This window comes from Mycobacterium sp. IS-1496, assembly GCF_001499995.1.
Lineage (GTDB): Bacteria > Actinomycetota > Actinomycetes > Mycobacteriales > Mycobacteriaceae > Mycobacterium.
The window spans coordinates 1-55266 of record NZ_LQIU01000009.1 but is presented as its reverse complement, the minus strand read 5'-3'; the positions used below and the strand labels follow the sequence as shown (position 1 = coordinate 55266).

Here is a 55266-nt window from a genome sequence, read left to right as displayed (position 1 = left end):
GTCACCACAGCGGGGGCGTTCGTACTGGCCATCGCGCCGGGCTGGCTGGGCGCGCTGACGCTGATCGAGGTGGTCAACGGTGGCTGACAACGGCAACGACACCGCGACCGGCGAGCACACGTCGCCCTACCTGCCGACGTTCGACACGGGCGGGTTCAGCCAGCCCGATCCGCTGACGCCGCTGGCCGCCAAGCCCGAACCCACGCTCACCCTCGACCGCGAGCCCGACCCGATCGCCTACGAGGCGCTCGACTTCGAACCCGACTCCGAGCCGATGATCGTGCCGCCCGCACAACCGGTCGTCCTGCCGGGCTCCTACCAGTTCCTCAAGCGGTGGGTGTTCGCGCTCGTGCTGGCCGCGGTGTGGGTCGTCGCGGCCGCCGTCGGCGCGGGCCTCTACCACTGGTGGGTCGGCGACCTGGACCCCGACAAGACGTGGCCCGTCTACGGCGTGCTGCTCTACCTGCTCGGCTGCACGGTCGCCGGCCTGATCGTCGCCATGGTCGCCAGGAAGCCCGTCATCTCCGCGTTGGCCATCGCGCTGATGTCGGCGCCGTTGGCATCCACCGCAGGCGCCGCCGCGCTCTACGGCGCCTACGTATTCGGCTGGATCACACGCTGACATAGCCGCCGCGACCACTAGTGTGGTCAGGGTGACCCACTATGACGTCGTCGTACTCGGAGCAGGTCCCGGCGGATACGTCGCGGCCATTCGCGCCGCCCAACTCGGGCTGAACACCGCCATCGTCGAACCCAAGTACTGGGGCGGCGTGTGTCTCAACGTGGGATGCATCCCGTCGAAGGCGCTGCTGCGCAACGCCGAACTGGCCCACATCTTCACCAAGGAGGCCAAGACCTTCGGCATCAGCGGTGAGGCGACGTTCGACTACGGCGCCGCATTCGACCGCAGCCGCAAGGTGGCCGAGGGCCGCGTCGCCGGCGTGCACTTCCTGATGAAGAAGAACAAGATCACCGAGGTCCACGGGTACGGCAAGTTCACCGACGACCACACCATCGAGGTCGATCTCAACGAGGGTGACACCGAGACGCTCACCTTCGACAACGCGATCATCTCCACCGGGGCCAGCACGAAACTGGTGCCCAACACGTCGCTGTCGGAGAACGTGGTCACCTACGAAGAGCAGATCATGGAGCGCGAACTGCCCGGCTCGATCGTCATCGCCGGCGCGGGTGCCATCGGCATGGAGTTCGGCTACGTGATGAAGAACTACGGCGTCGACGTCACGATCGTCGAGTTCCTGCCGCGCGCGCTGCCCAACGAGGACGCCGAGGTCTCCAAGGAGATCGAGAAGCAGTTCAAGAAGCTGGGCGTCAAGATCATGACCGGCACCAAGGTCGAGAAGATCACCGACGACGGTGAGCAGGTGACCGTCGCGGTGTCCAAGGACGGCAAGTCCCAGGACATCAAGGCCGACAAGGTGCTGCAGGCCATCGGCTTCTCGCCGAACGTCGAGGGTTACGGCCTGGACAAGGCCGGCGTCGAGTTGACCGACCGAAAGGGCATCGGCATCGACGACTACATGCGCACCAACAAACCGCACATCTACGCGATCGGCGACGTCACCGGCAAACTGCAACTCGCCCACGTCGCCGAGGCGATGGGCGTCGTCGCCGCCGAGACCATCGCCGGGGCCGAGACGCTGCCGTTGGGCGACTACCGGATGATGCCGCGCGCGACCTTCTGCCAGCCGCAGGTCGCCAGCTTCGGGCTCACCGAGGAACAGGCCCGCGAGGAGGGCTACGACGTCAAGGTTGCCAAGTTCCCGTTCACCGCCAACGGCAAGGCGCACGGGATGGGCGCCCCGGCCGGCTTCGTCAAGCTCATCGCCGACGCGAAGTACGGCGAACTGATCGGCGGCCACCTCATCGGCCACGACGTCTCCGAACTGCTGCCCGAACTCACGCTGGCGCAGAAGTGGGATCTGACCGCCAACGAACTGGCCCGCAACGTGCACACCCACCCGACGCTGTCGGAGGCGCTGCAGGAGGCCTTCCACGGGCTTGCCGGCCACATGATCAACTTTTGAGAAACGAAATCGTCGCCGGTGTCGGCGGATTCGTGCTCGGTCACATCCTGTGGCTGATCGCGATCACGTTGGCCACCAACACCTCCGACGTCAGCACCTGGGTGCTGGTGGTCGCTGCGCTGTCGTTCGTGGTGGGCGCCGCGCTGGGTTACCTCGGCTGGCGCAGGTTCCAGCGCAAGGAACACGTGTGGTCGACGTTCGTGTGGGGTCTGGCGGTCTCGCCGGTGCTGTTCTCGATCGTCGTCCTCGGCGTGACGTACCTCTAGTCGGGGAAGTCGAGCGGCACCTGCAGCGTGCTGATGGTCGCCGCCAGACCGTCGTAATGCGCTGCCAGCAGGCAGAATTCGATGAGCTGAGGCTTCGTCAGATGCCGGGCCAGCACCGACCACGTCTGCGGTGACACCCCGCGGGTGACGACGAACTCGTCGGTCGCGGTGACGAGCACCCGCTGCCGGTCGGTGAGGCCCTCGGCGTCGGGGCCCTCGAAGATCCGGGCCTGCAGGTCGGCGCCGAGGCCGCGGCTGCGGGCCAGCCGGCGGTGCTGCTGCAGTTCGTACTCGCACTCCCGCAGATGGCCCACCCGCAGGATCACCAGCTCGGCGTCCTGGCGGGTCAGCTTGCCCAGCCGGCCGAGCAGCACACCGCTGTAGGGCAGGAACGCCAGGAACAGCAGGCGGTGCTGGCCGAGCACGTCGAAGAGGCTGAAGCGCGGTGCGCGGATGGCGCGGGCGCCGGCCTTGGCGATGACCCAGTTCAGCGGGCCGAGTTCCCGGAAGCCGCCGGGCGCGATGCGGGTCATGTCTGCTTCACCAGGTAGGGCGAGACCGTGGACCGGTGCTCGTCGAGGTCGAGGGCGCGGCCCAGCGCTGGGAACGCCCGCTGCGGGCAGTTGTCCCGCTCGCAGACGCGGCAGCCGGCCCCGATGGGCGTCGCATTCTCACCAGATAGATCCAATCCCTCGGAGTAGACCAGCCGATGTGCATGGCGCCGTTCGCATCCGAGACCGATCGCGAACGTCTTACCCGGCTGACCATAGCGCGACGCCCGGCGCTCCACTGTCCGCGCCACCCACATGTAGTTGCGGCCGTCGGGCATCTGCGCGATCTGCACCAGGATCTTGCCCGGGTTGGCGAAGGTCTCGTAGACATTCCACAGCGGGCAGGTGCCCCCGCTGGACGAGAAGTGGAAACCCGTCGCGGACTGGCGTTTCGACATGTTGCCCGCACGGTCCACGCGAACGAAGGAGAACGGCACCCCGCGCATCGACGGCCGCTGCAGAGTCGAGAGCCGGTGCCCGATCGTCTCGTAGCTGACCTGATAGAACGCCGAGAGCCGTTCGACGTCGTAGCGGAAGTTCTCCGCGACGTCGTGGAACTGCCGATACGGCAGCACCGTGGCCGCGGCGAAGTAATTGGCAAGGCCGAGGCGGGCCAGGGTGCGCGACTCGTCGCTGGTGAACATGCCCTCGTCGACCATCTTGTCGATGAGGTCGCCGAATTCGAGATAGGCCAGTTCGGCGGCCATCTTGAACACCTGCTGACCCACCGACAGGTGCGTGCTCATCTCGAGCGTCTTGGTGCCCGGTTCGAACCGGTGCAGCACGGTCTCCCCGAGGTCGATGCGCCGCACGAGGTGCACACCGTGCACCGTCGACAGCCGGTTGGACAGTTCGCCGGCCAGGTCGCCGCGGTGCATGCGCATCCGGACGGTGAGGTCCTCGGCGGCGCTGTCGAGTTCATGCAGATAGTTCTGGCGTTGGTAGAAGTAGTCGCGGACCTCCTCGTGCGGCATGGTGATGGACCCGCTTCCGCTGCCGTCGGTGAACCGGTCCTCGGTCGCGGCGGCCAACTGTGTGGTGGTCAGCCGGTAGCGACGGTGCAGGTTGACCATCGCGCGGGCCAGCGCGGGGTGCGCCGAGACCATCTCGGCGATCTCGGACACGTCGACCTCGACGCCCAGTTCCCTGTCCATCGCCACCTCGCGGAGTTCGGCGACGAGCCGGGTGTCGTCCTGCGAGGCGAAGAAGGTGGCGTCGACGCCGAACACCTCGGTGATGCGCAGCAGCACCGCGACCGTCAGCGGACGGACGTCGTGCTCGATCTGGTTGAGGTAACTCGGGGAGATCTCGAGCATCTGCGCCAGTGCGGCCTGGCTGTAGCCGCGTTCGTTGCGCAACTGCCGAACACGCGACCCCACGAACGTTTTTGCCACGTCAACCAGCGTAACAACGCTGCGAACATCTGCCTTCGCAGTCTTGCCAAGCCGGGGGCTGTGGCAGTATCGGGTCGCCTGCCATGTATCGGCGGGCAGGTAGTCAGGAGGAACACGAGTGACCGGCACGAAGCCCACAGGCAACACGGGCCTGAACAAGACCATGATGCCGGTACCGGATCCGCACCCCGACGTGTTCGACACCGGCTGGCCGCTGCGCGTCGCCGACGTCGACCGCACCGGGCGCCTGAAGTTCGACGCCGCGACCCGCCACATCCAGGACATCGGGACCGACCACCTACGCGAACTCGGCTACGAGAAGACGCACCCGCTCTGGATCGTGCGCCGCACGATGATCGACCTGATCCGCCCCATCGAGTTCCAGGACATGCTGAGGCTGCGGCGCTGGTGTTCGGGCACGTCGAACCGCTGGTGCGAGATGCGGGTGCGCATCGACGGCCGCAAGGGCGGGCTGATGGAATCCGAGGCGTTCTGGATCAACATCAACCGGGAGACGCAGGGGCCGGCGCGCATCGCCGACGACTTCATCGCCGGATTGCAGCGCACCACCGACATCAACCGGTTGCGGTGGAAGGCCTACCTGAGTGCGGGCGGCCGCGACGACGCCCAGGAGATCCGCGAGTACCCGGTCCGGGTCAGCGACATCGACATCTTCGACCACATGAACAACGCGGTGTACTGGTCGGTGGTCGAGGACTACCTCTACAGCCGTCCCGAGTTGCTGCAGGCACCGCTGCGGGTGACGATCGAACACGACCTTCCGGTGGCGCTCGGCGACAAGCTGGAGATCATCAGTCACGTCCATCCGCCCGGTTCGACCGACAAGTTCGGCGCGGATCTGACGGATCGGACTGTTACAACGCTCACATATGCCGTCGGCGACGAGACGAAAGCCGTCGCGTGCATCTTCCCGCTCTGACGTTCCCGGTTTAACAGTACGGGCGTACTGACCAGCGGAAACAGGTTACCGACGAGTAGCTACTGAACCGGTCAAGCTGATTGCGGCTTCGCAACCTTCGCAACTTTTCTGACGCCCTTGGCAAAAGTTGGCGATTGAAACGGGTGGACCTGCGGTTATGCGGTAAGGCATCCTCGCTTTAGCAAGGCAGTGAAACCCTGCTGGTGTTAACAAGCCGGAACTCCGGCGGCGCCGGCAGCGATGCAAGTAACCGAAGGAGCAGCCCGATGTCGACCGTTGGCACGCCGAAGTCCCCCGAAGAGATCCAGAAGGACTGGGACACCAACCCCCGCTGGAAGGGCATCACCCGCGAGTACTCCGCCGCGGACGTCGTCGCGCTGCAGGGCAGCGTCGTCGAGGAGGCCACGCTGGCCCGCCGCGGCGCCGAGGTGCTGTGGAACCAGCTGCACGACATGGAGTTCGTGAACGCGCTCGGTGCGCTGACCGGCAACATGGCGGTCCAGCAGGTCCGCGCCGGCCTGAAGGCCATCTACCTGTCCGGGTGGCAGGTCGCCGGTGACGCGAACCTGTCCGGCCACACCTACCCCGACCAGAGCCTCTACCCGGCCAACTCGGTCCCGCAGGTCGTCCGCCGCATCAACAACGCGCTGCTGCGTGCCGACGAGATCGCCAAGGTCGAGGGCGACACCTCGGTCGAGAACTGGCTGGCGCCGATCGTCGCCGACGGCGAAGCCGGCTTCGGTGGCGCGCTCAACGTCTACGAGCTGCAGAAGGCGATGATCGCCGCGGGTGTCGCGGGTTCGCACTGGGAGGACCAGCTGGCCTCGGAGAAGAAGTGCGGCCACCTCGGTGGCAAGGTGCTGATCCCGACCCAGCAGCACATCCGCACCCTGACCTCGGCCCGCCTGGCCGCCGACGTCGCCGACGTGCCGACCGTCGTCATCGCCCGCACCGACGCCGAGGCCGCCACCCTGATCACCTCCGACGTCGACGAGCGCGACCAGCCGTTCATCACCGGTGAGCGGACCAAGGAAGGCTTCTACCGGGTCAAGAACGGCATCGAGCCGTGCATCGCCCGCGCCAAGGCCTACGCGCCGTACTCCGACCTGATCTGGATGGAGACCGGCACGCCGGACCTGGAGCTGGCCCGCAAGTTCGCCGAAGGCGTGCAGGCCGAGTTCCCGGACCAGATGCTGGCCTACAACTGCTCGCCGTCGTTCAACTGGAAGAAGCACCTCGACGACGCCACGATCGCGAAGTTCCAGAAGGAGCTCGGCGCGATGGGCTTCAAGTTCCAGTTCATCACGCTGGCCGGCTTCCACGCCCTGAACTACTCGATGTTCGATCTGGCCTACGGCTACGCCCGCAACCAGATGTCGGCCTACGTCGAGCTGCAGGAGCGCGAGTTCGCCGCCGAGGAGCGCGGCTACACCGCGACCCGCCACCAGCGCGAGGTCGGCGCCGGCTACTTCGACCGGATCGCCACCACCGTGGACCCGACCAGCTCGACCACCGCGCTGACCGGTTCCACCGAAGAGGGTCAGTTCCACTAAGAGTCATCCACCGCCGAGCGCACGGTTGTCGCACGTTCCGACGTGTCGGCAACCGTGCGCTCGTCGTCTGTTAGGAAGTAGCAGTGAGCAATTCCATTGACCGAGTAGGCGTCATCGGCGCCGGCCAGATGGGCGCGGGCATCGCGGAGGTGTCCGCCCGCGCCGGTGTCGACGTGCTGGTCTTCGAGACCACCGAGGCGCTGGTCACCGCCGGCCGCAACCGCATCACCAAGTCGCTGGAGCGCGGCGTGAGCGCGGGCAAGGTGACGGACCGGGAGAAGTCGGCGGCGCTGGCGAAACTGCGGTTCACCACCGACCTCGCCGACTTGGCCGATCGCCAGCTGGTCATCGAGGCGATCATCGAGGACGAGGCGATCAAGGCCGAGGTCTTCGCCGAACTCGACCGGGTCATCACCGACCCCGACGCCGTGCTGGCGTCGAACACGTCGAGCATTCCCATCATGAAACTGGGTGCGGCAACGCAGAATCCGGGCCGGGTGCTGGGTCTGCACTTCTTCAACCCGGTGCCGGTGCTGCCGCTGGTCGAACTCGTCAGCACGCTGGTGACGTCGGAGTCGGCGATCGAGCGGGTCGAGCGGTTCGCCAGCGACGTGCTCGGCAAGCAGGTGGTGCGTTGCAGCGACCGGTCGGGCTTCGTGGTCAACGCGCTGCTGGTGCCGTACCTGCTCTCGGCCATCCGGATGGTCGAAGCGGGCTTCGCCACCGTCGAGGACGTCGACAAGGCCGTGGTCGCCGGGCTGTCGCATCCCATGGGCCCGCTGCGACTCTCGGACCTGGTCGGGCTCGACACCCTCAAGCTCATCGCGGACAAGATGTTCGAGGAGTTCAAGGAGCCGCATTACGGCCCGCCGCCGCTGCTGCTGCGCATGGTCGAGGCCGGACAGCTGGGCAAGAAGTCGGGCCAGGGTTTCTACTCGTACTGATCTGCCTGCGCCGAGCGCACGGTTGTTGTACGCAAACGCCGAGAAGGCCCGTTAACAACCGTGCGCTCGACGAGCCGCCGTCACTCGTTCGAGGATCTCGGCCCTGCGGTAACGCAGTTGGGTGGCACTCACCCGAACGATGAGCCAGCCCCGCGATGCGAGGAATTCGAGTCGCTCGATGTCCTTCGCGTACTCGTCCGGATTGGTGAAGTGGTGTTCACCGTCGTACTCCACACCGACCCGGATGTCCGGCCACCCCATGTCGATACGCCGAGCAACGCGTCCGAGATCGTCGCGCACCGGAATCTGCGTGAGCGGCCGCGGCAATCCTGACCGGACGATCAGCAGGCGCAGCCGCGTCTCCTGCGGGGACTCCGCGCCTGCGTCGACAAGCGTCATCGTCTTGCGCAGCCGGCGGATGCCTCTGGCGCCGGGATACCGGGCGGCGACCGCGCCGACGGACGCGGGCCCCACGCCGGTCGCGTTCAGCAGCGCGTCGATGCGAATCACGCCCATCTGTTCGGGGAGTCGCCGTCCCAGGTCGTAAGCGGTCCTGGCCGCGGTTGTGCAGCGGATGGCGTCGACGGAACATACCTCGTCGCCATCAAATGTGTTGCAGCGGGCGATCATTCCGCTGGCTGCCGGCCGACGGGAATGCGCGATCTCCACTGGGGCGTCCGCCGGAATCCAGCGGCTGCCGAGAAGTGCTGCCGCGCAGTGGCCGGTGAGCGTGGCCCGCCTTCCCGACCAGAGCCAGGCCGCGCGCGCCCGGTCCGCGGCGGTCAACTGTGTGCCGTTGCGGACGTACACGTTGCGATAGACCATCGTGTACCGGCGCCGTAGATCCCGACGCGTCAGTTCGCCCGAGTTGAGCACTTCGGTGGCGACGATCAACGTGGCTCCCACGCCTTACATCGTGAGCCCGTGTAGGCGGCCGCCTCGACGGCAATCGCTCGACCTGTGGACAACTGCGGCGACCGCACGGTTGTTGTACGCGAATCCCAAGAAGGCGTGGCGCCAACCGCGCAGTCGACAGAATGGCGAGAATCAGGCGTCCGCCAGGCGCCGCTTCTCCGCCTTGACGTCGAAATCCGGTGGCGGCCAGGACATGTTGAGGCCCTTGAGCGCCTCGATGAGCAGTTCGGTGATCACCAGCCGGCTGTACCACTTCCGGTCGCACGGCACCACGTACCACGGCGCATGGTCGGTCGACGTGCGGTCGAGCACCGCCTGGTAGGCCTGCTCGTACTTCGGCCACAGCAGCCGTTCGTCGATGTCGGCGGGGTTGTACTTCCAGTACTTGTCGGGGCGTTCGAGCCGTTCGGCCAGCCGGCGCTTCTGCTCCTGCAGCGACACGAACATCGCGACCTTCACGATCGAGGTACCGCTGTCGACGAGTTCGCGTTCGAAGGCGTTGATCTCGTCGTAGCGGGCGCCCCACACGTCGGGCGGGACCAGGTTGTGCACGCGCACTATCAGCACGTCCTCGTAGTGCGACCGGTCGAACACGCCGATGTGCCCGGGCGTCGGGAGCGCCTTGCGGATGCGCCACAAGTAGTGGTGGGCCAACTCCTCCTCGGTGGGTCTACCGAAGCTCGTGTATTTGATGCCCTGCGGATTGGCTGCTCCGACAACGTGTTTGACGATGCCGCCCTTTCCCGCGGTGTCCATCCCCTGCAGGATCAGCAGCACCGAGCGGGTGTCGCCGGCGCGGCTGTTGGCGTACAGCTTCTCCTGCAGCTCACCGAGCCGCGAACTGCGCTCGGCGTGCAGCGCCGGGGCGTCGGTCTTGGAGCCGGTGAAACCCGGCGTCGCGGAGGTGTCGATGTCGGCCACCTTGTCGCCCGGCCGGAACCGGAGGTGGACGTGCGGCTCGTGGGACCACAGGGCAGGCAGATCGGATTCTGGTCTCATTGCTCCATCGACTGGGGAGGCAGGATCGGGGAGGGGTGCGGTACGGACCGGAACTTCTCGAGCGATCCGCCTACTTCGACGATGCCGCACAACGCGCTCCACGACAGCATTGTCAGGTAGTCGATGAGCTCGTCGGCACTCATCCGCGGATTCGACATCCACGAGTGCGTGGCCAGCTGCACGCCGCCGACGATGTGATAGGCCCACGGTTCGACGCCACCGGTGTCCATGCCGGCCCCGGCCATCCGGCGGCGCAGCATCACCGCGAGCATGCGGGCGATGATCTCCTCGGAAGCCGCGACGGCCTTGCTCTTGCTGGCCGAGTTGTTGGCCATCACGAAGCGGTACGGCTCCGGCTCGTTGGCGACCGTGTCCACGTAGACCTTGATGATCTCGCGGGTCAGCTCGTAGCCGTCGAGGTTCGACATCAGCGCGGCGGCCATGTTCGGGATCAGCGTGGTCTGGGCGAACCGCATCATCACCGCGGTTGTGAGGTCGTTCTTGTCGACGAAGTAGCGGTACAGGACGGTTTTCGAGACACCGATCTCCGCGGCGATCTCGTCCATGCTGACGTTGCTGCCCAGACGGCGGATCGCCTCGAGGGTGCCATCGACCAACTCGTTGCGGCGCTCGACCTTGTGCTGGTGCCAGCGCCGCTTCCGACCATCGGTCTTGACCGCCAAAGGCGGGGTCTGTTGTGTCACTATCCCCGTAGTCCCGTTCACTAGTCCGTCTCGATACTACGGCGAACAGGCGTCTACAGCCGCGTCGGACCGCTGCGCTCTGCGGATAGCGGATGATGGAACCCGTGGTATCTACTCAGCAGTCCGGACGGCCCAGCTTCGCCGAGGCGATCGCGGGCGCGGACTCGGCCGCCGACGCCGAACGCCGTCGCGGCCTGCGGCGCATGAAGACCGTCGCACTGGGCTTCCTGCTCGGGGCCACGGTGATCTTCCTGCTCTGCACCTGGGCGCAGTCCCAGGGCACCGCCGCCCCGTGGGTCGGCTACGTGCGCGCCGCCGCCGAGGCCGGCATGGTCGGCGCGCTCGCCGACTGGTTCGCGGTCACCGCGCTGTTCCGGCATCCGTTGGGCATCCCGATCCCGCACACCGCGATCATCAAACGCAAGAAGGACCAGCTCGGCGAGGGTCTGGGCGAGTTCATCCGGGAGAACTTCCTGTCGCGGGAGAACGTCGAGACCAAGCTGCGGGATGCCGAGGTGGCGGGCCGGCTGGGTAAGTGGCTGGCCGAGCGTTCGCACGCGGAACGCGTGGCCACGGAGACCTCCAACGTGCTGCGGGTGCTGGTCGAGATGCTGCGCGACGAAGACGTCCAGCAGGTGCTCGACCGGATGATCGTCAAACGCATCGCCGAACCGCAGTGGGGACCGCCGGTGGGCCGAGTGCTCTCGCAACTGCTGCAGGAGGGCCGCCAGGAGGCGCTCATCCAGCTGCTCGCCGACCGGGCCTTCGAGTGGTCGCTCAACGCCGGGGAAGTCATCGAGCGGGTCATCGAGCGCGATTCGCCGACGTGGTCGCCGCGCTGGGTCGATCACCTGGTCGGCGACCGCATCCACCGTGAGCTGATGGACTTCACCGACAAGGTGCGCCGCAACCCGGACCACGAGCTGCGCCGGTCGGCGACCAAGTTCCTGTTCGAGTTCGCCGGCGACCTGCAGAACGACGAGGCGACCATCCGGCGTGCCGAGAACGTCAAAGAGCAGATCATGGCCCGCGACGAGGTGGCGCGGGCGGCGGAGACCGCATGGAGCGCCGCCAAGCGCATCATCCTCGAATCGGTCGACGATCCGTCGTCGACGTTGCGCGCCCGCATCGCCGACTCCGTCATGCGCATCGGGGAGAGTTTGCGCGACGACGCCGAACTGCGGGACAAGGTCGACAACTGGATCATCCGCGGCGCCCAGCACGTGGTCGGTGAATACGGCGCCGAGATCACCACGATCGTCACCGACACCGTGGAGCGCTGGGACGCCGACGAGGCCAGCAGCCGCATCGAGCTCCATGTCGGCCGCGACCTGCAGTTCATCCGGATCAACGGCACCGTCGTCGGCTCGCTGGCCGGCCTCGTCATCTATTCGATAGCTCAGCTACTGTTCTGACCTGCGCTAGCTGGTGCTTGCAATAGTTAGCACCCCCGCGTACGGTTGATGGTGTCGTTGATCGGATACCCGCGTTTCGAGGGGGTCGTCACCCATGTCGCAGGACGAGAATCTTGCCGCTGTGGTGACCAACGCCGCGCAGGACATCGGGAGCTTCATCCGGAGCCAGCGGGAAGCGGCCCAAGTGTCCGTGCGGCAGCTGGCGGAGAAGGCCGGTGTCAGCAATCCCTACCTCAGCCAGATCGAGCGGGGATTGCGGAAACCGTCCGCCGATGTGCTCAACCAGATCGCCAAGGCGTTGCGGGTCTCGGCCGAAGTGCTCTACGTGCGAGCCGGGATCCTCGAACCCAGCGAGGCCGGACAGGTCCGTGACGCCATCTTCAACGACATGGCGATCACCGAGCGGCAGAAGCAGGTGCTGCTCGACATCTACACGTCGTTCTGCCAGCAGAACGAGGCAGCCGAAACCGGAGTAGACGAGGAGCCGACGACTGAACACCAACCGATCAATGGCGACCCGATCCAACGCGCACTAGAAACCCCACCCCAAGATTTCGGAAAGGACATCCAACATGGCTGAGAAGAACCCCCAGGTCGACATCGAGGACCTCAAGGCCCCGCTGCTCGCCGCGGTCGGCGCCGCCGATCTCGCGCTGGCCACCGTCAACGAGATCGTCGCGAGCCTGCGTGATCGCGCCGAGGAGGCCCGCACCGACGCCAACACCCGCGTCGAGGAGAGCCGGGCCCGCATCAACAAGCTGCAGGGCGAGCTCCCGACGCAGGTCACCGAGCTGCGCGAGCGGCTGACCGCCGACGAACTGCGCCGTGCCGCCGAGGGCTACGCCGAGGCTGCGCAGAGCACCTACGCCAAGCTCGTCGAGCGTGGCGAGGCCGCACTCGAGCGGCTGCGCAGCCAGCCCGGCTTCACCGACGCCGCCAACCGCGTCGAGAGCTACACCGACCAGGCCGTCGAGCTGACCGAGCAGGCCCTGGGCAACGTGGCGACGCAGACCCGCGCCGTCGGTGAGCGCGCCGCCAAGCTCGTCGGCGTCGAGCTGCCCAAGAAGACCGAGGAGACTGCCGAGCCGGTCAAGGCGACCGCCAAGAAGGCCCCCGCCAAGAAGGCGCCCGCCAAAAAGGCGCCCGCCAAGAAGGCGCCGGCCAAGAAGGTCACCCAGAAGTAAGTCGAATTCGACCGCAGGATGACGCCCGCATAGGCTGGTGAGGTGATACTTGCCGACCTTGCGGGCGTCATCATTCTGGGTCTCGTCCTGATCGTGTTGGTCGTCGGCGTGTACTCGTTCGTCCACGCCGCGATCCAGCGCCCCGACGCCTACACCGCGGCCGGGAAACTCACCAAGCCGGTATGGCTGGCGATCCTCGGCGGCGGTGTTCTCATCCTGCTGCTCTTCCGCGACGCGTTCGGCGCCGCGGTGTGCGCCTGCGCGGCCGGTGTCTACCTGGTCGACGTGCGGCCCAAGCTCCTGGAGATCCAGGGAAAGTCGCGGTAGGTCCGTGCGCATCACTCCAGCCGCCGTGACGGCGGCTCTGGTCCTGTCGCTGCCGTTGTCGATGACCGGGGCGCCCGTCGCCTCCGCCCAACCCGCCCCGCCGCCGCCCTACGTCGCCCACGTCACGTGGGCGAAGTGGGGCGATCTGTCCAGCCTGCGCGTCTATCCCACCGCTGCGGGCAGGCGGGCCGCCGGCCAGGTCGGCACCGTCGCCGAGGCCGAGCACGCCTGGGCGGAGGTGCTCGCCGCCTCACCCGACGCCGCGATCCCCGGCATGCGTGAGCAGTTCGACTGCCACTGGCAGTTCGCGGAATTCGCCGCACCGGGGAAGACCAGCTGGAACCTCGAGCCGTGGCGGCCCGAGGTCCCCGTCGAGCAGATGGTGGCCGCCGGCTGCAACCCCGGCGGCACCGAAGAGCCGTTCTGATGGGCAGGTGGACCCGCGAGCGCGTGGCCGCGCTCATCGACCACACACTGCTCAAACCGGAGGCCGACGAGGGCGACGTCGCCATGCTCGTGCAGGAGGCCGAGGAACTCGGCGTCTACGCGGCCTGTGTGTCGCCGTCGATGGTCCCCGCCGCCGTGCGGGCCCGCCCCTCCACGACGAAGATCGCTGCCGTCGTCGGCTTCCCGTCCGGTAAACACCTCCCGGCGGTCAAGGCGCACGAAGCCGCGCTCGCCGTCGCCGCGGGCGCCGACGAGATCGACATGGTGATCGACGTGGGCGCCGCGCTGGCCGGGGAGATCGACGCCGTGCGCGCCGACATCGCCGCGGTGCGCGCCGCCATCGGCGAGCCCACCCTGCTCAAGGTGATCGTGGAGTCAGCCGTGCTGCTCGAACTGGGTGGGCGCGACGTACTGGTCGACACGTGCCGGGCCGCCAAGGCCGCAGGCGCCGAATACGTCAAGACCTCGACGGGGTTCCACCCGCTCGGCGGCGCCTCGGCGGGCGCGGTCGAGATCATGGTCGCCGCGGTCGGACCGCAGGTCGAGGTGAAGGCCAGCGGCGGCATCCGCACCGCCGCCGACGCCATCGCGATGCTCGACGCGGGGGCGACCCGGTTGGGTCTGTCGGCCACCCGCGCCGTACTCGACGATCTGAACTGACGCTTACAGCTCGTTGAAGCAGGGATCCTCGCCGCTCTTCGGGATCTGCGAGTTCTGCGACGTCAACAGCGCCGACACACCCGTGTCGGTGACCTGGATGCTCTGCGCCTTGATGTCCATCGGGTAGTTCTCCGTCAGCCCGGAGGTGAAGGCGTCCAGGGCGGGCTGCACGGCTTCCCGGGGCAGCGTGAACCCGAGCCCGGTGAGCTGCTGCACCTGCAGCGAGATGCCGCCGTTGACGACCTGCGGCTTCGCCGTGATGCTGCCGAGCACCCCCTCCAACTCGATGGTGCCCTCCGACGGGTTGGTGCTCACCCCGGTCAGGAAGCTCCCGAACAGCGGGATCGCGTCCTGGACGGTCTGGGTTATGCCGTCGGAGGACCAGTCGACGTTGACGGCCAGCGAGCCGATGGAGCCGCCGGAGTTCGCGCTGTCCTCGAGCCGGACGTCCCGGATGTCGATCGCGACCTTCATGCCCTTGGCGGTGCGGATCTGGTTGCCGGCGGTCTCGATGTTGATGTTCGTGTAATGCCCGGTCATGTGCTGCAGCAGGAACGGAGGAAGCGTGCCGAACGATGCGGTGGCCTCGTCCTCGACGACGCAGGACACGACGCGGGAGACCACGTCGTCGGCGCGGTTGCGGGCGTACAACTCCCCACCGAGCAGACCGGCCACGATGAGCGCCACCACGATGACGACGGCCAGCACGACCGACAGCGGATCGCTGAACACGTCTTTGACCTTGGCCAGCACCGAGCCGCGTTCCTTAGGCGGTTCCCCGCCGGGATGGGGTGCCGACGGCGGCGCACCCTGCGGGAACGGCGGGGGAGGCGGGACTGGCTGCTGGTCGGCCGGACGGGCCCAGGGATCAGTCACGCCCGCGATTCTGCCCTACCGGGTGAGTCGACCTCCGCGCGGTTGTTCAGCACGGCGACGGTCTCGCGGACCTTGCGCGCCGCGTCGAGGTCGAGGTCGGCGACCATCAGGTGCGGGTCGGCGCCCGCGATCGCCACGACGTCACCGGTCGCCGAGGCGACCAGGCTGCCGCCGACCCCGGTCGGCCCGGATGCGGCCACCTCGTCGCCGGGGTAGGCCTGGTCGACCGCGGCGAGGTAACCGGTGGTGTCCAGCGCGCGGGCCCGCGCCAGCAACGTCCACTGGTCGAGCTTCCCGGGCCCCGCGCCCCACGAGGCGTGCACGGTGATCAGCTGGGCGCCGCGGCGTGCCAGTTCGACGTAGAGCTCGGGGAAGCGGATGTCGTAACACGTCGTCAGGCCGACCTCGACGCCCGCGACGGTGATCGTGACGGGCTCCGAACCCGGTGCGACAGTGCGGGATTCGCGGAAACCGAACGCGTCGTAGAGGTGGATCTTGTGGTAGTGGGCGTCCACGCCGCCGCCGACCGCGAGCAACGTGTTGAGGACCCGGCCGTCACCGCTTGGGGTGAACATCCCGGCGACGACGGTGACGCCGGCCTTCTCGGCGATCGACCGCACCGCCGTGGCCCACGGTCCGTCGAGCGGTTCGGCCACCGGTGCCAGTGGCACGCCGAACCGGCACATCGTCGCCTCCGGGAACAGCACGAGGTCGGCGCCGGCGTCGACGGCCCGGCCGGTGAAGTCCTCGACGAGTTCGAGGTTCGCCGCGGGGTCGGTGCCCGAGGCGATCTGCGCGCACGCGATCCGCATGCGCTCAGCCTACGGGCGCGACCGTTGCCCACGGCACCGTGAGCACCCCGTCGCGCATCCTGCGCCGCGGCGGCTCGACCGCAAACCCTTCGCCCGCAAGCAGATCGAGCATCGCGCGCCAGCGGATCCGCGGGCCGAACACGCCGTGCCCCGCCGCGCTGGCCCAGGCCCGGTCCGCGGCGGCGAGCAGCCGGTGCACGGGCTCGCCGGGCACGTTGTGGTGGATCAGCACCTTGGGGAGCCGTTCGGCGAGATCGGACGGACGCTCGATGGCGAACGGATCGCACGCCAGCGTGAGGCTGACCGGGCCGACGGCGTCGAGCAGCACCCAAGCGCACCGGCGCCCCAACTCGTCGCAGGTGCCGTCGACGATGAGACCGCCCGGCGCGAGCCGGCTCCGCATGACGCCCCACGCCCCGGCCACGGCGTCGACGGGGTACTGGCGCAGCACGTTGAACGCGCGCACCAGCACCGGCCGCATCCCGGCCAGTTCGAAACCGCCGAGCGCGAACTCCACATCCGTCGCCGCGGCGGCGCGGGCGGCCGCCACCCGTTCGGGATGGATCTCCAAACCGACCACCCGCGCGTCGGGGCGCACCGACCGCAGCCGCGACGCCAGTTCCAGGGTGGTGACGGGGCGCGCGCCGTAGCCCAGGTCGACGACCAGTGGATCGGCGGCCGACAGCAGCGCGGTGCGGACCCGGCGGGAGTGCACCAGCCAGCGGTCGCTGCGGCGCAGCCGGTTGTGCCCGGTGGTGCCGCGGGTGAGGACGCCGATCGGGGGGCCCGGGTGCTGCGTCATCGCTCTCAGCGGCGTCCGGAAACCCGTTGGGCGGTGAAGCGTTGTTCACCGTCGAACAGGGTGCGCATGTTGGTCAGGATCAGGTCTTCGAGTGTGCCGCCGACCAACGGTAGGGAGACCTTGCAGGTGCTGTGCACGCGCAGCCGGCTGCCGGTCGGGGTGTCGGCCAGGTCGTAGCGGCCGTCGAGCCGTCCCGGTGCGCGCGGCATGGTGGCGGCGAAGGTGCCCTCGGCGCGTGCGGCGCCGTCGTCGAATGGGGCGAAGTGCTGTTCACGGGTGATCACCAGGTCGACCGGCATGACCTTGCGGGCGATCGGCGGCAGGTCGTCGCGCGGCATCACCTGCCGCAGCGCGATGTCGGTGCCGCGTTCATCGGAGCGGAACAGCGTCAGCTCGGTGCGCGGGTTCAGTGCGCGGTACACCTCGGTCAGCGAGCGCCAGTAGTCCTCGGAGGTGAACTGCTCGTGGACGTGGGCGGCGGGCGCGTCGAACGCGACGGTGTGCTCCATCCGCCGTCCCATGGGGACTTACGGTACGCGTCGGGTCAGACGTTCTCGGTGATCCACACCGTGGTGAAGCGCTGTTCGGCGATGATCAGGTCCACCAGGCCGTTGCCGATGAAGTTCTCGATCTTCCCGCCGACGAGCGGCACGCGCACCTCCACGGTGGCCTTGAGTTCCAGCCGGGATCCGCCCGAGGCGCTCGGCGTGAGCCGCGCCGTCCCGGTCAGCGTGACCGGCGCCCCGGGGATGGAGCCGTTGACCGTCGCGGTGGCGCGGCCGTCCAGCACACCGGTCCAGGTCTCCTCACGCTGGATCGACAGGTCGCCGCGGTGGAACTGCGCCACCACCCCCGGCAACCGGTCGGCGCGCAGGGTTTGCGTGGTGGTGACGTCGATGCCGCCGTCTTCGCCGACGGTCATGTCGTCGAGCGTCGCGTGGTCGGCGCCCGAGTCCGCCAGGCGTGCCAGCCAGTACCGTTCGTCGCTGAACGCACGGTGGACCTCTTCGACGGTGCCGTCGTAGTCGGCGGCCAAGTCGAATGAGCGCGGCATAGCTGGCCACGCTACCGTTACGGCCCGTGACCGGTCAGGAACTCGCGGGCGCGCAGGTCGAAACCGACGTCGCGCTGGCCCCGCTGACCACGCTGCGGGTCGGGCCGGTCGCGCGGCGGCTCATCACCGCGAGCAGCACCGAACAACTCGTCGCCGCACTGCGGGCGCCCGTGGGCCGGGATGCGCTGATCCTCGCGGGCGGTTCGAACGTCGTGCTGGCCGACGACATCGCCGACCTCACCGCGATCCGGGTGGCCAGCAGCGAGATCACCGTGCGCGACGGGATCGTCCGCGTCGAGGCGGGCGCGAACTGGGACGACGTCGTGGTCACCGCGCTGGCGCACGGCCTCGGTGGGCTGGAGTGCCTGTCGGGCATCCCCGGTTCGACGGGGGCGACACCGGTGCAGAACGTGGGCGCCTACGGGGCCGAGGTCGCCGACACCATCCGGCGTGTCCGGCTGTTCGACCGCCGCACCGGCCGTGACGAGTGGGTGATGCCGCAGGACCTGGCCTTCGGGTACCGCACCAGCGTGCTCAAGCACTCCGACCACGCCGTCGTGCTCGAGGTGGAGTTCGCGCTCGACGTCGAGGGCCGCAGTGCGCCGCTGCGCTACGGGGAGTTGGCCCGGGCACTCGACGTGGAAGCGGGCGGCCGCGCCGATCCGGTCGCGGTGCGCGACACGGTGCTCGCGCTGCGCCGCGGGAAGGGCATGGTGCTCGACGGACCCGACCGTGACACCTGGAGCGTCGGATCCTTCTTCACCAACCCCGTGGTCACGGCCGCGGACTACGAACGCCTCGCCGCGGGGGTGGACGGCCCGGTGCCGAGCTACCCCGCCGACGGCGGGGTGAAGCTGGCCGCCGGTTGGCTGGTGGAACACGCGGGCTTCGGCAAGGGCTACCCCGGCGACGACGCCCCGGCCCGGCTGTCGACCAAACACGCGCTCGCTGTGACCAATCGGGGCAACGCCACCACCGCGGACGTGATCGCGCTGGCCAGGACGGTGCGAGACGGTGTGCGCACCGCCTTCGGGATCGAACTCACACCCGAACCGACGCTGGTCGGCTGCACTCTCTAGGTATGTTGGGTACACGTGAGTGCCGCCGACAAGTTGCCGCCCATGACTCGGCGGCGCCCCCTGACCGCCCTGGCGGTCGGTCTGGCCGCGCCCGGCGCACTGGCGGCGTGTAGCCGCTCGATCAGCAATCCCGGTGGGCCCGCCGAGGCACCCGCGTCGGCGTCGCTGGCGTTCGAACCGGCCACTTCCGCCACCGACGTCTCGCCCACCGATCCGGTGCGGGTGGAGGTCAGCGGTGGCTGGTTCCAGCGGGTGGCGCTGACCAACGCCGAGGGCAAGGTCGTCGCCGGCGCGCTGAACCAGGACCGCAACGTCTTCACCGTCAGTGAACCGCTCGGCTACGGGGTGACCTACAGCTGGTCGGGCTCGGCGGTCGGGGAGGACGGCAAGGCCGTCCCGGTCAAGGGCGAGTTCACCACGCTCGACCCGGCGACCCAAGTCAACGGCCGCTTCCAGCTGGCCGACGGGCAGACCGTCGGCGTCGCCGCACCCGTCATCCTGCAGTTCGACGCCTCGATCGACGAGCAGGATCGGGCGACGGTCGAGAAGGCGCTGTCGGTCACCACGAATCCGCCCACCGAGGGCAGCTGGGCGTGGCTGCCCGACGAGGCCGCCGGATCGCGGCTGCACTGGCGCAGCAGGGAGTACTTCGAGCCGGGGACGACCGTGCGGGTGGACGCGAAGTTCTACGGGGTGAAGTTCGGGGCGGACGCCTACGGCGCGGCCGACTCCTCGCTCGACTTCACGATCGGCCGTCGGCAGGTGGTCCGGGCCGAGGCCTCGAGCCACCGCATCCAGGTGATCGACCAGGGCGGCGCCGTGATCATGGACTTCCCGTGCAGCTACGGCGAGGGCGATCTCGACCGCAACGTCACCCGCAGCGGCATCCACGTGGTCACCGAGAAGTACGAGGACTTCTACATGACCAACCCCGCGGCCGGTTACGCCAACGTCCGTGAGCGGTTCGCGGTGCGGATCTCCAACAACGGCGAGTTCATCCACGCCAACCCGGCCAGTCTGGGCTCGCAGGGCAATTCGAACGTCACCAACGGGTGCATCAACCTGTCCGAATCGGACGCCCAGCAGTACTTCAACACCGCGGTCTACGGCGACCCCGTCGAGGTCACCGGAACGCGCATCCCGCTGTCCTACGCCGACGGCGACATCTGGGACTGGGCGGTGCCGTGGGAGGAATGGAAGTCGATGTCGGCGCTGTCGGATGAGGCCTCGCCCGCCGGGATGCCCAGCACCGCGCCCGCGACGCCGACCGGCGCGCCGCAGCCGGTGAACGGCCGACCCGGCGGTTAGAGCCCGCTCCTCTCGCCGAGATCGACGAAATGGCGCTTTCCACTCGCACTTTCGCGCCCGTTTGTTCGTTTGGGCGCGATCAGCGGCGGTTGAAGCGGCTGCCGCTGGCACCGCTGACCTGATCGCGCGGCCGGACCACGATCAGGTCCAGGTCGACGTGCGACGGGCGGCTGGCGACGAACCCGATCACGTCCGCGATGTCCTCGGCCACCAGCGGGGTGACGCCCTCGTAGACCTTCGCCGCGCGCTCCTCGTCGCCCTCGAACCGGTTGAGTGAGAAGTCCGTCTGCACCATGCCGGGCGCAACCTCGGTGAGCCGCACCGGTTTTCCGAGCAGCTCGCTGCGCAGCGTGCGGTGCAGGACGCCCTGCGCGTGTTTGGCCGACGTGTAGCCGCCGCCGTTGTCGTAGATCTCCACCGCGGCGATCGAGGTGACCGTGACGATCAACCCGTCGCCGGAGTCGACGAGTTTCGGCAGCAGCGCCCGCGTCACCAGCAGGGTGCCGAGGACGTTGGACTCCCACATCCACCGCCAGTGCTCGATGTCGGCGTCGGCGATGGGTTCGAGTCCGCGGGCACCGCCGGCGTTGTTGACCAGCACATCGACCCGGTCCAGGGCGTCGGCCAGCGCGGACACCGCCTCGGCCGACGTGACGTCCGCCACAATCGCGGTCCCGTCGATCTCCTCGGCGAGGGCCTTGATCGGCTCCTCCCGGCGGGCCACGCACACCACGTGAAAACCCTGCGCGGCAAGGGTTCTCGCGGTCGCCTCGCCGATTCCGGCACTCGCGCCGGTGACCACCGCGACGCGTCGGCCGCCTCCAGAAGTCGTCATCTGACCAACTCTAGCCAGCGTGCTAGATTCACCTCGTGTTCTCCGGTGGTCAGGCATTCGACGCGCGGCACTGTTGTTGTCGTCGCGTATTTCGCCGCGCCTGACCGAACCCCGGGAGCTGTTCCCGTTTGAGTCGCAGGTGTGGCCAGGACCCACCCGCCGACTCTCCCGAAGGACCATCCCGTGCGCGCCACCCTCGAACCCGCTTCCACCGTTCCCGCCGCTGTTCGTCGCCTGCCGGCATCGAAGCGGCCACTGTCCGCCGCGCCGCCGCGCATCACCCATCAGCGCCACGTCGTCGCGCCCGCGCTGAAGGTCGCCGACGCGGCCGCCGCATCGGTCTTCGCCGCCGCCCGCATGCGCGGTCCGATCGCCCGTGACGCCATCGCCCGCGTCACCGGACTGAGCATCGCGACCGTGAACCGCCAGGTCAGCGCGCTGCTCGACGCCGCGATCCTGCGCGAGCGGGCCGATCTGGCCGTCTCCGGCGCGATCGGCCGCCCCCGCGTGCCGGTCGAGGTGAACCACGAACCGTTCCTCACCCTCGGCATCCACATCGGCGCCAAGACCACCAGCATCGTGGCGACCGACCTGTTCGGCCGGACGCTCGACGTGGTGGAGACGCCGACGCCGCGGGGTCCGCAGGAGGCGGCGCTCGCGGCGCTGTCGGCCAGCGCGCGCAAGTACCTGAGCCGGTGGCACCGGCGCCGTCCGCTGTGGGTCGGGGTGGCCGCCGGCGGTGTCGTCGACGGCACCACCGGGCATCTGGATCACCCGCGCCTCGGCTGGTCGCATGCGCCGGTCGGGCCGGTGCTGGCCGAATCGCTGGGGTTGCCGGTGTCGGTGGCCTCGCACGTCGACGCCATGGCCGGCGCGGAGTTGCTGCTCGGTGCGCGCAGGCCGACGGTCGCGCCGTCGTCGACCAGCCTCTACGTCTACGCCAGGGAGACCGTCGGTTTCGCGTTGTCCATCGACGGCCGGGTGCACTCGCCGACAAGCGGGCCGGGCACCATCGCCGCGCTGCCGGCCCAGTCCGAATTGCTCGGCGGCAGCGGCCAATTGGAGTCGACGGTGAGCGACGAAGCCGTGCTCACCGCCGCCCGCAGGCAACGCATCATCGCCGCCGACGGTCCCACGTCGACCATGGCGGCGGTGCTGCGCGCGGCCCGGCAGGGCAACGAGGCCGCGCAGGCGTTGCTGGCCGAGCGGGCCCGTGTACTCGGTGAGGCCGTGGCGTTGCTGCGCGACATGCTCAACCCCGACGATCTGGTGGTCGGCGGGCAGGCCTTCACGGAGTACCCCGAGGCCATGCCGTTGGTCGAGGCGGCGTTCGCCGCGCGTTCGGTGCTGCCGGGTCGAGACATCCGCCTGACCTCGTTCGGCAACCGGGTGCAGGAGGCAGGCGCGGGGGTGGTGTCGCTGGGCGGTCTCTACGCCGAGCCGATCGCCGCGATGCGCCGGTCGGCGTCCCGCAGGCCGGAGGCGGCGTCGTGACGGCCGCCCGATGACGGAGGTGTAGACATGAGTGTGTGCGCCTAGCAACGGACCAGCTCGGTAGGCCGCCTCTGCGCGTGGCCGTGTTGTCGGTGCACACGTCGCCGTTGGCGCAGCCCGGCACCGGCGATGCCGGAGGGATGAACGTCTACGTCCTGCAGAGCGCGTTGCAGATGGCGCGCCGGGGCGTCGAGGTGGAGATCTTCACCCGCGCCACGACATCGGCCGATCCGCCGGTCGTGCGGGTGGCGCCGGGCGTGCTGGTGCGCAACGTCGTGGCCGGGCCGTTCGAGGGGCTCGACAAGAACGATCTGCCCACCCAGCTGTGCGCCTTCACCGCCGGGGTGCTGCGCGCCGAAGCGACCCACGAACCCGGTTACTACGACATCGTGCATTCGCACTACTGGCTGTCCGGCCAGGTCGGTTGGCTGGCCCGCGACCGCTGGGCGGTGCCGCTGGTGCACACCGCCCACACTCTTGCGGCCGTCAAGAACGCGGCGCTGGCCGAGGGCGACTCACCCGAACCGCCGCTGCGCGCGGTCGGCGAGCAGCAGGTGGTCGACGAGGCCGACCGGCTGATCGTCAACACCGAAGTCGAAGCGGAACAACTGGTTTCGCTTCACAACGCCGACCGCTCCCGCATCGACGTCGTGCATCCCGGCGTCGACCTCGAGACCTTCACCCCCGGTGACCGCGCAGCCGCCCGTGCCTCGCTCGGGCTGGACCCGCGTGAGACCGTCATCGCGTTCGTCGGGCGGATCCAACCGCTCAAGGCGCCGGACATCCTGCTGCGGGCGGCGGCGAAGCTGCCCGACGTGCGGGTGCTGGTGGCGGGCGGACCGTCGGGTTCGGGCATACCCCGCTCAGGCGCCGGTGTGCCGAACGGGGCCGGGCAGGCCGCTCCGGACAACCTGGTTGCCCTCGCGGACGAACTGGGTATCTCCCAGCGCGTGACGTTCCTGCCGCCGCAGTCCCGCGAGGACCTCGTGCGGGTGTACCGCGCCGCCGATCTTGTTGCGGTGCCGAGCTACTCGGAGTCGTTCGGGCTGGTCGCCGTCGAGGCGCAGGCCTGCGGCACCCCGGTGGTGGCGGCCGCCGTCGGCGGGCTGCCGGTGGCGGTGCGCGACGGGGTGAGCGGTGCGCTGGTCGACGGACACGACGTCGGCGACTGGGCGCACGCCATCGACTCGCTGCTGTCGCGGGATGCGGCCGGCCTGCGGCGGGCCGCGGTGGAGCATGCGGCCACCTTCTCGTGGGCCCACACCGTCGACGACCTGCTGGCCAGCTACGGCCGGGCGATCGGCGACTACCGCGACCGGCACCCGCGTGGCGACGAAACGCTGACCCGCCGCACCGCGCGCCGGTTCTCGAGACGACGGGGGGTGCGAGCATGAGTGCCGATGAGCCGCTTGCGCGAAGAGCAGGAGACCGTGAGCCGCTTGCGCGCAGAACAACAGACGACGGTCCGCTGGGGCAGAGAACCGACAACCTCGTCCAGCAGACGATCGTGGACACGCTCGAGGAACACGATCTCGCCTACACGTTCCACGAGGGGGCCCACGGCGGGCTGCCCGGCATCATCGTCGAACTGCCCGGTGAACGACGCCTCAAGACGAACACGATCCTGTCGATCGGCGAGCACTCGGTGCGGATCGAGGCGTTCGTCTGCCGTCAACCCGACGAGAACCACGAAGGCGTCTACCGCTTCCTGCTCAAGCGCAACCGGCGCCTCTACGGCGTGGCGTACACCCTCGACAACGTCGGCGACATCTACCTCGTCGGCCGCATGGCGCTGCATTCGGTGACCGCCGATGAGGTCGACCGCATCCTCGGTCAGGTGCTCGAAGCCGTCGACGCCGACTTCAACACGCTGCTCGAACTCGGGTTCAAATCCTCGATCCAGCGCGAATGGGAGTGGCGGGTGTCGCGGGGTGAGTCGCTGAAGAATCTGCGTGCCTTCGAGCACCTCATCGACGACGACTGACGCCCGCGCGATCGGCTCAGGTGCGATCACCGCCCCCGTGAGAAGATTCAGCCATGGGAGATTCCACGCTGATCCTGCTTCGTCACGGCGAAAGTGAATGGAACGCGAAGAACCTGTTCACCGGCTGGGTCGACGTCGACCTGACCGACAAGGGCCGGGCCGAGGCCGCGCGGGCCGGTGAGTTGATGGCCGACCTGGACCGGCTGCCCGACGTGCTGTACACGTCGCTGCTGCGCCGCGCCATCACCACGGCCAACATCGCGCTGGACAAGGCCGACCGGCACTGGATCCCCGTGCACCGCGACTGGCGCCTCAACGAACGGCACTACGGCGCCCTGCAGGGGCTGAACAAGGCCGAGACCAAAGAGAAGTACGGCGAAGACCAGTTCATGGCATGGCGGCGCAGCTACGACACCCCGCCCCCGCCGATCGAGGCCGGAAGCGAGTACAGCCAGGACCGCGATCCGCGCTACGCCGACATCGACGGCGGACCGCTGACCGAGTGCCTGGCCGACGTGGTGGCCCGCTTCGTGCCGTACTTCGAGCAGACGATCGTGCCCGACCTGCGGGAGGGCAAGACCGTGCTGATCGCCGCGCACGGCAACTCGCTGCGCGCGCTGGTGAAGTACCTCGACGGCATGTCCGACGAGGACGTGGTCGGCCTGAACATCCCGACGGGCATCCCGCTGCGCTACGACCTGGACTCGGATCTGAAGCCGACGGTGGTGGGTGGCACCTATCTCGACCCGGAGGCCGCGGCGGCCGGTGCGGCGGCGGTCGCGTCGCAGGGCGCGAAGTAGGGCCTGACCTCAGGGCACTGGGCGAACACCCGGTGAACTGCGGCCGAACTCCTGCGATTCGCGATGTGACTTGTCTCGATTTGGCCGCACGCTGCTGGGATGACGTTCACCGCGTGCGTACGATTTCGGCGTGAGTGTGGCATCCGCACTGCTGATGACGGCGGTCGTGGCGCTACTCACGCTGTTGGTGGGCGTGGGTGTGGGCGTCGCGCTCACCCCTCGGGTCGCGGAGCGTCGTCGGCGGCGGGCGGCCGAGGCGGCCGGGATCACCGTGTCGCAGATGCTCGCGCACATCGTGTCCTCGTCGCCGGTCGGCATCGTCGTGGTCGACAAGTTCCGTGACGTGGTCTACAGCAATACGCGCGCCGACGAGCTCGGCCTGGTCCGGGACCGTCTGCTCGACGACCGGGCGTGGGAAGCCGCGCAGCACACGTTGAGCACCGGTGAGGACGTCCAGGTCGACCTGTCCCCGCGCAAGGTGGCCCATCCCGGCCGGTCGGGTCTTTCGGTGCGCGGGGCGGTGCGGTTGCTGACCAGGGCGGACCGTCGCTTCGCGGTGGTCTACGTCGACGACCAGTCCGAGTACGCCCGGATGGAGGCCACCCGGCGCGACTTCGTGGCCAATGTCAGCCACGAACTCAAAACGCCGGTCGGGGCGATCGGCCTGCTCGCCGAAGCGCTGCTGGCCTCCGCCGACGACCCCGAGACCGTGCGCCACTTCGCCGAGAAGATGGTCGACGAGGCGTATCGCCTCGCCGACATGATCGGCGAGCTGATCGAGCTGTCCCGGCTGCAGGGCGGCGAGCGGCTGCCCGACCTGGGCATCGTCGACGTGGACACCGTGGTCGCCGAAGCGCTGTCGCGCCACAAGGTGGCCGCCGACAACGCCGACATCGCGATCACCACCGATGCGCCCACCGGCTTCAAGGTCCTGGGCGATCAGCCGCTGCTGGTGGCCGCGCTGGCGAACCTGCTGTCCAACGCGATCGCCTACTCGCCGCGGGGGACCCCGGTCTCGGTCAGCCGGCGCCGCCGGGGCGACAACATCGAGATCTCGGTCACCGACCGCGGAATCGGCATCGACAAGGACGACCAGGAGCGGGTCTTCGAGCGCTTCTTCCGTGTCGACAAGGCCCGGTCGCGGGCGACCGGCGGCACCGGTCTGGGCCTGGCGATCGTCAAACACGTCGCCGCCAATCACAACGGCGCCATCCGGCTGTGGAGTCAGCCGGGCACCGGATCGACGTTCACCCTGTCGATTCCGGCCTATCCGCGATCTGAGGAAGCGGACGATGAAACGAATCACTAGGAGGACCCGAGACCTATGACCAGTGTGTTGATCGTGGAGGACGAGGAGTCCTTGGCCGATCCCCTGGCCTTCCTGCTGCGCAAAGAGGGCTTCGAGACCACCGTCGTGGCCGACGGGCCCTCGGCGCTCGCCGAGTTCGACCGCTCCGGCGCCGACATCGTCCTGCTGGACCTGATGCTGCCCGGGATGAGCGGCACAGATGTCTGCAAGCAGCTGCGCGCCCGGTCCAGCGTGCCGGTGATCATGGTGACCGCCCGCGACAGCGAGATCGACAAGGTCGTCGGGTTGGAACTCGGCGCCGACGACTATGTCACCAAACCGTATTCGGCCCGCGAACTGATCGCGCGCATCCGCGCGGTGCTGCGGCGCGGCGTCGAGGTCGACGACCCCGGCATTCCCGACGGGGTGCTCGAGGCCGGACCCGTGCGGATGGACGTCGAGCGTCACGTGGTGAGCGTCAACGGTGAGGCGATCACGTTGCCGCTCAAGGAGTTCGACCTCCTCGAGTACCTCATGCGCAATAGCGGGCGGGTGCTGACGCGTGGTCAGCTCATCGACCGGGTGTGGGGCGCGGACTACGTCGGCGACACCAAGACCCTCGACGTGCATGTCAAGCGACTCCGTTCCAAGATCGAGGCGGATCCGGCCAACCCGGTGCACCTGGTCACGGTGCGGGGCCTGGGATACAAGCTCGAGGGCTGAACCCGCCTCCCGGTTCGACCGCCGCCGTCGGGCGGCACAGCGCGGGGAAGAACAGCCGGCTGCCGGGGTGGGAGGTGTGGATCCGACCGCCCGGTGACCGCCACACGACGGTGCCGTCGGGGAGCTGTTGCTCAGCCCACCGTCCGGAGATGCTGTGCTGGTGTTCCGGGCACAGGTGTTTCAGATTTGGCAGCCTGCGTCGGCCCCGGCCGCAGAGTGATCCCGATGCCGCACCGGTCGGCCGGTTGGTCGCACCCCGGGAAGCGGCACGTCACATCGCGGCACATCACGAAGTCGGTCAATGACTGCGACGGGCGGGACTGCTTCTCGGGCGGTGCATCACCGGGATGGATCAGTTTCCGGATCGTGGCGAATGCGGCGCGCTCCGCGAGGGCGGGCGCCGGCAGCAGCCCGCCGCCGAGTATGAGCCCGGGTTCGGTCTTCGTCGGCCCGGTCGGCGTGGGCTGCCAGAACGCGTCACCCGGTGTGGTGCCACGCGAGGTGGTGGCCGGCGGCTCGGAGCGGGTGTTGCCGACAGCTGTGTGCGTGGCCTCGAAAAGGCTTTCCGCCGAGGCGATCACGTGGATGACGACATCGTCCGCCCTGGTGTCGGCGGCAGCGCACCGCGGCCGGCCGCAGCGGCAGTCCAGGTCGTCGTGGCCGCCGGCGAGCGCGGCGAGGGCGTCCGCGCGGCGCTGGTCGTGATCGCGCGGATCCGCGGCGCACACCGTGCGGGTCATCGCGTCGAGTCGCCGGTCGAGCGCCGCCGCGTCCGTGGCGCACAGGGTGCCCCACACCGTTGCGGTCCCGCTGCCGTCGGGGGCGTTCACGGTCACGCCGCGGGACTGCAGTCCGATCATGCTGCGGCGCAACGCATAGGGGTCGTGCCGATCCACCCAGTAGTCGATCGCCTGCTCGAGCCGGGCCAGCGGCAGCCGCGTCCAGTCGCGCAGGTGGGCCGCGATCTGCGCATCGACCTCGGCCACCGCCTGGGCCTCCTTGATCAGCGCGGTGCGGAAGACGACGGCGTTCACCACGCGGTAGGGCACCGTTCCCGACGCGAACACCTCGGCGACGCGGGGCAGCCGGTCGCGCAGCGCCTTGGCGACGGTCAACTGGTGCGCGGCGACCCCGGGCGAGACGTTCATCGCCGCGCCCACCTCGACGCCGACGTCGGCCCAGGCGGCCAGGTGGGCCTGTTCACCGTCGGCGGTGTCGATCGCGGCGAGCCGCGCTTCGAGAAGATCGGCGACGGCTGCGAGTCGCCTTGCGCAGGCGGCGTTCTCGTCGCGTGCCGAGGCCACAAGATCGTCGGACATGGCACGACGCTAACCGCGGTCTGCGACGTCTCGGCGTACCTCTCGGCGCCCCTGTGGACGAACTCGCCGTTGTGGACGAATCCGGCTCAGCCGGTGAGGCCGCCCATGATCTCGAACACCTCGAAGGTGTTGACCCCGGCGAGGACCGAGGGGTCGCGCCTACCGATCTCGAGGACCTCGGCGCGGTCGGTAGCGCGCAGCACGCCCAGCCCCCAGACCCCCTCGGGATCGGCCACCGGGCCGTAGACGACGACCTTGCCGGCCTCGAGGAGGTCCCGCCAGTAGTCCTGGTGACCGGCCATCGCCTGCTGTTCGTCGGCGGTCATCGTCTGGGCGAAGTCGGCGCGCGGCGGCACGAGCTTGAACAGGAACACATGCTGCGCGCTCACTGTGCGGCCCGCGTCGCCGGATGCACCGCGATCAGCCCGAGCCCGCTGCGCCGCCGGCACATGGCCGCCAGTTCGGCATACGCTTTCTCGCCGAGCAACTCGGTCAGCTCGGGGCCGTAGGACTGGTACACCTGCCGCGCGCCCACGTGGGCCGCCGGGTCGCCGGTGCAGTACCAGTGCAGATCGGCACCGCCCTCACCCCAGCCGCGGCGGTCGTACTCGGTGATCGTCGTCTTGAGGATCTCCGAACCGTCCGGCCGCGTCACCCAGTCCTGTGTCCGTCGGATCGGCAACTGCCAGCACACGTCCGGCTTCATCGTCAGCGGTTCGACGCCGAGCTTGAGCGCCTTGGTGTGCAGGGCGCAGCCGACGCCGGCCGGGAAGCCCGGTCGGTTGAGGAAGATGCACGCGCCCTTGTACTTCCGGGTCCGCAGATTGGGCTTGTCGTCGTACTCGTCCATCTCGAGGTAGCCCTTCTTGCCCAGGCCCTTGTCACGGAACTGCCAGTCGTCGGCGGTCAGCTGTTCGACGGCCGCGTCGAGACGGGCGCGGTCGTCGTCGTCGGACAGGAAGGCGCCGTGCGAACAGCAGCCGTCGTCCGGCCGGCCCTCGACCGTGCCCTGGCAGGCCGGGGTGCCGAAGACGCACGTCCACCGCGACAGCAGCCACGTCATGTCCGCGGCGATCAGGTGCTCGGGATTGTCCGGGTCGTAGAACTCGACCCACTCGCGGGCGAAGTCGAGCTCCACCTCACCGGGATGGGCTGGCATCACAGGTCAAACGCTACCCGCCGCGGCGAGGCGCCGCGTCATACGCGTTGGGGTGTCGGCGCACGATCGCCGAGGGGCGACGGTCTAGGTTGGAGGCGTGCGACTGGGCGTGCTCGACGTGGGCAGCAATACCGTCCATCTGCTTGTGGTGGATGCGCGACGGGGCGGCCACCCGACCCCGATGAGCTCGACCAAGGCGTCCCTGCGGCTGGCCGAGGCGATCGACGACTCCGGCAAGCTGACCCGCAAGGGGGCCGACCGGCTCGTCGACACCGTCGACGAATTCGCCAAGATCGCCACCAGTTCCGGCTGTGCGGAGATGATGGCGTTCGCCACCTCGGCGGTGCGCGACGCCACCAACTCCGACGACGTGCTGGCGCGGGTCCTGGCCGAGACCGGTGTGCGGCTGCGGGTGCTCACCGGAGTCGACGAATCCCGGCTGACGTTCCTGGCCGTGCGGCGCTGGTACGGCTGGAGTGCCGGCCGCATCATCAACATCGACATCGGCGGGGGGTCGCTGGAGCTGTCCAACGGCGTCGACGAGGAGCCCGAGGTGGCGCTGTCGTTGCCGCTGGGAGCGGGACGGCTGACCCGCGAATGGCTGCCCGACGACCCGCCCGGCCGGCGCCGCGTGGGGATGCTGCGCGACTGGCTGGCCAACGAGCTCTCGGACGCGAGCGCCGAGCTGCTGGAAGCGGGCAGTCCCGACCTGGCCGTCGCGACGTCGAAGACGTTCCGGAGCCTGGCGCGGCTCACCGGGGCGGCGCCGTCGGGGGCCGGACCGCGGGTCAAACGGACCCTGACGGCGACCGGGTTGCGGCAGCTCATAGCTTTCATCTCTAGGATGACCGCGGCTGACCGAGCGGAATTGGAAGGGGTGAGTGCCGAGCGAGCGCCACAGATCGTGGCCGGAGCGTTGGTGGCTGAGGCAAGCATGCGGGCGCTCGGAATCGAGTCCGTGGACATCTGTCCGTGGGCATTGCGGGAGGGTTTGATTCTGCGGAAACTCGACAGCGAGGCCGACGGGAGCCCATTCGTCGGTGGAGCCGACGATCTGACCGACGTCGGCAAACTGACCGGCGTGGGCGGTGTCGACGATCTCGCCGCGGCGGAGACGTCCGTGCGGGATGCTGGACGTACGGCGCTTCGCCCAACTGCCACTAAAGGCAACACACGATGACAGAACCAGAGAACAGCAGCACCCGGCCGATCTCGGTCGCCGAGTTGCTCGCCAAGAACGGCACCATCGGCGCGCCGCCGGTCGGGGGCAGGCGCCGGCGCCGCCGTGGCAACGCCGACGCGGTGACGGTCGCCGAGCTGACCGGCGAGATCCCGGTCATCACCGACCGCCCCTCCGACACCCGCGAGGAGCAGGCGCGCGAGCAGCGGGCCGAGGAGACCGCCCGGATCCCGGTCAACGGCATCCCGCAGCAGACGGTCACCGAACCCGCGCCGGCGGTCGCCGACGACGTGATCGACACCTCCGACGAACCGGTCGAGGTCGTCGACGAGCGGGCCGAGCCTGCCGAGGCGCCGACCGGCGAGCCCGAACTCCGGGAACTCGACACCGACGAGCCCGACGACGCCGACGGCGTCGAGGACATCCCGCTGGACGGCGACACGGCCGTCGGCGCCGAGGACATGAGCCCCGATCCGCTCCTCGACGACGACGAGGAGCCGGCGGTCCTGCTCGACCCGGATCGCGACGAACCCGCGCTCGAACGCTCCGACCGCGACGACGACGAGCTGCCGTCGTATCTGCGCTCGTCGGCGGGACCGCTGTTCGGCGGCGGCACCGTCGCCGACGATCTCGCCCGCCGGGGTAAGGACACCGACACCGCCACGATCGACGAGCACGACGACGAGGACGAGCTCGACGAGCGGGACCTGCACGCCGACCTCGACGACGATGTCCGCGATGACGTGCGCGACGACGTCGAGTCCGGCGGTCGCATGTCGGCGTTCCTGCGCGGCGCCTGGGTCGTCGGGCAGTGCATCATCGCCGTCGCCTTCGGCGCGGGCCTGTTCATCGCCTTCGACCAGCTCTGGAAGTGGAACAACATCGTCGCGCTCGTGCTGTCGGTGCTGGTCATCCTCGGACTGGTGGTCGGGGTGCGCGTGGTGCGCAAGACCGAGGACATCGGCAGCACACTGACCGCCGTGGCAGTCGGCGCACTGGTCACCTTGGGGCCGCTGGCGTTGCTGCAGTCCGGCTAGTCACCCTGTGCGCCCCGCGATCAAGGTCGGTCTGTCCACGGCCTCGGTCTATCCACTGAGGACCGAGGCCGCCTTCGAGTACGCCGCCCGCCTGGGCTACGACGGCGTCGAACTGATGGTGTGGGCCGAAGCCGTCAGTCAGGACGTCGACGCGGTCGCCAAGTTGTCCGCTCAGTACGGCGTGCCGGTGCTGTCCGTCCACGCACCCTGCCTGCTGATCTCGCAGCGGGTGTGGGGCGCCAACCCCATCCCCAAACTCGACCGCAGCGTCCGCGCCGCCGAACAACTGGGCGCACAGACCGTCGTCGTGCATCCGCCGTTCCGCTGGCAGCGCCGCTACGCCGAGGGGTTCAGCGAGCAGGTCGCCGAACTCGAAGCGGGCAGCGACGTCATGGTCGCGGTGGAGAACATGTTCCCGTTCCGCGCCGACCGGTTCTTCGGCGCCGGTCAGACGTCCATCGAGCGGATGCGCAAGCGCGGCGGCCGGCCGGGACCCGGCATCTCGGCGTTCGCGCCGTCCTACGACCCGCTCGACGGCGACCACGCGCACTACACACTGGACCTGTCCCACACCGCGACGGCGGGCACCGACGCCATCGAGATGGCGCAGCGGATGGGAGACGGGCTGGTGCACCTGCACCTCGCCGACGGCAGCGGCGCCTCGGCCGACGAGCACCTGGTGCCCGGCCGCGGCACCCAGCCCACCGCCGAGGTGTGCCAGATGCTGGCGGGCGGCGACTTCAGCGGGCATGTGATCCTCGAGGTCACCACCTCCGGGGCGCGTACCGCCAGCGAGCGCGAGGCGCTGCTGCGCGAATCGCTGCAGTACGCCCGGGCGCACCTGCTCCGCTGATCCGCGGCGCCGACCGAAAAGGAAACCCCACATGCCTGGTTCGACCCTGTTCACCGATGCGATGGCGCTCACGGCGCTGGGCGACGGCGTGTACAGCGGTGAGCTCAACGAGCACTGGACGATCGGCCCGAAGGTGCACGGCGGCGCCATGCTGGCGCTGTGCGCGAACGCCGCCCGCGCGGAGCACGCCGGAGGGCAGGAGCGAAGCGACCGGGGAAATGAGACCGGGGGCGTCGAGCCGATCGCGGTGTCCGCCAACTTCCTGTGGGCCCCTGATCCGGGTGCCATGCAGGTCGTCACCACGGTGCGCAAACGAGGGCGGCGGGTCAGCCTGGTCGACGTCGAACTCAAGCAGGGGCAGAAGACCGCGGTGCGCGCGGCGATCACCCTCGGCGAACCCGAGCACGACGTCACACCGCTGCTCTCGGTCAACCCGGTCGTGCCGCTGATGACACCGGAGCCGCCGCCCGGCCTGGAGCCGATCGGGCCGGGACACCAGATGGCCGACATCGTGCACCTCGCACACGGCTGCGACATCCGGCCGTCGCTCACCACGATGGGGCCGCGCTCCGACGGCGGGCCACCGGTGATCGAGTACTGGGTGCGGCCGCGGGACGCCGCGCCGGACGTCCTGTTCGCGCTCCTGTGCGGCGATGTGTCGGCTCCGGTGACGTTCGGGGTCAACCGGTTCGGCTGGGCGCCCACCGTGCAGCTCACGGCGTATCTGAGGGCCCGCCCGGCCGACGGCTGGCTGCGGGTCATCTGCACGACGACGCAGATCGGCCAGGAGTGGTTCGACGAGGACCACGTCGTCGTCGACTGCGAGGGCCGGATCATCGTGCAGACCCGGCAGCTGGCGATGGTGCCCGCCGCGCAGTGACGCGCGCCGGATGAGGACGGCCTCGCCGGACGTGCAATGCTTTGGCGCATGGCCAGAATCGCGATCATCGGTGGCGGAAGTATGGGTGAGGCGCTGCTGTCCGGGCTGCTCCGGGCGGGCAGGCAGGTCAAGGATCTGGTGATCGCCGAGAAGCACCCGGAGCGCGCGAAGTTCCTGGCCGACAGGCACTCGGTGCTGGTCACCTCCGTCGTCGAGGCCACCGACAACGCCAACTACGTCATCGTCGCGGTGAAGCCGGCCGACGTCGAACACGTCATCGACGACATCGCCGAAGCCGCCGCCAACGCCGAGACCGACACCGCCGAACAGGTCTTCGTGACCGTCGCGGCCGGTGTGCCGACCGCGTACTACGAGAACAAGCTGCCCGCGGGCGCCCCGGTGATCCGCGCGATGCCCAATGCGCCCGTGGTGGTCGGCGGGGGAGTCAGCGCGCTGGCGGCAGGCCGGTTCGCGACCGCCGAGCACCTGCGTGAGGTCTCGGCGATCTTCGACTCGGTCGGCGGGGTGCTGACGGTGCCGGAGTCGCAACTGGACGCGGTGACGGCCGTGTCGGGCTCCGGGCCCGCCTATTTCTTCCTGATGGTCGAGGCGTTGGTCGACGCCGCGGTGGCCAGCGGGCTGTCGCGGACGGTGGCCACCGATCTGGTCGTCCAGACGATGGCCGGTTCGGCCGCGATGTTGCTAGAGCGTCTCGACGAGGCCCAGCCGGTGGGCGATGCGGCCATGGGAACGGCAATGGACACCACGGCGGCTCAGCTTCGCGCTACCGTTACATCACCGGCCGGTACCACCGCCGCTGGGCTGCGAGAACTCGAGCGCGGTGGTTTGCGGTCGGCGGTGGCGAATGCGGTGGAAGCCGCGAAAACACGCTCTGAGCAGCTAGGAATTACATCAGAGTAGTTCATCGATTTCTGATGGATTAGCCCACACCCGTCGCAGTAACCCCATCCGCCACGCTATTCTCCTCGTGTATGCACGGGTCGGTGCCAGCGGTGGGGAAGCCGCTGGAACTGCCCGCGCCTGATGGATTGGGTTGCGATGACGTCTATGAACGGGCCATCGGCACGTGATTCGGCTGGCGGTAAGCGGGACAGCGGTGCCGACGGCCAACAGCCACGGGCTCAATTCCTCACAGTCGCCGAAGTGGCGAGCCTGATGAGGGTCAGCAAGATGACGGTGTATCGCCTCGTGCACAACGGTGAGCTGCCCGCGGTGCGCGTCGGCCGGTCGTTCCGGGTGCACGCCAAAGCCGTCCACGACATGTTGGAGAGTTCGTACTTCGACGCGGGCTGAGACGCCGGCCGAGCGGGCCGACCGGTACCGACGTTTTCGTTCACCTGCGCCCCTTGGGTAAGGTGTCCGGGTTGGACGTCAATCCGGACGTCGGGCCGACCGTCGGGTCGGGCCCCGGGTCGGACCGAGGAAAATCTAGGTAGCGGAGTTCATGGGTTCAGTCATCAAGAAGCGTCGTAAGCGCATGTCGAAGAAGAAGCACCGCAAGCTGCTTCGTCGGACACGGGTGCAGCGCAGAAAACTCGGTAAGTAGCCTCTCGGCCGTCGCCCAGGTGGCTCTCAGCCACAGCCGTTAGGCTGACGTGGTGGATTCGAGCACCTCGGGCGACGTCGGTTCGTACCCGAAGGTGGTCCTGGTCACCGGGGCGTGCCGGTTCCTCGGTGGATACCTCATCGCGCGGTTGGCGCAGAACCCCTTGATCAACCACGTGATCGCGGTCGACGCGGTCGCACCGAGCAAGGATCTGCTGCGACGGATGGGCCGCGCCGAATTCGTCCGCGCGGACATTCGTAACCCGTTCATCGCCAAGGTGATTCGCAACGGCGACGTGGACACGGTGGTCCATGCCGCCGCCGCGTCGTACGCACCGCGCGCAGGCGGCCGGGCCGCGTTGAAAGAGCTCAACGTGATGGGTGCGATCCAGCTCTTCGCGGCCTGCCAGAAGGCCCCCTCGGTGCGCCGGGTCATCCTGAAGTCCACCTCCGAGGTGTACGGCTCGAGCCCGCGTGATCCGGTGATGTTCACCGAGAACAGCGATGCGCGCCGGCCACCCGGCGAGGGCTTCGCCCGCGACAGCATCGACATCGAGGGCTACGCGCGCGGTCTCGGCAGGCGCCGCCCCGACATCGGGGTGACCATCCTGCGGCTGGCCAACATGATCGGACCCGCCATGGACACCGCGCTGTCGCGGTATCTGGCCGGACCGGTGGTCCCGACGGTGCTCGGACAGGATCCACGCCTGCAGCTGCTGCACGAACAGGACGCCCTGGGGGCGTTGGAGCGCGCCACGATTGCGGGTAAGCCCGGCACGTTCAACGTCGGCGCTTCGGGAATCATCATGATGAGCCAGGCGATTCGGCGTTCGGGGCGCGTCGCGTTACCGGTGCCGCGGTCGGCTCTGTCGCTCGTGGACTCATTGCGGCGGGCGACCCGATACACTGAGCTCGATCGGGAGCAGCTGAACTATCTGAGCTACGGCCGGGTCATGGACACCACGCGGATGCGTGAGGTCCTCGGATACCACCCGAAGTGGACCACGGCGGAGGCATTCGATGACTACGTGCGTGGTCGTGGATTGACGCCCATCGTCGATCCACGATGGGTACGGTCGGTGGAAGGCCGAGCCGTCGCGGTGGCGCAGCGGTGGGGACGTTAGAGAAGACTGACGGATCGGTGGGGTGAAGAGTACGTGTCAGGCGAGTCGAAAGCCAAAGTCATCCCGCTGTACGGGAATTCGGGGCGGAACGCGGCGAGACGGGCGGCCCAGCGCGCGGACAGCGCCCGTCGTCACCCCTCGCTTCTCACCGACCCCGGTAGCCGGGCCTCAGCCGAGCAGATCGCCGCGGTGGTGCGCGAGATCGATCAGCACCGCACAGGCGGCGCCGGCGGGACCCCGGTAGAGGAGACCCCCACCGAACTCGCCAAACGCATCGCGGCACTCGCCGAGTTCGTCCGCAAGCGGATGTCCGGTGACTACACCGTCGACGAGTTCGGCTTCGATTCGCACCTCAACAGCACGGTCTTCCTGCCGATTCTGCGGGTGCTGTTCAACTCGTGGTTCCGCGTCGAGGTCAGCGGTGTCGAGAACCTGCCCGCCGAGGGCGCAGCGCTCGTCGTGGCCAACCACGCCGGTGTGCTGCCGTTCGACGGGTTGATGACGTCGGTCGCGGTGAAGGACAGGCATCCCGCCCACCGCGACCTGCGGCTGCTGGCCGCCGACCTGGTGTTCGACCTGCCGATGGTCGGGCAGGCCGCCCGCAAGGCCGGCCACACGATGGCGTGCACCTCTGACGCGCATCGGCTGCTGGCGGCCGGTGAACTGACCGCGGTGTTCCCCGAGGGCTACAAGGGGCTGGGCAAACAGTTCAAGGACCGCTACAAGTTGCAGCGGTTCGGCCGGGGCGGCTTCGTCTCGGCGGCGCTGCGCACCAAGGCCCCGATCGTGCCGTGCTCGATCGTCGGGTCCGAGGAGATCTACCCGATGATGGCCGACGTCAAATTGCTGGCGCGGTTGCTCGGCCTGCCGTACTTCCCGGTGACCCCGCTGTTCCCGGTGGCCGGCCCGCTCGGTCTGGTGCCGCTGCCGTCGAAGTGGCACATCCAGTTCGGTGAGCCGATCTCGACCGAGGGCTACGACGAGTCGGCCGCCGATGATCCGATGGTCACATTCGACGTGACCGACCAGGTCCGCGAGACCATCCAGCAGACGCTCTACCAGCTGCTGGCCGGCCGGCGGAACACGTTCTTCGGCTGAGGAATCCGGCCGCGCTTCTCCGGGGGGCCGGGGCTACGTGGCGTTCTGCCCGGACACCATCTTGGCGATCGCGGCGTCGCGGCGCGCCTTGATGGTCGCGCTGATCTCGTCGGCCTCGCTGTCGTGGGCGGCCTCGCCGATCACGGTCACGACGCTGGTCAGCACCGGTTCGCCGGCCTCGTCGCTGACCTCGCCGCGGACCTCGGTCACGACGGTGCCGTGCGCCTCGATGACCGAGTCCAGGTAGGAGTCGAAGAACAGTTTGTCGCCGGCCAGGATGGGCCGGTGGAACGTGATCTTCTGGTCGCGGTGCAGTACGCGCTCCATGTTGATCGGCACGTCGAACTGGTTGAAGATCTCGGCCTGCACCTTGCGCCCGGCCACCGCGAGGAACGTCAGCGACGCGATCAGCGCGTCGTAACCGGATTCCTTGGCGGCCGCTTCGTCGTGGTGCGCCGGATGCTCGTCCTTGACGGCGCGGGCGAACTCCCGGATCTTCTCCCGGTCCACCTCGAAATAGTCCGGATACCGGTAGTGGGTGCCGATGATCTCTTCAGCGATGGCCATGGCTTCGCGTACTCCCCGCGTCGACGTGCTTGGCGGCGCGAGCCTATCAGCGCCAGCCGGTGCGGCCGTCCTGGCGGCGCGACACCACGGCCGCCAGCGCACCGCCCAGCGCGCCGAGCGCCACCGCCGACGGCACCCCGATGCGCGCCGCTTTGCGGGCGGTGCGGAAGTCGCGGATCTCCCAGCCCCGCTCGCGGGCGAGACTGCGCAGCGCGGCGTCCGGGTTGATCGCCACCGCGGTGCCGACCAGCGACAGCATCGGCACGTCGTTGTAGCTGTCCGAGTAGGCCGTGCAGCGGCGCAGGTTGAGACCCTCGCGGATGGCCAGCGAACGGACCGCGTGCGCCTTACCGGTGCCGTGCAGGATGTCGCCGACCAGCCGGCCGGTGAACACCCCGTCGACGGATTCGGCGACCGTGCCCAGCGCGCCGGTCAGGCCCAGCTTGCGGGCGATGGTGGCGGCGAGCTCATACGGCGTCGCGGTGACCAGCCACACCTGCTGGCCTGCGTCGAGGTGCATCTGCGCCAGCGCCCGGGTGCCGGGCCAGATCTTGGAGGCGATGATCTCGTCGTAGATGTCCTCGCCGAGGGCGACCAGTTCGGCGGTCGAGCGGCCCTCGATGAACGACAACGCCTTGGTCCGCCCGGCCGCGACGTCGTCGCTGTTCTCCCGACCGGTCAGCTGGAACTTGGCCTGGGCGTAGACGAAGCCCAGCACGTCGCCGTAGGTGAAGTACTTCCGGGCGGCCAGACCGCGCGCGAAGTGCACCAGCGACGAACCGTGCACAAGCGTGTTGTCCACGTCGAAGAACGCCGCGGCGGTCAGGTCCGGCGGCGGCGCGGGTGGCGCCGGGACGGATTCGGTCGCCAGATCCGTGACCGCGGCCTCGGCGCTGGCGTCCCCGGCGATCTGTTGCCGCGCGGCGTGCGTACCCCCGGTTTCGGACACGGCTCAACCCTAGGACACCGGCCCCGGATACTGGGGTGGTGGACCACGACGGGACGCAGCACGCGGTCGAGTTGCTGACGCGCGCCGGATGCGGTGTGTGCGAACAGGCGGCCGGCAGGCTCGCGCAGCTGTCCGGCGAACTCGGCTTCCGGCTGACCGTCACCGACGTCGACGCGGCGGCGGCAGGCGGGAACACCGCGTTGCGCGCGGAGTACGGCGACCGGCTGCCGGTGGTGCTGCTCGACGGCGCCGAACACAGCTACTGGGAGGTCGACGAACCGCGGTTGCGGGCGGATCTGCAGTGACAAAACGGGGTCGTGGTGACAAAGATGACTAGGTGAAATTTGGTCGGCACGCTTGTGAACGATTACCGTGGATGACGTGGTGATGAAGCCATGAGCGTGCTGTTGTTCGGGGTTTCGCACCGCAGTGCCCCGGTATCGGTCCTCGAGCAGTTGAGCACCGACGAGTCCGACCAGGCCAAGATCGTCGACCAGGTGTTGCAGTCGTCGCTGGTGACAGAGGCGATGGTGCTGTCCACCTGCAACCGCGTCGAGGTCTACGCCGTGGTCGACGCCTTCCACGGCGGGCTGTCCGTCATCGGCCAGGTCCTCGCCGAACACTGCGGCATGTCGCTCAACGATCTGACGAAGTACGCCTACGTGCGGTACGCCGAGGCCGCCGTCGAGCATCTGTTCGCCGTGGCGAGCGGACTGGACTCCGCGGTCATCGGTGAGCAGCAGGTGCTCGGACAGGTCCGCCGCGCGTACACCTCCGCCGAGGCCAACCACACCGTCGGCCGCACGCTGCACGAGTTGTCGCAGCGCGCGCTGTCGGTCGGCAAGCGCGTGCACTCGGAGACCGGGATCGACGCCGCGGGCGCCTCGGTCGTCTCGGTGGCCCTCGACATCGCCGAAGTCAAGCTCGGCTCGCTGGCCGGCCGCACAGCCGTGGTCATCGGCGCCGGGTCCATGGGCGCCCTGTCGGCCAAGCACCTGGTCCGCGCCGGCATCGAACGGGTGCACGTGGTGAACCGGTCGCTGCCGCGCGCCCGCCGCCTCGCGCAGAACCTGCTCGACCAGGGCGTCACCGCCGATGCGCACACCCTCGACGACATCGCTCACGCGCTGGCCGACGCCGACGTGGTGGTCTCCTCCACCGGCGCGGTCCGGCCGGTGGTGTCGTTGGCCGACGCCCACCGCGGACTGACCGGCCGGCCGGAGCACCGCCAGCTGGTGATCTGCGACCTGGGTATGCCCCGCGACGTCGAACCGGCGATCGCCGGGCTGCCCGGCGTCAACGTCATCGACATGGAGCGCATCCAGCGCGAGCCCTCGGCGCGCGCCGCGGCCGCCGACGCCGACGCCGCCCGCTCGATCGTGGCCGCCGAGGTCGCGAACTACCTCGCCGGCCAGCGGATGGCCGAGGTCACCCCCACCGTCACCGCGTTGCGGCAGCGGGCCGCGGACGTGGTCGAGGCCGAGTTGCTGCGCCTGGACAACAGGTTGCCGGGGCTCGACGCCGCCCACCGCGACGAGGTCGCCAAGACGGTCCGCCGCGTCGTCGACAAGCTGCTGCACGCCCCGACCGTGCGCGTCAAGCAGCTGGCCAGCGCGCCCGGCGGCGACAGCTACGCCGAAGCCCTGCGTGAGCTCTTCGAGCTCGACCAGCAGGCGGTCGACGCGGTGGCCGCCGGCGAATTGCCGTTGCTGCCAATCGAACTCGACAAGTCCGAGTAACGGTTGAGCAACGCCGACACGCCTATCCGGATCGGCACCCGGGCCAGCCTGCTCGCGAGGACGCAGGCAGGCACCATCCGCGACGCGCTCGTCGCCAAAGGGCACCCCGCCGAACTGGTCTTCATCTCCACCGAGGGTGACCGCAACCAGGGGCCCATCGCCGACATCGGCGTCGGGGTCTTCACCGCCGCTTTGCGCGAGGCGATCGCCGACGGCCGGGTCGACGCCGCCGTGCACTCGTACAAGGATTTGCCGACGGCGTCCGACGAGCGGTTCACCATCCCGGCGATCCCCCGCCGTGAGGACCCGCGCGACGCCCTGGTGGCCCGCGACGGACTGGTGCTGGGGGAGTTGCCCGCCGGCTCCACGGTCGGCACCTCGAGCCCGCGACGGGCCGCGCAGCTTAGAGCACTGGGTCTCGGTTTGGAAATCCGCCCCCTAAGAGGCAACCTAGATACCAGGTTGAACAGGGTCGGCAACGGTGAGCTCGACGGCATCGTGGTCGCCCGGGCGGGTCTGGCCCGCATCGGACGGCTGGGCGATGTCACCGAGACTCTCGAGCCGGTGCAGATGTTGCCAGCGCCGGCTCAGGGTGCCCTCGCGGTCGAGTGCCGCGCAGGGGACACCGGACTGATCGCGCTACTGGCGGAGTTGGACGACGCCGACACGCGCGCGGCAGTCACCGCTGAACGGGTCCTGCTCGCCGAACTGGAGGCGGGTTGCTCCGCACCGGTGGGCGCGATCGCCGAGGTGGTCGAGTCTATCGATGAGGACGGCCGCGTCTTCGAAGAGGTGTCGCTTCGCGGTTGCGTGGCGGCGCTGGACGGATCCGACGTGATCCGTGCGTCTGGCATCGGAACTCCCGGCCGGGCCGCAGACCTCGGGGTCTCGGTGGCCGCGGAACTGTTCGAACTGGGTGCGCGAGAGCTCATTGCGGATCACCACTGAGCTGTAGAGCGGAGTGAGCGACAGATGACTCGGCAGGAGAGCGGGCGTGGGCGCAAGATGAAGCCCGGCCGCATCACCTTCGTGGGCTCGGGCCCGGGCGACCCCGGCCTGCTGACCACACGGGCCCACAGTGTGCTCGTCAATGCCGCGCTGGTCTTCACCGACCCCGACGTTCCGGAGGCGGTGCTGTCCCTGGTGGGCGCGCACCTGCCGCCGCCGTCGGGCCCTGAACCGGCCGAGGCGGCCGACGGCGCCGACGAGCAGGCGGGTTCGACGATCCCCGGCGGCCCGGACATCCGGCCCGCGCTGGGCGACCCGGCCGAGGTGGCCAAGACCCTGGCCGGCGAGGCCAAGCACGGCGTGGACGTGGTCCGGCTGGTGGCCGGAGACCCGCTGTCGGTCGACGCCGTCATCGCCGAGGTGAACGCGCTGGCGAAGAGCCACGCCAACTTCGAGATCGTGCCCGGGCTGCCCGACACCACGGCGGTGCCGACCTACGCCGGTCTGCCGCTAGGCTCCACCCACACCGTCGCCGACGTGCGCGGTGACGTGGACTGGGCGGCGATCGCGGCGGCCCCGGGTCCGCTGATCCTGCACGCGACCGCCTCGCATCTGCCCGACGCCGCGCGCACGCTGATCGAGTACGGCCTGGCCGAGACCACCCCTGCGGTCGTCACCGCCAACGGCACCACCTGCCAGCAGCGGTCCGTGGAGTCGACGCTGTCCGGCCTGATCGACAAGAACGTGCTGACCGCACCCGACGCCACCGGTGCGCCCGCCGCGCCGCTGGCCGGACCGCTGGTCGTGACGCTCGGCCGGACCGTCGCCAACCGCGCGAAGCTCAACTGGTGGGAGAGCCGCGCGCTGTACGGCTGGACCGTGCTGGTGCCGCGGACCAAGGACCAGGCGGGCGAGATGAGCGACAAGCTCGTCGGCCACGGCGCGCTGCCGATCGAGGTGCCCACCATCGCCGTCGAACCGCCGCGCAGCCCCGCGCAGATGGAGCGCGCGGTCAAGGGTCTGGTCGACGGACGATTCCAGTGGGTCGTGTTCACCTCCACCAACGCGGTGCGCGCGGTGTGGGAGAAGTTCAACGAGTTCGGGCTCGACGCCCGCGCGTTCTCCGGTGTGAAGATCGCCTGCGTGGGTCAGGCCACGGCCGAGCGCGTGCGCGCCTTCGGGATCAACCCCGAGCTGGTCCCGACGGGGGAGCAGTCCTCCCTGGGTCTGCTCGACGAGTTCCCCCCGTACGACGACATCTTCGATCCGGTGAACCGGGTGCTGCTGCCGCGGGCCGACATCGCCACCGAGACGCTGGCCGAGGGGCTGCGCGAACGCGGCTGGGAGATCGAGGACGTCACCGCCTACCGGACGGTGCGTGCCGCGCCGCCGCCGGCCTCGACCCGGGAGATGATCAAGACCGGCGGTTTCGACGCGGTCTGCTTCACCTCGAGCTCGACGGTGCGCAACCTGGTCGGTATCGCGGGTAAGCCGCACGCCCGCACGATCGTCGCCTGCATCGGGCCCAAGACCGCGGAGACGGCGGCCGAGTTCGGCCTGCGCGTCGACGTGCAGCCCGAGGTGGCCGCCGTCGGTCCGCTGGTGGAGGCGCTCGCCGAGCACGCCGCCCGGCTGCGTGCCGAGGGTGCGCTGCCGCCGCCGCGCAAGAAGAGCCGCCGCCGCTGATCATGCGTCAGCGTCCGCGCAGGTTGCGTTCGACGCCGGCCATGCGCCGGTTGGTGGCCGAGACCTCCTTGGAGCCGCGGCATCTGGTGTTGCCGATGTTCGTCGCGGACGGCCTCGACGAACCGCGGCCCATCTCGTCGATGCCGGGCGTGGTGCAGCACACCCGCGATTCGCTGCGCCGTGCCGCGGCCGATGCGGTGGCCGCCGGAGTGGGCGGGCTGATGCTGTTCGGGGTGCCCCGCGACGAGGACAAGGATCCGCGCGGGTCGACGGGCATCGACCCCGAGGGCATCCTCAACGTCGCGCTGCGGGACCTGGCCAAGGATCTCGGCGACGACACGGTGATCATGGCCGACACCTGCCTCGACGAGTTCACCGATCACGGGCACTGTGGCGTGCTGGACGACCGGGGCCGGGTCGATAACGACGCCACCAATCAGCAGTACGTGAAACTGGCTGTGGCGCAAGCGCAGTCGGGTGCCCACGTGGTGAGCCCCAGCGGCATGATGGACGGCCAGGTGGCCGCGATCCGCGACGGGCTGGACGCCGCCGGGTTCGCCGATGTGGCGATCCTGGCGTACGCGGCGAAGTTCGCCTCCGCGTTCTACGGCCCGTTCCGCGAAGCCGTCGGCTCCAGCCTGCAGGGCGACCGGCGGACCTATCAGCAGGACAGCGGCAACGCCCGCGAAGCGGTGCGCGAGATCGAACTCGACCTGGCCGAGGGCGCCGACATCGTGATGGTGAAACCGGCCATGTCCTACCTCGACGTGGTGCGCGCGTGCGCCGACATCTCGCCGGTGCCGGTGGCCGCCTACCAGATCTCCGGTGAGTACGCGATGATCAGCGCCGCCGCCGCCAACGGCTGGATCGATCTGCGGGCCTCGGCGCTGGAGGCGCTGGTCGGCATCCGCCGCGCGGGGGCGGACATCGTGCTGACCTACTGGGCGGCCGACGCGGCCGGCTGGCTGGCATGACCGAACACTCGACCCACCCGGCCGGGCCTCCCGCCGGTCAACCGCCCATCCGGCCGCCCGACGTGGACACCGGGTTCTGGCTGTGGGCGGCCGCGCTGCCGCTGCTGGTGATCGGGTACCTGATCGACAACCTGCTGGCGCCCGTCGCGGGCGCGTCACCGTTCATCAAGGGCATGGCGGTGATGATCGTCGTCGCGGTCTCGGCGATCGTGCTGACGTTCCTCATCCTGCTGCGACAGGGCTACCGCTGGACCCGCACCCTGCTGACCGCGGGCGGGTTCGGCTCCGTGGCCTACACCGTCACGAACCTGTTCACCGTCGAGCGGGAGTCGCCGGTCGCGGCGTTCGGGTACGCCGTCACCGCGATCATCGGTTCGGTCCTCATCGCCGGCGGCATCTTCCTGTTGCACCGCAAAGACGCCAACGCCTTCTTCACGCGGTGACCACGCTAGGCTGACCCGACCATGACCGCTTCGCCAACACCGTCGCGGCCGCGCGTCGTCGACATCGCGTTCTGGGCACTGGTCGGCGGGGCCGTCCTGCTCATCGTCGGCGGTCTGCTCGCCGCGACCGTCACCTTCGAGACCGCGCGATCGGCGATCGACCCCGACGTCAGCAACGAGTCGTTGCGCAGCTTCCTGGCCGTCCAGCGCGGTGTCGGCGTCGGATCGGTGTTGGCCGGCGCGGCCCTGGCGTTCGTCGCGGGCCGGGCCCGGCGCGGCGATCCGCGGTTCCGTCGAGCGGCGGTCGCGCTGGCGCTCGCGATCGCCGTCGTGCTCGTCATGCTGGCCGCGGGCGCCGGGGTGGCGAACCTCGTGACGCTGTTGGCGCTGGTGCCGATCACGGTCGGAACCGTGATGTTGACGCGGCGCAGCGCCACCGGCTGGTACGAGCAGGCCGAGGCCCGATGACCGGCCCGTCGACCGAGCGGCTGTTCTACGAGCCGGGCGCCAGCTGGGCGTGGCTGCTCGCCGGCCCCGCGGCGGGCGGCGCGATGCTGGCGATCCAGATCTCCGCCGGGTACGGGTTGCAGCCGTTGGTGCCGGGACTGTTCCTGGTGCTGGTGTCGGGCTTTCTGGCCATCCAGGTGAAGGCCGCGCGCATCCACACCTCCGTCGAGTTGACCCCCGAGACCCTGCGCCAGGGCGCCGAGATCACCAAGGTGTCCGAGATCGTCACCGTGTTCCCGCCCCCGTCCGGCTCCGAGATGCAGAAGTGGCAGTCGGCCCGGGCGCTCGGCGAGCTGACGGGTGTCCCGCGCGGGCGCACCGGAATCGGACTCAAGCTGTCCGGCGGCCGCACGGCGCAGGCGTGGGCGCGGCGGCATGCGACCCTGCGCGAAGAGCTCACCAGGCTCGTCGAGGAACGGGTGCCGTGAGCGCACGGACGCGTGCGCTGCTCGAGGTGGTGTCGGGCGCGGCCGCGGTGCTCGGGTGCATCGCGAGCTGGGCGGCGGCGAGCCGGCCGGCGACGGCGGCGCCGGTCGTGCCCGGCGAACCCGAGACGGTCGTGACGGTGTACTCGGCGCCGCTGCTGGTGCTGGCGCTGCTGCTGGCGACGGTCGCGGGTGTGCTGATCGTCGTGGGTGTGGCGCGGCTGCGGCGGCGCTGACCGGACGCGGGGTTCGCCAGTTGCACGATCGCTCGCCGCTGAGCCGGCAGATCCACGTCCAGGCCACGGCGGCCGGGCTCATCAACCTGCTGGTCAATCCCGCGATCGACTTCCTCACATTCCGCCACGAGCCGCCGCAGCCCGTGTGGGGCGTCGACGGCCTGGTGATCAACTTCGTCATCACGACGCTGATCCTGTCGACCCTGGTCGGAGTGTTCAGCGCCCGCGGCGCCCGCCGCCTGAGCGCCGACCGCACGCCTCGCGCGCGGTGGCTGCGGCGCCTGCCTCACCGGGGCTGGTCGGCGGGCCTCGTGCTGGGCAGCGCCGCCGCGGTGGTCGCGATCGCAGGATCGTGGCTGCTGTCCGTCGCGGGCGTGAGCGCACTGTCCCTGCCCGTGCTGATGGCGGTGAAGGCCGCGTACTGCGGGGTGCTCGGTTACGTGGTCGCTCGTCTGGTGATGACGCGAATGCTTGCGTGAGCCTGGTCACTGACCTGTTGGTACAAAGTTCAAGATCTGTAACACTGTGTCTCATGACGGAACTGGCGCAGAACAACACCGACGTCGACGACGCGTTGCCCCTGGGGCCGCAGTCCCTGGTCTGGCGGTACTTCGGCGACAACCGGATGTACCTGATCGGGCCGCGGCCCGCAGTGCTGCAGAACATGCTCGCCGAACTCGGACAGGGCGTCCTGGACCACTCGGTGTTCTTCTCCGACACCGCCGCACGCGTCAAACGATCGCTGCCGCCGATCTTCATGACGGTCTACGGCTCCGACGACAAGAACGAGGGCTTCAACGTCCGCGACTTCCACCACGACATCAAGGGCGAGATGCCCGACGGCTCGCGCTACCACGCGCTCGATCCGGAGACCTACTTCTGGGCGCACGCGACGTTCGTCGAGCAGGTGCTGTACTTCGCCGACACCTTCGTCAAGCGGCTGACGCGCGCGGAGAAGGAACAGATCTACCTGGAGTCGAAGACCTGGTACCGCCGCTACGGCGTCAGCGATCGGCCGATGCCCGCGACCTACTCCGAATTCGAGCAGTACTGGGAGCGCATGCTCGACGAGACCGTCGTCGCCCACCAGACCGCGAAGTACGGCGTGGGCTACGTGACCAAGGGCTTCCCGTGCCCGAAGGGTGTGCATCCCCTGGTGTGGCGGGTGCTGTCTTTCGGCTTCGATCCGCTCGCGGCGTTCCTCACCACCGGCGGCCTGCCGCCCCAGGCCCGGCGCCTGCTCGGCCTGCCGTGGAGCGAACGTCAGGAACGGCGCTACCAGCGCTTCGCCGCATTCTGGCGATCGCGACCGGTGAACTGGGTGTGGGACCGGCTGCCGATGAGCGTCCGCTACAACAAGTACGCGCAGCGCGGCTATGCGCACGCTGGATAGCGCCACCGAAGCGATCCTCGACGCCGCGGTCGTCGAGTTCGAACGGCACGGTTTCCGCCGGGTCGCCCTCGACGACGTCGCGCGGCGCGCGGGCGTCAGCCGTACCACCATCTACCGGCGCTTCGCCAACCGCGACGAACTGGTGGCCGCGGTGGTGGAGCGGGAGAACGTCGCGCTGTTCGCCGACATCGCCCTCGAGCTCAAGAAGGCGGGGCCGCAGGCGAACTACTACGTCGAGGCGTTCACGCTGTCGATCCTCACGTTCCGCGGCCACCGGATCCTCAACGGCATGCTCGCCGAGGATCCCGGGTTCGTGCTCGCCTTGGCGCACCAGCACTGGGCGGCGGCCGTCGAGCGGATGGCCGAGGCGCTGCGGGTGATCTTCCCGGCCGGGTTCGCGGAGCGGATCGGTCCGCGGGCGGTCAACGAACTGGCCGACGTCATCCTGCGCTACGCCGCCATGGTGCTGTTGCTGCCCAGCATGCAACCCCTCGACACCGCCGACGAACTCCGCGCGTTCGCCACCCAGCATTTTCTGCCGAGCCTGCCCGCGGCACTGAGAGCCGTGCACGCGTAACCCTGGTTCTGTTTCGCCGGTCACAGTTTCGGGCAGTCGTATTCGCATGAGCGACGACGACAAGGAAGAACAGACCGGAGCCGAGGCCAACGCTTCCCAGAAGGTGGCCGACGACCCCGACGCGAAGATCACCGAAAAGCCCGAGATCACCGACGAGCACCGCGAAGTGGCCAAGGAGATGCGCAAGGAGTACGAGGAGGAGCGGCCCACCATCGTGATGCCGGGCACCGGCGGAACGGTCGCAGGCACCGCCGTCAACGACTGGGTCGACGAGAACGGCGAGCCGAAGTTCGGCAAGGACGAGGGTGGAGAGGACACCACGGACGAGGGTCGAGCGGACGACAAGGACGCAGAGACCGCCCAGGCGGGCTCCGAGTCCGGCTGACCGGCACTCGCCGGCCGGCGGCGCTGGCCACCTAGGGTGATTCTGTGAGCACCCTGGACACCACCGCACCGGCTTTCGTCGAGATGGCGCACGCGATCGTGTGGGCCTCGGTCGCCACCGTCGACGCCAACGGCCGCCCCCGCTCCCGCGTCCTGCACCCCATCTGGGAGTGGGACGGCGCCGACCTCTTCGGGTGGATCGCCACCGTGCCCAGCCCTGTCAAACGTGCTCACCTGCAGGCGAACCCGTACGTCTCGCTCAACTACTGGGCGCCCAGCCAGGACACGTGCAGCGCGGACTGCCTGGTCGAGTGGTACACCGACGACGAGACCCGCACGGCCGTGTGGGACAAGTTCGCCAACGGCCCCGCCCCGGTCGGATACGACCCGTACGTCATCCCGCAGTGGAGCGGTGGCCCCACGTCCCACGAATTCGCCGCGCTCAGGCTGACGCCGTACCGGCTGCGGGTGATGCCGGGCGCCGTGATGACCCAGGGCGTCGGCGAGGTGCTCCATTGGCGGGGCCGGTTGCCGTGACCGGTCCGCGGACCCACACTTTCATCAATGGAGTGTCGACGGATACTTTCGCCGCCTCCCGCGCGACGCCGACCATCCGGTGTTCGCGCTTACGCCGAAGCGTGGTCCGAACTCGGTATGACGGGTCCCACTACACCCTGTAGTTGACGCGTTCGGCGCGGCTGGGACACTGGTGGTCATGGGTGCTGACCACACCGCGACCGAGAAGTCGGCGCGGCTGTTCGCCGATGCGTGCGCTGTCATCCCCGGCGGGGTCAACTCCCCGGTCCGGGCGTTCAACGCCGTCGGCGGAACACCGCGGTTCATCACCTCGGCCAACGGCTACTGGCTGACCGACGCCGACGGCAACCGCTACGTCGACCTGGTCTGCTCCTGGGGTCCGATGATCCTCGGCCACGCGCACCCGGCGGTCGTGGAGGCGGTGCAGCGCGTCGCGGCCGACGGCCTGTCCTTCGGCGCCCCCACGCCCTCGGAGACCGAACTCGCCTGCGAGATCATCGAGCGCGTCGCGCCCGTCGAGCGGCTGCGGATGGTCAACTCCGGCACCGAGGCCACGATGAGTGCGATCCGGCTGGCCCGCGGGTTCACCGGCCGTCCCAAGATCGTCAAGTTCTCCGGCTGCTACCACGGCCACAGCGACGCGCTGCTCGCCGACGCCGGATCGGGCGTCGCCACGCTGGGGCTGCCGTCGTCGCCCGGCGTGACGGGCGCCGCCACCGCCGACACCATCGTGCTGCCCTACAACAGCATCGACGCGGTCGAAGAGGTCTTCGCGGACGCCGGCGACCAGATCGCCGCCGTCATCACCGAGGCCAGCCCGGGCAACATGGGCGCGGTCCCGCCGGAACCCGGCTTCAACGCGGCGTTGCGCCGCATCACCGCCGACCACGGCGCCCTGCTGATCCTCGACGAGGTCATGACCGGTTTCCGGGTCAGCCGGTCGGGTTGGTACGGCGTCGATCCGGTCGACGGCGACCTGTTCACGTTCGGCAAGGTGATGAGCGGCGGCCTGCCTGCCGCGGCGTTCGGCGGCCGCGCCGAGGTGATGGAACGGCTCGCACCGCTCGGGCCGGTGTACCAGGCCGGGACGCTGTCGGGGAACCCGGTCGCGATGGCCGCCGGGCTGGCGACGCTGCGCACCGCCGACGACGCGGTGTACGCCGCGCTCGACGCCAACGCGGACCGGTTGGCCGGGCTGCTCACGAAGGCGCTCACCGACGCCGGCGTCACCCACCGCGTCCAGCGGGGCGGCAACATGTTGTCGGTGTTCTTCACCGCCGAATCGGTCACCGACTTCGCCACCGCCCGCGCCAGCGAGACCTGGCGGTTCCCGCCGTTCTTCCACGCCCTGCTCGACGCCGGCGTCTATCCGCCGCCCAGCGCGTTCGAGGCGTGGTTCGTCTCGGCGGCCCTCGACGAGGAGGCGTTCGACCGCATCGCCGCCGCCCTGCCGGGTGCGGCCCGGGCCGCAGCGGAAGCGACGAGGCCGGCATGAGCACCGACAAGACAGTCGTGCACGTGATGCGGCATGGCGAGGTCCACAACCCGGAGGGGATCCTCTACGGCCGGCTGCCGGACTACCACCTGTCCGAACGCGGCCGCGCCCAGGCCGAGGCGGTCGCCGCGTGGCTGGCCGCCCGCGACGTCGTCTACGTGGTGGCCTCCCCGCTGGAACGCGCCCAGGAGACCGCCGGGCCGATCGCCGCGGCGCACGGGCTGTCCATCGACACCGACGACGAGCTGATCGAATCGCTCAATGTCTTCCAGGGGAAACGGGTCTCGCCGGGCGACGGCGCCCTGCGCAACCCGATCAACTGGCGTCACCTGCGCAACCCGCGCACCCCGTCGTGGGGTGAGCCGTACCGCGACATCGCCGCGAGGATGACCGCGGCGGTGCACCGGGCGCGCGAGAAGGCCGCCGGCCACGAGGCGGTGTGCGTCAGCCACCAGCTGCCGGTGGAGACGCTGCGCCGCGCGATGACCGGCGCACCGCTGCACCACTTCCCGACCCGGCGGCTGTGCAACCTCGCCTCGGTCACCTCGTTCTACTTCCACGGCGACGCCTACGTCGGGTGGGGTTACGCGGAGTTGTCCGGGCAGTGAGGCGGTGGTGGATGGTGCTGGCGAGCGTGGCGGTGGTCGCGCTGGCCGGCTGCTCCACCGGTGACGACGCCGTCGCGCAGGGCGGCACCTTCGAGTTCGTGGCGCCCGGCGGCAAGACCGACATCTTCTACGACCCGCCGGCCGACCGCGGCAGACCCGGTCCGCTGTCGGGTCCGGATCTGCTAGACCCGGCCACGACGCTGTCGCTCGACGACTTCGCGGGCAAGGTCGTCGTGATCAACGTCTGGGGTCAGTGGTGTGCGCCGTGCCGCACCGAGATCGGCGAACTGCAGCAGGTGTACGACGCCACCCGCGCGAAGGGCGTCGCGTTCCTGGGCATCGACGTGCGTGACAACAACCGGGATGCCGCCGTCGACTTCGTCCGCGACCGCGGGATCACGTTCCCGTCGATCTACGACCCGCCGATGCGCACGATGATCGCGTTCGGCGGGAAGTACCCGACCACGGTCATCCCGTCGACCGTCGTGCTCGACCGTGAGCATCGGGTGGCCGCGGTGTTCCTGCGGGAACTGCTGGCCGAGGATCTGCAGCCGGTCGTCGAGAGGTTGGCCGCCGAGGCCGCACCGGGACAGGGGCGACAGCCGTGACCGGGTTCGCCGAGATCGCCGCCGCCGGGCCGGTGGCGCTGGCGCTCGGCGTCTGCGTGCTGGCCGGTCTGGTGTCGTTCGCGTCGCCGTGCGTGGTGCCGCTGGTGCCCGGCTACCTGTCGTATCTGGCAGCCGTGGTGGGCGTCGACGGCGAGGTTCGCCCAAACGAACAAACGGGCGCCAAAGTGCGAGACGGGGCCGCCATTTCGTCGATCTCGGCGGTCCGGACCGGACGGCTGCGCGTTGCCGGTGCCGCCGCGCTGTTCGTCGCCGGCTTCACCGCGGTGTTTCTGCTGGGCACCGTCGCGGTGCTCGGCATGACGACGACGCTGATCACCAATCAGCTCCTCCTGCAACGCATCGGCGGCGTCGTCACGATCATCATGGGTCTGGTGTTCGTCGGGCTGATCCCCGCGCTGCAACGGCAGGCCCGGTTCACCCCGCGGCAACTGTCCACCGTCGCCGGTGCGCCGCTGCTGGGCGCGGTGTTCGCGCTGGGCTGGACGCCGTGCCTCGGGCCGACGCTGACCGGGGTCATCACGGTCGCGTCGGCGACCGACGGGGCGAGCGTGGCCCGCGGTGTCGCGCTGGTCATCGCCTACTGCCTCGGCCTCGGGATCCCGTTCGTCCTGCTGGCGTTCGGATCCGCGCGCGCGATGCAGGGTCTGGGCTGGCTGCGCCGGCACACCCGGACCATCCAGGTTTTCGGGGGCGTGCTGCTACTGATCGTCGGCACCGCCCTGGTCACCGGCTTGTGGAACGACTTCGTGTCGTGGGTGCGGGATGCGTTCGTCAGCGACGTCAGGCTGCCGATCTGATGCGGCGGCTGCTCGCCTACGCGCGCAACACCTGGCGGACCCTGACGTCGATGGGCACCGCGCTGGTGCTGCTGTTCCTGCTGGCGCTCGCCGCCATCCCGGGCGCCCTGCTGCCGCAGCGCAGCCTCAACGAGGCGAAGGTCGCCGAGTACATCGCCGACCGCCCCACGCTCGGCCCGTGGCTGGACCGCCTCCAGGCCTTCGACGTGTTCTCCAGTTTTTGGTTCACGGCGATCTACGTGCTGCTGTTCATCTCGCTCGTCGGCTGCCTGACACCGCGCCTGGTCGAGCACGCCAAGAGCCTGCGGGCGGTTCCGGTGCCGGCGCCGCGGAACCTGGGCCGGCTGCCCAAACACCACACCGCCGAGGTCGCCGGCGACCCGCAGCAGGTGGCGGCCACGATGAGCGACGAGCTCAGGGGCTGGCGGAAGGTCACCCGCACCGAGGGCGAGACGACCGGAGCGGCCCCGGCGGCGACATCGAGCATCGAGATCTCGGCCGAGAAGGGCTACCTGCGCGAGTTCGGCAACATCGTCTTCCACTTCTCGCTGCTGGGCCTGCTCGTCGCGATCGCCGCGGGCAAGCTCTTTGGCTACGAGGGCAATGTCATCGTCATCGCCGACGGCGGCCCCGGCTTCTGTTCGGCCTCGCCCGCCGCGTTCGACTCGTTCCGCGCGGGCAACACCGTCGACGGCACCTCGCTGTACCCGATCTGCCTGAAGGTCAACGGTTTCCAGGCCGACTACCTGGACAACGGTCAGGCCACCTGGTTCTCGGCGGACATCGCCTACCAGGCCGGCGACGATCTGACCTCCGGGACGTGGCGGCCCTACGAGCTGAAGGTCAACGAGCCGCTGCGCGTCGGCGGTGACCGGGTGTACCTGCAGGGCCACGGCTACGCGCCGACGTTCACCGTGACGTTCCCCGACGGGCAGACCCGCACCCAGAAGCTGCAGTGGCGGCCCGACGACCAGACGACGTTCCTGTCGTCGGGGGTGATGCGGTTCGACCCGCCTGCGGGCACCTATCCCGACGCCGACGAACGCCGCAAGAACCAGATCGCGATCCAGGGCCTGTTCGCGCCGACGCAGCTGCTCCACGGCAGCCTGCTGTCATCGAGCTTCCCCGAGATGCGCGACCCCGGCGTGGCGATCGACATCTACCGCGGCGACACCGGGCTCGACTCCGGCCGGCCGCAGAACATCTTCTCGCTCGACGAGCGTCTGGTCGGCCAGGGCCGGCTGACTCGGGAGGCGCGGGTGAACCTCGACGTCGGGGGTGAGACCCGCCTCGACGACGGCACCGTCGTCCGGTTCGACGGCGCCGTGCCGTTCGTCAACGTGCAGGTCTCGCACGATCCGGCGCAGATCTGGGTGCTGGTGTTCGCGATGAGCATGATGGCGGGGCTGCTGGTGTCGTTGATCGTGCGGCGCCGCCGGATCTGGATTCGGATCACCCCGGCACATCCGGGTACCGTTGGCGTCGAATTGGGCGGGCTGGCCCGCACCGACAACTCCGGGTGGGGCGAGGAGTTCGAGCGGTTGACGGTGCGGCTGCTGGCCGGCCACCCCGATGCCGGTCACCCCGACACGCAAGCCCACGCCGTGTCAGGAGAGAGAGTCACATGAACAGTCCCGAGATCGACCTCGGTCTGGCCCGGTACTCCGACTGGGCGTTCACCTCATCGGTGGTGGTCCTCGTCGCGGCGCTGCTGCTGCTCGCTGTCGAACTGGCCTACAGCCGCAGCCGCAAGGTCGCCGAGCGGGAACTGGTCACCGTGGGCGCCGACAGCGCCGGACCGGGCATCGTCGCCGACGTCCCCGGGCGCCCACTCGGCGAGCGCATCGGCTCCTCGGGGATCGCGCTGGTCTACGTGGGCACCGCGCTGCTGCTCGCGTGCATCGTGCTGCGCGGGCTGTCCACCTCACGGGTGCCGTGGGGCAACATGTACGAGTTCATCAACCTGACGGCGTTCTGTGGTCTGGTCGCCGCGGCGGTGGTGCTGCGCAAGCCGCAGTACCGCGCGCTGTGGGTGTTCGTGCTCGTCCCGGTGCTGATCCTGCTGACCGTCTCGGGCCGGTGGCTCTATTCCCACGCCGCCCCGGTGATGCCTGCGCTGCAGTCCTACTGGTTGCCCATCCACGTGTCGGTGGTCAGCCTCGGCTCGGGGGTGTTCCTCGTCGGCGGCGTCGCGAGCATCCTGTTCCTGGTCAAGATGTCGCGGTTCGGTCAGCCCGACCACGACGGGTTGGTGTCGCGGGTCGTGCAGCGGCTGCCCGACGCGCAGACGCTGGACCGCATCGCGTACCGCACGACGATCTTCGCGTTCCCGGTCTTCGGGTTCGGCGTCATCTTCGGCGCCATCTGGGCCGAGGAGGCATGGGGCCGCTACTGGGGCTGGGACCCCAAGGAGACGGTGTCGTTCATCGCGTGGGTGGTCTACGCCGCCTATCTGCACGCCCGCTCGACCGCCGGCTGGCGGGACCGCAAGGCCGCATGGATCAACGTGGTCGGGTTCACCGCGATGGTGTTCAACCTGTTCTTCATCAACCTCGTCACGGTCGGCCTGCACTCCTACGCCGGAGTCGGCTGATGGGTGACCACTCGGCGGGCGGCTTCCGGGCTCAGCATCGGTTCCGCGATCCGGCGGCCGACGAGCCGCAGGCCCCGCCGGAGTGGTCTGCCCCCACACCGCCGAACGGCATCCCGGCCGTCGACCTGACCACCGGTGACGAGGCGGTCGCGATCCACCAG

General features: G+C 69.4%; 66 protein-coding genes (1 of these 66 only partly in view). 50 read left to right on the top strand and 16 right to left on the bottom strand.

Annotation, left to right across the window (positions count from 1 at the left end; translation table 11 throughout):
- The 4 genes in view from AU195_RS06270 to AU195_RS06255 are tightly spaced (at most 31 nt apart) and all read left to right on the top strand, a layout consistent with a single transcriptional unit that may run on beyond the window.
- A protein-coding gene (locus AU195_RS06270) for a putative holin (RefSeq protein ID WP_059158207.1) crosses the window boundary here: on the top strand, positions 1–87 show its 3' end. The gene continues 192 nt to the left of window position 1, outside the view; the window shows 87 of its 279 coding nt (coding positions 193–279); its start codon lies beyond the left edge, outside the window; it ends in the stop codon at positions 85–87.
- On the top strand, positions 80–622 hold the full coding sequence (locus AU195_RS06265) for a hypothetical protein (RefSeq protein WP_059158206.1): 543 nt from the start codon (positions 80–82) through the stop codon (positions 620–622). Before AU195_RS06270 ends, AU195_RS06265 begins: the two co-directional genes overlap by 8 nt.
- A 31-nt stretch (positions 623–653) precedes the next feature.
- Positions 654–2048: a dihydrolipoyl dehydrogenase gene (gene lpdA, locus AU195_RS06260; RefSeq protein WP_059158205.1), complete on the top strand. Its 1395-nt coding sequence runs from the start codon at positions 654–656 to the stop codon at positions 2046–2048.
- Complete coding sequence (locus AU195_RS06255; protein ID WP_059158204.1) at positions 2045–2314, top strand: hypothetical protein; 270 nt, start codon at positions 2045–2047, stop codon at positions 2312–2314. The genes lpdA and AU195_RS06255 overlap by 4 nt, the downstream gene beginning before the upstream one ends.
- Here the strand turns inward: AU195_RS06255 and AU195_RS06250 are convergent.
- Together AU195_RS06250 and ramB are read right to left on the bottom strand one after the other, a co-directional pair.
- Positions 2311–2847: a carboxymuconolactone decarboxylase family protein gene (locus AU195_RS06250; RefSeq protein WP_059158203.1), complete on the bottom strand. Its 537-nt coding sequence runs from the start codon at positions 2845–2847 to the stop codon at positions 2311–2313. The genes AU195_RS06255 and AU195_RS06250 overlap by 4 nt on opposite strands.
- A complete protein-coding gene (gene ramB, locus AU195_RS06245; protein ID WP_059158202.1) occupies positions 2844–4259 on the bottom strand; it encodes an acetate metabolism transcriptional regulator RamB in 1416 nt (471 codons plus the stop codon). Before ramB ends, AU195_RS06250 begins: the two co-directional genes overlap by 4 nt.
- Positions 4260–4422: 163 nt before the next feature.
- Here ramB and AU195_RS06240 point away from each other — a divergent pair, with 163 nt between their 5' ends.
- The 3 genes from AU195_RS06240 (at position 4423) to AU195_RS06230 (ending at position 7696) form a co-directional block, all read left to right on the top strand.
- Positions 4423–5199, top strand: a complete 777-nt coding sequence (locus tag AU195_RS06240; RefSeq protein WP_172800488.1) for an acyl-[acyl-carrier-protein] thioesterase — start codon at positions 4423–4425, stop codon at positions 5197–5199.
- Positions 5200–5465: 266 nt separating this feature from the next.
- Positions 5466–6752 (top strand): isocitrate lyase, encoded by a 1287-nt coding sequence (gene aceA / locus AU195_RS06235; protein WP_059158200.1) that lies wholly within the window; start codon positions 5466–5468, stop codon positions 6750–6752.
- An 83-nt stretch (positions 6753–6835) separates the two neighbouring features.
- The gene (locus AU195_RS06230) at positions 6836–7696 is read left to right on the top strand and encodes a 3-hydroxybutyryl-CoA dehydrogenase (protein ID WP_082702980.1); all 861 of its coding nucleotides are present in this window, start codon (positions 6836–6838) and stop codon (positions 7694–7696) included.
- 51 nt (positions 7697–7747) lie between these two features.
- Here the strand turns inward: AU195_RS06230 and AU195_RS06225 are convergent, their stop codons facing one another.
- From AU195_RS06225 to AU195_RS06215, 3 genes are all read right to left on the bottom strand, one after another.
- Positions 7748–8602, bottom strand: a complete 855-nt coding sequence (locus tag AU195_RS06225) for an endonuclease domain-containing protein (protein ID WP_059158198.1) — start codon at positions 8600–8602, stop codon at positions 7748–7750.
- Positions 8603–8743: 141 nt separating this feature from the next.
- Positions 8744–9610 (bottom strand): polyphosphate kinase 2 family protein, encoded by an 867-nt coding sequence (locus AU195_RS06220; protein WP_059158197.1) that lies wholly within the window; start codon positions 9608–9610, stop codon positions 8744–8746.
- Positions 9607–10314, bottom strand: a complete 708-nt coding sequence (locus AU195_RS06215; protein WP_059158196.1) for a TetR/AcrR family transcriptional regulator — start codon at positions 10312–10314, stop codon at positions 9607–9609. Before AU195_RS06215 ends, AU195_RS06220 begins: the two co-directional genes overlap by 4 nt.
- Positions 10315–10406: 92 nt before the next feature.
- On the opposite strand from AU195_RS06215, the gene AU195_RS06210 reads away from it, so the two are divergent.
- The 6 genes from AU195_RS06210 to deoC all read left to right on the top strand — a co-directional run bounded on the left by AU195_RS06210 (position 10407) and on the right by deoC (position 14347).
- Positions 10407–11729 (top strand): DUF445 domain-containing protein, encoded by a 1323-nt coding sequence (locus tag AU195_RS06210; RefSeq protein ID WP_059158195.1) that lies wholly within the window; start codon positions 10407–10409, stop codon positions 11727–11729.
- A 94-nt stretch (positions 11730–11823) separates the two neighbouring features.
- A complete protein-coding gene (locus AU195_RS06205; protein ID WP_059158194.1) occupies positions 11824–12309 on the top strand; it encodes a helix-turn-helix domain-containing protein in 486 nt (161 codons plus the stop codon).
- A complete protein-coding gene (locus tag AU195_RS06200; protein ID WP_059158193.1) occupies positions 12302–12913 on the top strand; it encodes a hypothetical protein in 612 nt (203 codons plus the stop codon). Before AU195_RS06205 ends, AU195_RS06200 begins: the two co-directional genes overlap by 8 nt.
- Before the next feature lie 42 nt (positions 12914–12955).
- On the top strand, positions 12956–13240 hold the full coding sequence (locus tag AU195_RS06195; protein WP_059158192.1) for a DUF2516 family protein: 285 nt from the start codon (positions 12956–12958) through the stop codon (positions 13238–13240).
- 4 nt (positions 13241–13244) lie between these two features.
- On the top strand, positions 13245–13667 hold the full coding sequence (locus tag AU195_RS06190) for a DUF2599 domain-containing protein (RefSeq protein WP_059158191.1): 423 nt from the start codon (positions 13245–13247) through the stop codon (positions 13665–13667).
- The gene (deoC, locus tag AU195_RS06185; RefSeq protein ID WP_286149149.1) at positions 13664–14347 is read left to right on the top strand and encodes a deoxyribose-phosphate aldolase; all 684 of its coding nucleotides are present in this window, start codon (positions 13664–13666) and stop codon (positions 14345–14347) included. The genes AU195_RS06190 and deoC overlap by 4 nt, the downstream gene beginning before the upstream one ends.
- A 3-nt stretch (positions 14348–14350) precedes the next feature.
- On the opposite strand, the gene AU195_RS06180 is transcribed toward deoC, so the two are convergent.
- The 5 genes from AU195_RS06180 to AU195_RS06160 are packed head-to-tail and all read right to left on the bottom strand — an operon-like array spanning position 14351 to position 17891.
- On the bottom strand, positions 14351–15223 hold the full coding sequence (locus tag AU195_RS06180) for an LmeA family phospholipid-binding protein (protein ID WP_059158189.1): 873 nt from the start codon (positions 15221–15223) through the stop codon (positions 14351–14353).
- Entirely contained in the window at positions 15220–16035 is an 816-nt protein-coding gene (locus tag AU195_RS06175; protein WP_059158188.1) for a carbon-nitrogen hydrolase family protein, read from the bottom strand. Before AU195_RS06175 ends, AU195_RS06180 begins: the two co-directional genes overlap by 4 nt.
- Positions 16036–16039: 4 nt before the next feature.
- On the bottom strand, positions 16040–16837 hold the full coding sequence (locus AU195_RS06170; RefSeq protein ID WP_059158187.1) for a hypothetical protein: 798 nt from the start codon (positions 16835–16837) through the stop codon (positions 16040–16042).
- 5 nt (positions 16838–16842) lie between these two features.
- Entirely contained in the window at positions 16843–17358 is a 516-nt protein-coding gene (locus AU195_RS06165; protein WP_286149146.1) for a DUF2505 domain-containing protein, read from the bottom strand.
- A gap of 23 nt (positions 17359–17381) precedes the next feature.
- Positions 17382–17891: a DUF2505 domain-containing protein gene (locus AU195_RS06160; RefSeq protein WP_059158185.1), complete on the bottom strand. Its 510-nt coding sequence runs from the start codon at positions 17889–17891 to the stop codon at positions 17382–17384.
- Positions 17892–17917: 26 nt separating this feature from the next.
- On the opposite strand from AU195_RS06160, the gene AU195_RS06155 reads away from it, so the two are divergent.
- A complete protein-coding gene (locus AU195_RS06155; RefSeq protein ID WP_059158184.1) occupies positions 17918–18970 on the top strand; it encodes a UDP-N-acetylmuramate dehydrogenase in 1053 nt (350 codons plus the stop codon).
- Between the two features lie 15 nt (positions 18971–18985).
- A complete protein-coding gene (locus tag AU195_RS06150) occupies positions 18986–20278 on the top strand; it encodes a L,D-transpeptidase (protein ID WP_059158183.1) in 1293 nt (430 codons plus the stop codon).
- A 79-nt stretch (positions 20279–20357) separates the two neighbouring features.
- Here AU195_RS06150 and AU195_RS06145 read toward each other — a convergent pair whose 3' ends face one another.
- The gene (locus tag AU195_RS06145; protein ID WP_059158182.1) at positions 20358–21113 is read right to left on the bottom strand and encodes an SDR family oxidoreductase; all 756 of its coding nucleotides are present in this window, start codon (positions 21111–21113) and stop codon (positions 20358–20360) included.
- A 183-nt stretch (positions 21114–21296) separates the two neighbouring features.
- Between AU195_RS06145 and AU195_RS06140 the strand changes: the two genes are divergently transcribed.
- The 6 genes from AU195_RS06140 to regX all read left to right on the top strand — a co-directional run bounded on the left by AU195_RS06140 (position 21297) and on the right by regX (position 27402).
- Complete coding sequence (locus AU195_RS06140; protein WP_059158181.1) at positions 21297–22607, top strand: ROK family protein; 1311 nt, start codon at positions 21297–21299, stop codon at positions 22605–22607.
- Between the two features lie 35 nt (positions 22608–22642).
- Positions 22643–24001 carry a D-inositol-3-phosphate glycosyltransferase gene (mshA, locus tag AU195_RS06135; protein ID WP_059158180.1) on the top strand — a complete coding sequence of 453 codons (1359 nt, stop codon included), beginning with the start codon at positions 22643–22645 and terminating at the stop codon, positions 23999–24001.
- Complete coding sequence (locus AU195_RS06130) at positions 23998–24591, top strand: type III secretion system chaperone family protein (protein ID WP_286149145.1); 594 nt, start codon at positions 23998–24000, stop codon at positions 24589–24591. Before mshA ends, AU195_RS06130 begins: the two co-directional genes overlap by 4 nt.
- 53 nt (positions 24592–24644) lie before the next feature.
- Positions 24645–25391 (top strand): phosphoglyceromutase, encoded by a 747-nt coding sequence (locus AU195_RS06125; protein WP_059158179.1) that lies wholly within the window; start codon positions 24645–24647, stop codon positions 25389–25391.
- A 130-nt stretch (positions 25392–25521) separates the two neighbouring features.
- Complete coding sequence (locus AU195_RS06120; RefSeq protein WP_059158178.1) at positions 25522–26700, top strand: sensor histidine kinase; 1179 nt, start codon at positions 25522–25524, stop codon at positions 26698–26700.
- A gap of 15 nt (positions 26701–26715) precedes the next feature.
- Positions 26716–27402, top strand: a complete 687-nt coding sequence (gene regX, locus AU195_RS06115) for a two-component sensory transduction protein RegX (RefSeq protein ID WP_059158177.1) — start codon at positions 26716–26718, stop codon at positions 27400–27402.
- 131 nt (positions 27403–27533) lie between these two features.
- Here the strand turns inward: regX and AU195_RS06110 are convergent, their stop codons facing one another.
- The 3 genes from AU195_RS06110 to AU195_RS06100 form a co-directional block, all read right to left on the bottom strand.
- Entirely contained in the window at positions 27534–28721 is a 1188-nt protein-coding gene (locus tag AU195_RS06110) for a DUF222 domain-containing protein (RefSeq protein ID WP_059158176.1), read from the bottom strand.
- A gap of 86 nt (positions 28722–28807) precedes the next feature.
- A complete protein-coding gene (locus AU195_RS06105) occupies positions 28808–29095 on the bottom strand; it encodes a YciI family protein (protein WP_059158252.1) in 288 nt (95 codons plus the stop codon).
- An 11-nt stretch (positions 29096–29106) separates the two neighbouring features.
- Positions 29107–29880, bottom strand: coding sequence for a DUF3109 family protein (locus AU195_RS06100; protein ID WP_059158251.1), 774 nt, complete (start codon positions 29878–29880; stop codon positions 29107–29109).
- A gap of 97 nt (positions 29881–29977) precedes the next feature.
- On the opposite strand from AU195_RS06100, the gene AU195_RS06095 reads away from it, so the two are divergent.
- From AU195_RS06095 to AU195_RS06060, 9 genes are all read left to right on the top strand, one after another.
- Complete coding sequence (locus tag AU195_RS06095) at positions 29978–31060, top strand: Ppx/GppA family phosphatase (RefSeq protein ID WP_059158175.1); 1083 nt, start codon at positions 29978–29980, stop codon at positions 31058–31060.
- Positions 31057–32097, top strand: a complete 1041-nt coding sequence (locus AU195_RS06090) for an Rv0497 family membrane protein (protein WP_059158174.1) — start codon at positions 31057–31059, stop codon at positions 32095–32097. The genes AU195_RS06095 and AU195_RS06090 overlap by 4 nt, the downstream gene beginning before the upstream one ends.
- Positions 32098–32104: 7 nt before the next feature.
- Positions 32105–32950, top strand: coding sequence for a sugar phosphate isomerase/epimerase family protein (locus AU195_RS06085; RefSeq protein WP_059158173.1), 846 nt, complete (start codon positions 32105–32107; stop codon positions 32948–32950).
- A gap of 31 nt (positions 32951–32981) precedes the next feature.
- On the top strand, positions 32982–33830 hold the full coding sequence (locus AU195_RS06080; RefSeq protein ID WP_059158172.1) for a thioesterase family protein: 849 nt from the start codon (positions 32982–32984) through the stop codon (positions 33828–33830).
- 48 nt (positions 33831–33878) lie between these two features.
- Positions 33879–34751 (top strand): pyrroline-5-carboxylate reductase, encoded by an 873-nt coding sequence (gene proC, locus AU195_RS06075; protein ID WP_157531042.1) that lies wholly within the window; start codon positions 33879–33881, stop codon positions 34749–34751.
- A 138-nt stretch (positions 34752–34889) separates the two neighbouring features.
- The gene (locus AU195_RS06070) at positions 34890–35144 is read left to right on the top strand and encodes a helix-turn-helix domain-containing protein (protein ID WP_059158250.1); all 255 of its coding nucleotides are present in this window, start codon (positions 34890–34892) and stop codon (positions 35142–35144) included.
- Positions 35145–35295: 151 nt separating this feature from the next.
- Positions 35296–35397, top strand: coding sequence for a 30S ribosomal protein bS22 (locus tag AU195_RS25075; protein ID WP_003402602.1), 102 nt, complete (start codon positions 35296–35298; stop codon positions 35395–35397).
- Between the two features lie 49 nt (positions 35398–35446).
- A complete protein-coding gene (locus AU195_RS06065) occupies positions 35447–36520 on the top strand; it encodes an SDR family oxidoreductase (protein ID WP_059158170.1) in 1074 nt (357 codons plus the stop codon).
- Positions 36521–36553: 33 nt separating this feature from the next.
- The gene (locus tag AU195_RS06060; protein WP_059158169.1) at positions 36554–37618 is read left to right on the top strand and encodes a lysophospholipid acyltransferase family protein; all 1065 of its coding nucleotides are present in this window, start codon (positions 36554–36556) and stop codon (positions 37616–37618) included.
- A gap of 33 nt (positions 37619–37651) precedes the next feature.
- Here AU195_RS06060 and AU195_RS06055 read toward each other — a convergent pair whose 3' ends face one another.
- On the bottom strand, positions 37652–38185 hold the full coding sequence (locus tag AU195_RS06055) for an FAS1-like dehydratase domain-containing protein (protein ID WP_059158168.1): 534 nt from the start codon (positions 38183–38185) through the stop codon (positions 37652–37654).
- A 46-nt stretch (positions 38186–38231) separates the two neighbouring features.
- Entirely contained in the window at positions 38232–39134 is a 903-nt protein-coding gene (locus AU195_RS06050; protein ID WP_059158167.1) for an HAD family hydrolase, read from the bottom strand.
- Positions 39135–39172: 38 nt separating this feature from the next.
- On the opposite strand from AU195_RS06050, the gene AU195_RS06045 reads away from it, so the two are divergent.
- The 20 genes from AU195_RS06045 to ccsB all read left to right on the top strand — a co-directional run bounded on the left by AU195_RS06045 (position 39173) and on the right by ccsB (position 55105).
- A complete protein-coding gene (locus tag AU195_RS06045) occupies positions 39173–39439 on the top strand; it encodes a glutaredoxin family protein (RefSeq protein WP_059158249.1) in 267 nt (88 codons plus the stop codon).
- 90 nt (positions 39440–39529) lie between these two features.
- Complete coding sequence (locus AU195_RS06040) at positions 39530–40873, top strand: glutamyl-tRNA reductase (protein WP_059158166.1); 1344 nt, start codon at positions 39530–39532, stop codon at positions 40871–40873.
- 24 nt (positions 40874–40897) lie between these two features.
- Positions 40898–41821, top strand: a complete 924-nt coding sequence (gene hemC / locus AU195_RS06035) for a hydroxymethylbilane synthase (protein ID WP_172800487.1) — start codon at positions 40898–40900, stop codon at positions 41819–41821.
- 24 nt (positions 41822–41845) lie between these two features.
- Positions 41846–43507, top strand: a complete 1662-nt coding sequence (locus AU195_RS06030) for a bifunctional uroporphyrinogen-III C-methyltransferase/uroporphyrinogen-III synthase (RefSeq protein ID WP_059158164.1) — start codon at positions 41846–41848, stop codon at positions 43505–43507.
- Between the two features lie 2 nt (positions 43508–43509).
- Positions 43510–44481, top strand: a complete 972-nt coding sequence (gene hemB / locus AU195_RS06025; RefSeq protein ID WP_059158163.1) for a porphobilinogen synthase — start codon at positions 43510–43512, stop codon at positions 44479–44481.
- Positions 44478–44924, top strand: coding sequence for a hypothetical protein (locus tag AU195_RS06020; protein ID WP_059158162.1), 447 nt, complete (start codon positions 44478–44480; stop codon positions 44922–44924). Before hemB ends, AU195_RS06020 begins: the two co-directional genes overlap by 4 nt.
- Before the next feature lie 21 nt (positions 44925–44945).
- Positions 44946–45392, top strand: coding sequence for a hypothetical protein (locus tag AU195_RS06015; protein WP_059158161.1), 447 nt, complete (start codon positions 44946–44948; stop codon positions 45390–45392).
- Entirely contained in the window at positions 45389–45859 is a 471-nt protein-coding gene (mce1N, locus tag AU195_RS06010) for a transport-regulating membrane protein Mce1N (protein ID WP_059158160.1), read from the top strand. The genes AU195_RS06015 and mce1N overlap by 4 nt, the downstream gene beginning before the upstream one ends.
- Positions 45856–46092 carry a hypothetical protein gene (locus tag AU195_RS06005; protein ID WP_059158159.1) on the top strand — a complete coding sequence of 79 codons (237 nt, stop codon included), beginning with the start codon at positions 45856–45858 and terminating at the stop codon, positions 46090–46092. Before mce1N ends, AU195_RS06005 begins: the two co-directional genes overlap by 4 nt.
- Positions 46093–46112: 20 nt before the next feature.
- Positions 46113–46571 carry a hypothetical protein gene (locus tag AU195_RS06000; RefSeq protein ID WP_059158158.1) on the top strand — a complete coding sequence of 153 codons (459 nt, stop codon included), beginning with the start codon at positions 46113–46115 and terminating at the stop codon, positions 46569–46571.
- A gap of 53 nt (positions 46572–46624) precedes the next feature.
- Positions 46625–47485 (top strand): oxygenase MpaB family protein, encoded by an 861-nt coding sequence (locus AU195_RS05995; RefSeq protein WP_059158157.1) that lies wholly within the window; start codon positions 46625–46627, stop codon positions 47483–47485.
- Positions 47469–48062 (top strand): TetR/AcrR family transcriptional regulator, encoded by a 594-nt coding sequence (locus tag AU195_RS05990; RefSeq protein ID WP_059158156.1) that lies wholly within the window; start codon positions 47469–47471, stop codon positions 48060–48062. Before AU195_RS05995 ends, AU195_RS05990 begins: the two co-directional genes overlap by 17 nt.
- Positions 48063–48108: 46 nt before the next feature.
- On the top strand, positions 48109–48447 hold the full coding sequence (locus AU195_RS05985; RefSeq protein WP_059158155.1) for a hypothetical protein: 339 nt from the start codon (positions 48109–48111) through the stop codon (positions 48445–48447).
- 44 nt (positions 48448–48491) lie between these two features.
- The gene (locus tag AU195_RS05980) at positions 48492–48983 is read left to right on the top strand and encodes a pyridoxamine 5'-phosphate oxidase family protein (protein ID WP_059158154.1); all 492 of its coding nucleotides are present in this window, start codon (positions 48492–48494) and stop codon (positions 48981–48983) included.
- A gap of 178 nt (positions 48984–49161) precedes the next feature.
- Positions 49162–50478, top strand: a complete 1317-nt coding sequence (gene hemL / locus AU195_RS05975; protein ID WP_059158153.1) for a glutamate-1-semialdehyde 2,1-aminomutase — start codon at positions 49162–49164, stop codon at positions 50476–50478.
- Entirely contained in the window at positions 50475–51086 is a 612-nt protein-coding gene (locus tag AU195_RS05970; RefSeq protein WP_059158152.1) for a histidine phosphatase family protein, read from the top strand. The genes hemL and AU195_RS05970 overlap by 4 nt, the downstream gene beginning before the upstream one ends.
- Positions 51087–51097: 11 nt before the next feature.
- A complete protein-coding gene (locus tag AU195_RS05965; RefSeq protein WP_157531041.1) occupies positions 51098–51694 on the top strand; it encodes a TlpA disulfide reductase family protein in 597 nt (198 codons plus the stop codon).
- The gene (locus AU195_RS05960; protein ID WP_059158150.1) at positions 51691–52512 is read left to right on the top strand and encodes a cytochrome c biogenesis CcdA family protein; all 822 of its coding nucleotides are present in this window, start codon (positions 51691–51693) and stop codon (positions 52510–52512) included. The genes AU195_RS05965 and AU195_RS05960 overlap by 4 nt, the downstream gene beginning before the upstream one ends.
- Positions 52512–54140 (top strand): cytochrome c biogenesis protein ResB, encoded by a 1629-nt coding sequence (gene resB, locus AU195_RS05955; RefSeq protein WP_059158149.1) that lies wholly within the window; start codon positions 52512–52514, stop codon positions 54138–54140. Before AU195_RS05960 ends, resB begins: the two co-directional genes overlap by 1 nt.
- The gene (gene ccsB / locus AU195_RS05950) at positions 54137–55105 is read left to right on the top strand and encodes a c-type cytochrome biogenesis protein CcsB (RefSeq protein WP_059158148.1); all 969 of its coding nucleotides are present in this window, start codon (positions 54137–54139) and stop codon (positions 55103–55105) included. The genes resB and ccsB overlap by 4 nt, the downstream gene beginning before the upstream one ends.
- Positions 55106–55266 lie beyond the last annotated feature (161 nt).

Coding starts and splice junctions, on each gene's coding strand:
- AU195_RS06110 (WP_059158176.1), bottom strand. CDS start 28,721: ATGTCCGACGATCTTGTGGCCTCGGCACGCGACGAGAACGCCGCCTGC.
- AU195_RS06020 (WP_059158162.1), top strand. CDS start 44,478: ATGACCGAACACTCGACCCACCCGGCCGGGCCTCCCGCCGGTCAACCG.
- AU195_RS25075 (WP_003402602.1), top strand. CDS start 35,296: ATGGGTTCAGTCATCAAGAAGCGTCGTAAGCGCATGTCGAAGAAGAAG.
- AU195_RS06015 (WP_059158161.1), top strand. CDS start 44,946: ATGACCGCTTCGCCAACACCGTCGCGGCCGCGCGTCGTCGACATCGCG.
- ccsB (WP_059158148.1), top strand. CDS start 54,137: ATGAACAGTCCCGAGATCGACCTCGGTCTGGCCCGGTACTCCGACTGG.
- AU195_RS06175 (WP_059158188.1), bottom strand. CDS start 16,035: ATGCGGATCGCGTGCGCGCAGATCGCCTCGGGCACCGACCCCGCGGCG.
- AU195_RS05985 (WP_059158155.1), top strand. CDS start 48,109: ATGAGCGACGACGACAAGGAAGAACAGACCGGAGCCGAGGCCAACGCT.
- AU195_RS06220 (WP_059158197.1), bottom strand. CDS start 9,610: ATGAGACCAGAATCCGATCTGCCTGCCCTGTGGTCCCACGAGCCGCAC.
- AU195_RS06130 (WP_286149145.1), top strand. CDS start 23,998: ATGAGTGCCGATGAGCCGCTTGCGCGAAGAGCAGGAGACCGTGAGCCG.
- AU195_RS06200 (WP_059158193.1), top strand. CDS start 12,302: ATGGCTGAGAAGAACCCCCAGGTCGACATCGAGGACCTCAAGGCCCCG.
- AU195_RS06040 (WP_059158166.1), top strand. CDS start 39,530: ATGAGCGTGCTGTTGTTCGGGGTTTCGCACCGCAGTGCCCCGGTATCG.
- mce1N (WP_059158160.1), top strand. CDS start 45,389: ATGACCGGCCCGTCGACCGAGCGGCTGTTCTACGAGCCGGGCGCCAGC.
- regX (WP_059158177.1), top strand. CDS start 26,716: ATGACCAGTGTGTTGATCGTGGAGGACGAGGAGTCCTTGGCCGATCCC.
- proC (WP_157531042.1), top strand. CDS start 33,879: ATGGCCAGAATCGCGATCATCGGTGGCGGAAGTATGGGTGAGGCGCTG.
- AU195_RS05965 (WP_157531041.1), top strand. CDS start 51,098: ATGGTGCTGGCGAGCGTGGCGGTGGTCGCGCTGGCCGGCTGCTCCACC.
- AU195_RS06030 (WP_059158164.1), top strand. CDS start 41,846: ATGACTCGGCAGGAGAGCGGGCGTGGGCGCAAGATGAAGCCCGGCCGC.
- AU195_RS06145 (WP_059158182.1), bottom strand. CDS start 21,113: ATGACGACTTCTGGAGGCGGCCGACGCGTCGCGGTGGTCACCGGCGCG.
- aceA (WP_059158200.1), top strand. CDS start 5,466: ATGTCGACCGTTGGCACGCCGAAGTCCCCCGAAGAGATCCAGAAGGAC.
- AU195_RS06125 (WP_059158179.1), top strand. CDS start 24,645: ATGGGAGATTCCACGCTGATCCTGCTTCGTCACGGCGAAAGTGAATGG.
- AU195_RS06160 (WP_059158185.1), bottom strand. CDS start 17,891: ATGCCGCGCTCATTCGACTTGGCCGCCGACTACGACGGCACCGTCGAA.
- AU195_RS06210 (WP_059158195.1), top strand. CDS start 10,407: ATGATGGAACCCGTGGTATCTACTCAGCAGTCCGGACGGCCCAGCTTC.
- AU195_RS06205 (WP_059158194.1), top strand. CDS start 11,824: ATGTCGCAGGACGAGAATCTTGCCGCTGTGGTGACCAACGCCGCGCAG.
- AU195_RS06170 (WP_059158187.1), bottom strand. CDS start 16,837: ATGACGCAGCACCCGGGCCCCCCGATCGGCGTCCTCACCCGCGGCACC.
- AU195_RS05990 (WP_059158156.1), top strand. CDS start 47,469: ATGCGCACGCTGGATAGCGCCACCGAAGCGATCCTCGACGCCGCGGTC.
- AU195_RS05995 (WP_059158157.1), top strand. CDS start 46,625: ATGACGGAACTGGCGCAGAACAACACCGACGTCGACGACGCGTTGCCC.
- AU195_RS06070 (WP_059158250.1), top strand. CDS start 34,890: ATGACGTCTATGAACGGGCCATCGGCACGTGATTCGGCTGGCGGTAAG.
- AU195_RS06090 (WP_059158174.1), top strand. CDS start 31,057: ATGACAGAACCAGAGAACAGCAGCACCCGGCCGATCTCGGTCGCCGAG.
- AU195_RS05970 (WP_059158152.1), top strand. CDS start 50,475: ATGAGCACCGACAAGACAGTCGTGCACGTGATGCGGCATGGCGAGGTC.
- AU195_RS06100 (WP_059158251.1), bottom strand. CDS start 29,880: ATGCCAGCCCATCCCGGTGAGGTGGAGCTCGACTTCGCCCGCGAGTGG.
- AU195_RS06055 (WP_059158168.1), bottom strand. CDS start 38,185: ATGGCCATCGCTGAAGAGATCATCGGCACCCACTACCGGTATCCGGAC.
- AU195_RS06240 (WP_172800488.1), top strand. CDS start 4,423: ATGATGCCGGTACCGGATCCGCACCCCGACGTGTTCGACACCGGCTGG.
- AU195_RS06250 (WP_059158203.1), bottom strand. CDS start 2,847: ATGACCCGCATCGCGCCCGGCGGCTTCCGGGAACTCGGCCCGCTGAAC.
- hemB (WP_059158163.1), top strand. CDS start 43,510: ATGCGTCAGCGTCCGCGCAGGTTGCGTTCGACGCCGGCCATGCGCCGG.
- AU195_RS06080 (WP_059158172.1), top strand. CDS start 32,982: ATGCCTGGTTCGACCCTGTTCACCGATGCGATGGCGCTCACGGCGCTG.
- hemL (WP_059158153.1), top strand. CDS start 49,162: ATGGGTGCTGACCACACCGCGACCGAGAAGTCGGCGCGGCTGTTCGCC.
- AU195_RS06165 (WP_286149146.1), bottom strand. CDS start 17,358: ATGGGACGGCGGATGGAGCACACCGTCGCGTTCGACGCGCCCGCCGCC.
- resB (WP_059158149.1), top strand. CDS start 52,512: ATGCGGCGGCTGCTCGCCTACGCGCGCAACACCTGGCGGACCCTGACG.